Here is a 56,654-nt window from a genome sequence, read left to right on the forward strand (position 1 = left end):
CGGTTTTTACGTCCATATTCATAGCTGCTAGCACTTATCCATCAAGCACCAGCGCCTGATTTGATCAAATATCTCACAACGAACCCTTGGTGGACGGGATAACGCCCGCCGAGCGCGGATCGCGCTCCAGCGCCGCGCGCAGCGTGCGCCCGAACGCCTTGAAAATGGTCTCGCACTGGTGGTGCGCGTTGACGCCCTTGAGGTTGTCGATGTGCAGCGTGACGCCTGCGTGGTTCACGAAGCCCTGGAAGAACTCGTACACCAGCTGCGTGTCGAGCTGGCCGATGCTGCCGGCGGTGAAATTCACATCGATGTGCAGGCCCGGGCGGCCCGAGCAATCGATCACCACGCGCGAGAGCGCTTCGTCCAGCGGCACATAGGCGTGGCCGTAGCGGCGGATGCCCTTTTTATCGCCCACGGCGCGCGCAAACGCCTGGCCCAGGGTGATGCCCACATCTTCCACCGTATGGTGGCCGTCGATGTGCAGGTCGCCCTCGCAGTCGATGTCGAGGTCGATCAGGCCGTGGCGGGCGATCTGGTCGAGCATGTGGTCGAAAAAGCCGATGCCCGTGTGCAGCTTGGCCTGGCCGGTGCCGTCGAGGTTCACGCGCACCGAGATGCGGGTTTCGGCGGTGTTGCGGCTGACCTCGGCAATGCGGTCGGCCAGGGGATCGGGAGACATGGAGGTGACGAGAGCGGAGGAAGTCATAAGGAAGCCTGCAGGGCGGCCAGCATCTGGGTGTTGTCTTCGGCGGTGCCCACCGTGAGACGCAGGCAATTGGCCAGCAATGGGTGCATTGTAGAAACGTTCTTGACGAGGACCTTGCGGGTTTTCATGCCCTCGCAGGCTTTGGCCGAATCCGCCACCCGCACCAGCACCATGTTGGCCTGGCTGTCCCACACCTTCTCGACGCCCGGCATGGCGCGCAGCGCGGCCAGCAGCTCGGTGCGCTGGGCGCGCAGTTCCGCCGCCTGCGCCGCAAACACCTCGGCATGCTCCAGCGCGAACAGCGCCGCCTCGCAGTTGAGCACGCTCACGTTGTAGGGCGGGCGCACCTTGTCGATCTCAGCCACCAGCGCCGCCAGGCCGATGAGGTAACCCAGGCGCACGCCCGCCAGGCCAAACTTGCTGAGCGTGCGCATGAGCAGCACGTGCGCATTGCGCGCGGGCTCGGCCCGCATGCGGTCGATCCAGGTGCGGCTGGCAAAGGGCTGGTAGGCCTCGTCCATGACCACGATGCCGCCCTGGGCGCCTGCGGCGTCGATGATGCGCTGCACCGCACCCTCGTCCCACAGCGTGGCCGTGGGGTTGTTGGGGTAGGCGATGTAGGTGATGGCGGGCTGATGCTGGGCAATGGCGGCCAGCATGGCGGGTTCATCCAGCTCGAAATCGGGCGTGAGCGGCGCGCCGACAAAATCCAGGCCTTGCAGCTGCGCCGACAGCGGGTACATCACGAAACCCGGCATGGGCGCGAGCATGGTGGCGCGCTGGCCCGTGCCGGGTTGCGCGCAGGCCAGCGCCAGCAGGGTGATGAGCTCGTCCGAGCCATTGCCCAGCACGATGCCGTAGCCCTCGGGCATACCCGCGTACTGGGCGAGGGCCGCCTTCAGGTCGGCAATGCGGTCGCCGGGGTAGCGGTTGAGCGCCAATGCGCCCAGGCGCTGGCCCAGCGCGGCCTGCAGGTGCGCGGGCAGGCGAAACGGGTTCTCCATCGCGTCCATCTTGAGCATGCCGGTGGAAGGCTGCACGGCGTAGGCGTGCATGGCGCGCACATCGGGACGGATGCGGTCCAGGGTCTGGAGCGGGGAAGATGCAGCGGCGTGGGTCATTCGGCGGTTTCCAGTATGTTGGGGGCCACAAGAAAGGGGTGGAGCACGCGCCAGGCGTTCAGCGGCGCAGCGTGCACACAGGCGTCGGTCGGCAAGGCGGCTATTTGGACGATGGTCTGAGGCGCATTTCCGCCGCCCGCGCGTGGGCCTGCAGGCCCTCGCCATGGGCCAGCACGCTGGCGATCTGGCCCAGCGTCTGCGCACCGGCTTCGCTCACCTCGATGAGGCTGCTGCGTTTTTGAAAATCGTACACGCCCAGGGGCGAGCTGAAGCGCGCCGTGCCGCTGGTGGGCAGCACATGGTTGGGGCCGGCGCAGTAGTCGCCCAGGCTCTCGGAGGTGTACGCGCCCAGGAAGATGGCGCCCGCGTGGCGCAGCAGCGGCTCCCAGCGGTGCGGGTCGCGGCTGCTCACCTCCAGGTGCTCGGGCGCAATGCGGTTGCTGATGGCGCAGGCTTCTTCCATGCTGTGCGTGTGGATCAGCGCGCCCCGGCCCGTGAGGCTTTTGGCAATGATCTCGGCGCGCGGCATGGTGGGCAGCAGGCGGTCGATAGCGGCCTGCACGGCATCGATATAGGCCGCATCCGGACACAGCAGGATGGATTGCGCCAGCTCGTCATGCTCGGCCTGGGAAAAGAGATCCATGGCCACCCAGTCGGCCGGCGTGCTGCCGTCGGCCAGCACCAAGATCTCGGACGGACCCGCGATCATGTCGATGCCCACGGTGCCGAACACGCGCTTCTTGGCGCTGGCCACATAGGCATTGCCGGGGCCGGTGATCTTGTCCACCTTGGGCACGGTGGCCGTGCCGTAGGCCAGCGCTGCCACGGCCTGCGCACCGCCGATGGTGAAAGCGCGCGTGACGCCGGCCACATAGGCGGCGGCCAGCACCAGGGCGTTTTTCTCGCCCCTGGGGGTGGGCACCACCATGATGATCTCCCCCACACCCGCCACATGGGCGGGGATGGCGTTCATGAGCACGCTGCTCGGGTAGGCGGCCTTGCCACCGGGCACGTAGATGCCCACACGGTCGAGCGGGGTGACCTTCTGGCCCAGCAGCGTGCCGTCTTCATCGCGGTAGCTCCAGCTCTCGCCCGAGGCTTTCTTTTGCGCCTCGTGGTACTTGCGCACGCGGGCGGCGGCGGCCTGCAGGGCCTCGCGCTGCACTGCGGGAAGGGTGTCGAACGCGGCCTTCAGTTCGGCCTGCGCCAGCTCCAGTGCCGCCATGCCCGGCGCCGAGAGGCCATCGAAACGGGCGGTGTACTCCAGCACCGCCGCATCGCCGCGCTGCTGCACATCGGCCAGGATGTCGGCCACGCGCTGCTCGATGGCCGCATCGGTGTCGGCAGACCAGTGCAGACGGGCTGAAAAATCAGCCTCAAAAGTGGCTGCAGCGGTGGACAGACGGATGGGAGCAGCTACCAAAGTCATAGTTTGATGCGGTGGAGGTTTCAGTTCTTTGGCGCAGGAATGGCCGAGGCAAACGCATCGATGATGCGGCGCAGCGGCGCCTGCTTGAGCTTGAGCGCCGCCTGGTTGACCACCAGGTGCGAGCTGATGTCCATGATGCGCTCGACCTCGACAAGGTGGTTGGCCTTGAGCGTGTTGCCAGTCGAGACCAGATCGACGATGGCGTCGGACAGGCCGATGAGGGGCGCCAGTTCCATGCTGCCATAGAGCTTGACCATATCCACATGCACGCCCTTGCTCGCAAAGAAATCGCGGGCAATGCTGGTGTACTTGGTGGCCACCTTCAGGCGCGAGCCCTTTTGGACGGCCTGGGCGTAGTCGAAATCATCGCGCACGGCCACGCTCACGCGGCACTTGGCAATGCGCAGGTCAAGCGGCTGGTACAGGCCCTGGCCGCCGTGCTCGATGAGGGTGTCCTTGCCCGTCACGCCCAGATCGGCGCCGCCATATTCGACATAGGTGGGCACATCGGTGGCGCGCACCAGCACCACGCGCACATCGGGCTGGTTGGTGGGCAGGATGAGTTTGCGCGATTTTTCGGGGTCTTCCAGCACCTCGATGCCGGCGGCGGCCAGCAGGGGCAGGGTTTCGTCGAAGATGCGGCCCTTGGAGAGCGCCAGGGTGATCATGCTCATAGGATTCCTGATGTGAGCGCCGCCGGGCCGCCCCAAGGCGCGAAGGCCCCCTCGGGGGGCAGCGACCCAACGTAGTGGCGAAGCGTGGGGGTCATATTGTCAAGCGCCGCCGGGCCGCCCCAAGGCGCGAAGGCCCCCTTGGGGGGCAGCGACCCAACGTAGTGGTGGAGCGTGGGGGTCATATTCTTTCAATCTCAGCGCCAATGCCGCGCAGCTTGGCTTCCATGCAGTCGTAGCCCCGATCGAGGTGGTAGATGCGGTCCACCACGGTTTCGCCGTCGGCCACCAGGGCGGCAATGACCAGGCTGGCCGATGCCCGCAGGTCGGTGGCCATCACGGTGGCACCCGACAGGCGTTGCACCCCTTCGATCACCGCCACCTTGCCATCGACCTGGATCCTGGCCCCCAGGCGCACCAGCTCGTTGACGTGCATGAAGCGGTTTTCAAAAATGGTTTCGGTCACCGTGGCCGTGCCCTGCGCAATGCAGTTGAGCGCCATGAACTGGGCCTGCATGTCGGTGGGGAAACCCGGGTATTCGGTGGTGCGGAAACCCTGGGCCTTGAGCGTGGCGCCGCCCGCGCTTTGCACGCGGATGCCGCCGTCGACCGCTTGCACGGTGGCACCAGCTTCGCGCAGCTTCTCGATGACGGCGTCCAGATGGTCTGCACGGCCATGGCGCAGCACCACATCACCGCCGGTCGCCGCCACGGCGCACAAAAAGGTGCCGGCCTCGATGCGGTCGGCCACCACGCGGTGCGTGCAGCCGTGCAGCTTGTCCACCCCCTGGATGCGGATGCGGCTGGTGCCGTGGCCTTCGATCCTGGCGCCCATGGCGATCAGCATCTCGGCCAGGTCGGAGATTTCGGGCTCCTGCGCGGCGTTTTCGAGCACGGTCTCGCCTTCGGCCAGCGCAGCGGCCATGAGGAAGTTTTCGGTGCCCGTCACGGTGACCATGTCGGTGGTGATGCGTGCGCCCTTCAGGCGCGTCCAGCCCGCCGGCAGCTTGGCGATCATGTAGCCGTGCTCGACCACGATCTCTGCGCCCATGGCGGCCATGCCCTTGATGTGCTGATCGACCGGACGCGAGCCGATGGCGCAGCCGCCAGGCAGAGACACCGTGGCCTCGCCAAAGCGGGCCAGCAGCGGCCCCAGGGCCAGCACCGAGGCGCGCATGGTCTTGACCAGCTCGTAGGGCGCCTCGGGCGTGTTGAGGCCACCGGCATCAATGCGCACGGTGCCATCCTGTGAGCGCTCGGCGGACACCCCCATGTTGCGGATGAGCTTGAGCATGGTGCTCACATCCTGCAGCTGGGGCACGTTGAGCAGGGTCACGGGCTCTGCCGTGAGCAGCGCGGCGCACAACTCCGGCAGGGCGGCGTTCTTGGCGCCAGACACCAGCACCTCGCCATTCAGGGGGCGACCACCACGGATCAGGAGTTTGTCCATCTCGAAAAACCAGATATAGGAAGAAAATGGCCCCTAGCGCTTATCCATCAAGCGCCAAAAGCTATCCATAAATGAATCAACGGGGCAACAGCGTCACTGCTCCTGCGCCGCCCATTCTGCAGGGGTGAAGGTTTTCATCGACAGCGCATGCACCTCGTCGGTGGCCAATTTGGCGCCCAGCGTGGCGTACACGCGCTGGTGGCGCTGGATGGCGCGCTTGCCCTCGAATTCGGCCGAAACGATGGTGGCATACCAGTGGCGGCCATCGCCTTCTAGCGTGATGTGGTCGCAGGCCAGGCCCGCGGCGATGATGTCTTTGAGCTGGTCTGCAGTCATGGTCGGTTCTCTGTCAATTTCTAATCTTGTAGCCGGTGCGCAGCAGGTGCACCGCCAAGGCACTCACGGCCAGCCAGGCCATGCCCACGATGCCCAGGCTGAGCCAGGGCGAGGTATCGCTCTGGCCGAAGAAGCCATAGCGGAAGCCGTCGATCATGTAGAAGAACGGGTTGAGATGGCTCGCGGTCTGCCAGAACGGTGGCAGCGACTGGATGGAATAGAACACGCCCGACAGGAAGGTCATGGGCACGACCACGAAGTTCTGGAACGCGGCCAGCTGGTCGAACTTGTCGGCCCACAGGCCCGCAATCAGCCCCAGCGTGGCCAGCAGCGCTGCGCCCAGGAACGCAAAGACGAAGATCCACAGCGGCGCCGCAAACTCCGGCCGCGCAAACGCCAGGGTGACGATGAACACCCCCAACCCCACCACCAGCCCGCGCACCACCGACGACCCCACATAGGCCAGAAACCAGGCCCAGTGCGACAGCGGCGTGAGCAGCACAAACACCAGGCTGCCCATGATCTTGCTCTGGATCAGGCTCGACGAGCTGTTGGCAAAAGCGTTCTGCAGCACGCTCATCATCACCAGGCCGGGCACCAGGAAGGCGGTGTAGCTGATGCGGTCGTACACCTTCACATGGCCTTCGAGCACATGGCCAAAGATCAGCAGGTACAGCACGGCCGTGAGCACGGGCGCGGCCACGGTCTGGAAGCTGACCTTCCAGAAGCGCAGCACTTCTTTGTAGAACAGGGTTTGCCAGCCGGTCACAGTGCCACCTCCGACAGCGGAATGTTCGAGGCCGACGTCCCCGACATGACCTGCAGGAACACGTCTTCCAGGTCCGGCCTGCGGATTTCCATGTCCTGCACCTCCACACCGGCCACGCGCAGGGCGGCCAGGTGGTTTTCGATTTCCGCCGCATCGTGTGCGGGCAGTTGCACGATGCGGCCCGTGACCCGCGCCAGGAGGGCCAGTGCCGGCGGCAGCAAGGCGTCGGTCTTGAACTGCAGCACGCTGCCCGAAGCCGCCTTCAACAGCTCGGATGTGCGGCTGAGCGCCACCACCCGCCCCGCCTTGAGCATGGCGATGCGGCCGCACAGGGCCTCGGCCTCTTCGAGGTAGTGGGTGGTCAGCAGCACGGTGTGGCCTTCCTTGTTCAGGCGGGCGATGAAATGCCACAGGGTCTGGCGCAGTTCCACGTCCACGCCGGCCGTGGGCTCGTCGAGCACGATGATGGGCGGCTTGTGCACCAGCGCCTGCGCCACCAGCACGCGGCGCTTCATGCCACCCGAGAGCTGGCGCATGTTGGCATTGGCCTTGTCGGCCAGACCCAGGTTGGCCAGCAGCTCATCGATCCAGGCGTCGTTGTTCTTCACGCCGAAGTAGCCCGACTGGAAACGCAGGGCCTCGCGCACATTGAAGAACGGATCAAACACCAGCTCCTGCGGCACCACACCCAGCTTGCGCCGGGCCTGGGCAAAGTCGGACTGCACGTCGCTGCCCTGCACCAGCACCCTGCCTTGCGTGGCGCGCGCCAGGCCCGCCAATATGCTGATGAGGGTGGTTTTTCCGGCACCGTTGGGGCCGAGGAGTCCGAAGAACTCGCCCTCCTCGATGTCCAGGCTGACCTGGTTCAGTGCCTGGAAGGGCCCTTTGGGGGTGACAAAGGTCTTGGAGATGGCTTGGAAGGAGACTGCGGGCATGGAGCCTTTGATTTTAAGGCCTTGGCCCGCAAGCTGCCGCCTTCAGGCCAACAGCACCCGCCGCCCGAGGGCATTGCCGACCTTGCGGGCCGGCGCCCCGCTCAGCCGGCCACCTGCAGCAAATCACCCACGCCGTACAGCCCGGCCATGCCGACCAGGGCCGCAGGCAGTCCCCTGACCACAAAAGCCTTGCGGTCCGCCAGCGCTTCGCGCCGGCACTCCAGCAGCACCGCCAGCGCGGAGGTGTCGAACACGGCCAGCGCACTGGCATCCACCACCACCTCGGGCCCCTTGAGAACCTGGAGCCCCTGCACCAGCATGCGCAGGCAGCCGCTGGCCTGGCGGTGGGTAAGCTCGGAGGGAAGTACCAGCATGCGCGGGATCTCGCTGTCAGCCCTTGGCGGCATTGTTCTTGTTGCGCGCCACCAGCGCCTCAATGAGGCCATCCACCCCGCGCGCATTGATCTCGGTGGCGAACTGGCTGCGGTAGGTTTCCACCAGCCACACGCCCAGCACGTTGAGGTTGTAGATTTTCCAGCCGGCGCCGACACCCGGGGTTTTTTCCAGCCGGTAATCGAGCTGGATCGGATCACCCCGGCCCGTGATCTCGGTGCGCACCAGCACATCCTTGTCATCGGCCGCAGCACGCAGGGGCTTGATGGCAATGGTCTGGTCGCTCACCTCGGCCAGAGCGCCCGCATAGGTGCGCACCAGCAGCACCTTGAACTCTTCCTGCAGGCGTTTTTGCTGCTCGGGGCTGGCCTGGCGCCAGCCCGGGCCCACGGCAGCCGCCGTCATGCGCCGGAAATTCACGTTGGGCATGATCACCTTGTCCACCAGGGCGATCACCTTGTTGATGTCGCCGGCCTGGATGGCCTTGTCGCCGCGAACGCTGCCCATCACTTCGAGGGACAGGCGCTTGATCAGCGCATCGGGTGCCTCGTCGGCAGCGAAAGCCGCCCAGGGCATCCCCATGGAGCTGGCCACCGCCAGTGTTGCGGCCATGCGGCCCAGGTTGCGTCGATTCATCATGTGGGTCTTATCTCCATCGGGCGACGGTGTCGCCGGTCAATTCATTGTGATGGCACGCGGTGTACGCCATGCATCGTTGTGTTGCGCGGACGCAAGCAGTTGCAACCGCTCGCAACAACGCCGGCGCTCACTGGTCGGGTTCTGGCGGCAGCACACCGCCGCTGTCGTCATTCCCGTCGGCTTCCTGAGCACCCGAGCGCAGAGCGCGCCTCTGCAGAAACACGTCCCGCGTGAAACTGTATTTGTCGAGCGCAGCACCTTCCAGCACGGTCCCGGCCCCCAGCAGGCTGGCCCGGGTATCCACCGCCCGCAAGGCATACAGTGCATTGCGGGCAGCCACCGAATCCCACTGGTCAAGCAGGTTGCCCTGCATGTCCACGGGCAATGCCGCGGTGTCGCGCACCGTGGACGGTCCCAGCAGCGGCAGCACCAGATAGGGCCCCATGGGTACGCCCCAGCGCCCCAGCGTGAGGCCGAAGTCCTGCCGGTTGCGGTCCACTCCCATCTCTGTAGCGATATCGAGCAGCCCGCCCAGACCGAACACCGTGTTGACGTTGAAGCGCACCAGGCTGGACATCGCCTCTTCGGGGCGCCACTGCAGGACGCTGTTCACAAACGACCAGACATCGCCCAGGTTGCCGAAAAAGTTGTTCACCCCCGTGCGCACGGGAGAGGGAACGACATCCTTGTAGGCCGTGGCCACGGGTTTCAGGACCGCTTCGTCCACGCTGTCGTTGAACCGGGTCATGCCGCGATTGTAGGGCTCCAGTGGATCCTGGGGATGGGCGCCCGGCCCGCTGGCACAGCCGGCCAGCAGCACAGCCCCCAGCACCAGCGCGCACAGTGTCGCGCGGGCAAGCCGGGACTGTCCATCATGGCGAGCGAAGCCCGCAGTCGTCCACATCATCATTTTTTGCTACCTGCGCCCGACGGCTTGCCGCCCTCTTCCGCCTTGCTGTAAAGAAACTGTCCAATCAGGTTTTCCAGAACCACGGCCGACTGGGTGGCGGTGAGGCTGTCACCCGCCACCAGGTTGTTTTCATCGGCACCTGCCTCGATACCGATGTATTGCTCACCCAGCAGGCCGCTGGTCAGGATCTTCAGGGAACTGTCCTTGGGGAAAGCATACTGCTTGTCCAGTTCCAGCGTCACGCGCGCCTGGAAGGTCTTGTCGTCAAACGTGATCGACGCCACCCGCCCGACCACCACGCCGGCACTGCGCACCGCCGCCTTGGGCTTGAGGCCGCCAATGTTGTCGAAACGCGCGGTCACTTGGTAGCCGGTCTGAAAGTTCAGGTGCAGCAGATTGGCCGACTGCAGCGCCAGAAACACCAGCGCGGCGGCCCCCAGCATCACAAACAGGCCTACCCAGAGATCGTTTTTGGATTGTTGCATCGTGCTTTCCTTGTCACGCCGGCTGCGCCCGCGTCAGATACTGAACATCATGGCCGTGAGGAGGAAGTCCAGCGCCAGCACCGCCAGCGAGGCCATCACCACGGTGCGCGTGGTGGCGCGCGAAACCCCTTCCGGCGTCGGCTTGGCCGTGTAGCCCTGCAGCAGCGCCACGAAGGTCACGGTGAAACCAAACACCAGGCTCTTGATGACGCTGTTGCCCAGGTCACTGAAAACATCCACACCGCCCTGCATCTGGCTCCAGAACGCCCCGCCGTCCAGGCCGATCATGGGCACGGCCACGACCCAGCCGCCCATCACGCCCACGGCATTGAACACCAGCGACAGCAGGGGCATGGCGATGACACCCGCCCAGAAGCGGGGCACCAGGATGCGGCGCACGGGGTCCACGGCCATCATTTCCATGGCGCTCAATTGCTCACCCGCGCGCATCAGGCCGATCTCGGCCGTGAGCGAGGTGCCAGCGCGCCCGGCAAACAGCAAGGCGGTGATGACCGGTCCCAGTTCGCGCAGCAGGCTCAGCGCCACCAGCTGGCCCAGCGCCTCGGTCGAACCAAAATCCTGCAGCGTGTAATAGCCCTGCAGCGCCATCACAAAGCCCACGAACAGGCCGGACACCGCAATGATGGCCAGCGAATAATTGCCCAGGAAATGCACCTGGTCGCGCACCAGTCCAGGGCGCTGCACGGCCGCCGGAACCTGGCGTATCAGCTGCCAGAACAGGCGCGCCGCCTGCCCCGCATCCACCAGCTGGCTGCGCACGGCCAGGCCCACATCGGAAGGACGCCACCAACTCATGCCGACCTCCCTTGCACCGGACCAAAGTCGCTGGCCACCGTGGGGCCCGGGTAATGGAAGGGCACCGGGCCCGTGGGCAGCGCGTTGACAAACTGGTGCACCAGCGGATCGGTGCTGGCGCGCACTTCATCGGGGGTTCCCTGGGCCGCCACCACGCCGGCACCCAGGATGACCACATGGTCCGCCAGGGCCAAGGTGGCTTCCAGGTCGTGCGACACGAGGATGGTGGTGAGCCCCATGGCGTCATTGAGCTGCCGGATGAGTTGCGCGGCCGTGCCCAGCGAGATGGGGTCGAGCCCGGCAAAGGGCTCGTCGTACATGACGAGTTCAGGGTCCAGCGCAATCGCCCGGGCCAGGGCCACGCGCCGCGCCATGCCGCCGGAGATCTGGCTGGGCATCAGGTCGCGCGCACCGCGCAGGCCCACGGCATGGAGCTTCATGAGCACGATGTCGCGCACCAGCGCATCCGGCAGATCGGTGTGCTCACGCAGCGGAAACGCCACGTTGTCAAACACATTCAGATCGGTGAACAGGGCGCCAAACTGGAACAGCATGCCCATGCGCCGGCGCGCCGCATACAGGCCCGCTGCATCCATGCGCCCCACATCCTGCTGATCGAACAGCACTTCACCCTGCTGCGCCCGGTATTGCCCGCCAATCAGGCGCAGCACCGTGGTCTTGCCGCCCCCCGAAGCACCCATGAGCGCCGTGACCTTGCCACGCGGAATCTTCAACGACAGGTCGCGCAGGATCACGCGCTCGCCGTACCCGAAGGTGACGTTGCGCAGTTCCGCCAGCGCGCTGGCAGCCGATGAATCGTTGGATGGCATGGTGCAGAACAAAAAACGCCGTCAACGGCCGAGGCCCTGACAGCAGGACCCGCATCATAGGGGAAACCCCTCGGTACTGCCCAGCCGATCGTTAAAACCTGTGGCATGCAAGTAACGCCTGCCTATGCTTGACGGTTATAAGAAATTCGTTGCACGCGCGCCCACCGCGGCCCGCCTTGCGGGATCTGGCGCGTGCTGGAGCGGGACAGACCGGGTCAGAAAACGTGCAAGAACCACAAAAACATTAGCTGCTACCGCATACTACATATGGGTTAAACGCTTATTTCACCCAAAATCACAGCATGTGCTGCAAAAACGCCCGTGCCCGCTCATGCCCCGGATCGGCAAAAAACGCCTCCGCCGGACGCGCTGCCAACAGCACGCCCTGGTCCATGAAGGCCACCGTGTGGGCCACCTCGCGTGCAAAACCCATCTCGTGGGTGACCACCAGCATGGTCATGTGCTCCTCGGCCAGTTCGCGCATGGTGCGCAGCACCTCGCCGGTGAGCTCGGGGTCGAGCGCGGAAGTGGGCTCGTCGAACAGCATGATGTCGGGCTGCATGCACAGGGCGCGCGCAATGGCCACGCGCTGCTTTTGCCCGCCCGACAGGCGCGCGGGGTAGTTGTCGCGCTTCGGGGACAGGCCCACCTTGGCCAACAGCGCCTCGGCACGCGCGATGGCCGCATCGCGCGCCAGGCCTTGCACCACCATGGGCGCCTCAATGAGGTTTTCCAGCACCGTGAGGTGCGGGAACAGGTTGAAGTGCTGGAACACCATGCCGGTCTTGGCGCAGATGCGGCGCAGTTCGGCATCGGGCACATAGGTACAGCGGCCCTGGGCATCGGTGGTGGCGAGCACCTCGCCCTCGATGGCGATATGGCCGCTGTCGATGGTTTCCAGATGGTTCAGGCAGCGCAAAAAGGTGCTCTTGCCCGAGCCCGAGGGGCCGATGATGGCCACCACCTCGCCAGGCGCTACCTGCAGCGACACGCCGCGCAGCACTTCGTTGTGGCCAAAGCGCTTGCGCACGTCGCGCGCCTCGATCATGGGTGCAGCGTCACTGGTCGTACTTGGCATAGCGTTTCTCCAGGCGCTGGAAGCCCCAGGTGAGCAACAGGGTCATGAGCAGGTAAAAGGCCGCGGCCACGATGAAGGGCGTGGTGGTGAAGTCACGCTGCACGATGCCGCGTGCGGCACGCAGCAGGTCGTTCAGGGCCAGCACGTAGATGAGGGACGTGTCCTTGACCAGGGTGATGGTCTCGTTGCTCATGGGCGGCAGAATGCTGCGCACCATCTGCGGCAGCACGATGCGGCGCATGGTCTGGCCGTAGTTCATGCCCAGCACCTTGCCGGCCTCGTACTGGCCCCGGTCCACTGACTGGATACCCGCGCGGAAGATTTCGGCGAAGTAGGCTGCGTAGTTCAGCGCAAAGGCCGCCACGGCAGCCGGGAAGTCGGGCAGGCGCACGCCGATCACCGGCACGAAGGGCAGCGCAAAGTAGATGAACAGCATCTGCAGCATGAGCGGCGTGCCCCGCATGAGCCAGATGTAGCCATTCACCGCCGCCGACAGCGGCTTGACGTGCGACACCCGTGCCAGCGCCAGCAACAGCCCCAGCGGCACGGCCAGCGCCAGCGTGATGGCGAACAGCTTCAGGGTGACGGCAGCGCCCTGCGCCAGCGGCCCCAGGAGGGAGAGAACGTAGTCCATGCTGTCGCGACAGTTCCGTGTGTGTTTTTATCCTTGGCCACTGGCACGACCCAGGCCAGCGACCGCCGCGCCGCGCTGGCAGTGTCCCCCTTTCCGCATCGCGCAGCGATGCCAGAGAAGGGGGAAGGTGCGAAGCGGCTCAGGGGGTTGTTACGCCGTTATTTGATGATGTTCTTGCCAAACCACTGTTCGGCAATTTTCGCGGCGGCACCATCCTGCTTCATGTCGGCCAGGGCCTTGTCGAGCTTGCCGTGCAGCTCGGTGTCGTCCTTGCGCAGGCCCACGCCATATTCCTCGGTGCCGAAGTTGTCATCGAGCACGGCATAGTCGCCCGGCTTCTTGGCCACGTAGTAGCGGCCCACCACCTCATCGACCACCACGGCTTGCAGGCGGCCGGTGCTCAGGTCCATCAGGGCGGTCACGTTGTCGCCGAAGGTCTTGAATTCCTTGAAGGACTGGAACACAGCGTCTTCCTTCTTGATGGCGTCCACGGCGCTGGAGCCTTCCTGCGCGCCCACCACCTTGCCCGCCAGATCGGCCTTGGACTTGATGGCGGAGTTGGCGGGTACCACGATGATCTGGTGGTTTTCCATGTAGGGCGCGGTGAACGCAATGTTCTGCTTGCGCTCTTCGGTGATGGTCAGGCCGTTCCACAGCGCGTCCACGCGCTTGCCCGACAGTTCGGCTTCCTTGGCGCTCCAGTCGATGGGCTTGAATTCCACTTCCAGGCCCAGGCGCTTGGCGGCCTCCCTGGCCATGTCGATGTCAAAGCCGACCAGTTCGTTCTTCTCGTTGCGAAAACCCATGGGCGGGAAGTTGTCGTCCAGGCCGACGACGATCTTGGTCACGGCAGCCGGCGCCGGCGCGGCGGCGGGCGCGGCAGACTCCTGCTTGGAGCATCCCGCCAGTACGGCGCCCAGAGTCAGCAAAGCAACAGCAGCAATTTTCTTCATGGTGTAACGATTTTCAAAAAGAACAGACAGGGCGGCAACGCCGGACGGGGCATGCACCACCCACTCGTGCAGTGTTGGACGCCCCGGGAAAACCCTGCATTCTCCCATCGATGCGGCCTGCCGGCACCTGGGTCGCCATGCGCCACCCCGGGAATAAGCAGAAAAAATGGCACCCGCGCACATTGGGCAATCGTCCAAAGCCATCAAAACAGCAGCAACACAAATACCAACGGCGCCCGCGGGCGCCGTTGGAAAGGCCGGTGCGGTTGGCCGATCAGCGCGGCAGGTCGGAGTAGCCCATCAGGAACTCGTCCACCGCACGCGCAGCCTGGCGGCCTTCGCGGATCGCCCAGACCACCAGGCTCTGCCCGCGGCGGATATCGCCGGCGGCGAACACCTTGGGCACGCTGGTGGCGTAGCCGCCATCGAACTCCGTGGTGGCGCGGGCATTGCCACGGGCGTCCTTGTCCACGCCAAAGGCGTCGAGCACGGGCGCCACGGGGCTCACAAAGCCCATGGCCAGCAGCACCAGATCGGCCTGGTAGTGCTTTTCGGTGCCGGGCACCTCAACCAGCTTGCCGTCCTTGAACTCGACCTGCACGGTGGTCAGGCCCTTGACCTTGCCCTTTTCGCCGGTGAACTCCTTGGTGGAGATGGCGAACTCGCGCACGCAACCCTCTTCGTGGCTGGAGCTGGTGCGCAGCTTGAGCGGCCAGTAGGGCCAGGTCAGCGGGCGGTTCTCGACTTCTGGCGGCTGGGGCATCACCTCGAACTGGGTCACGCTGGCGGCGCCGTGGCGGTTGCTGGTGCCCACGCAGTCGCTGCCCGTGTCACCGCCACCGATCACGATCACATGCTTGCCCGTGGCGAGGATCTGGCCCTTGAGCTTGTCGCCCGCGTTGACCTTGTTCTGCTGGGGCAGGAACTCCATGGCGAAGTGGATGCCGTCGAGCTCGCGGCCCGGCACGGGCAGGTCGCGCGATTGTTCGGCGCCGCCCGTCAGCAGCACGGCATCAAACTCCTTGTGCAGCTGCTCGGGCGTGACGGTTTCCTTGGCCCAGTTGGTCACCTTGGAGTCCTTGCCCAGGCCGTCCTTGGCGGCGCCCACGAACACGCTGGTGCGAATGGTCACGCCTTCGGCTTCGAGCTGCTTGACGCGGCGGTCGATGTGCGACTTCTCCATCTTGAAGTCGGGGATGCCGTAGCGCAGCAGGCCACCCACGCGGTCGTTCTTCTCGAACAGCGTGACGCTGTGGCCCGCGCGCGCCAGCTGCTGCGCCGCCGCCATGCCGGCGGGGCCCGAGCCCACCACGGCCACCTTCTTGCCGGTCTGGTGCTTGGCCGGCCGCGGCTGCACCCAGCCCTCGGCCCAGGCGCGGTCGATGATGGCGTGCTCGATGCTCTTGATGCCCACGGGGTCGTCGTTCACGTTGAGCACGCAAGCGGCCTCACAGGGCGCGGGGCAGATGCGGCCAGTGAATTCGGGGAAGTTGTTGGTGCTGTGCAGCACCTCGATCGCGCTCTTCCAGTCCGCGTGGTACACCAGATCGTTGAAATCCGGAATGATGTTGTTGACCGGGCAGCCGTTGTTGCAGAACGGCGTGCCGCAGTCCATGCAGCGCGCGCCCTGCACCTTGGCCTGGCTCTCGTCGAGGCCGATGACGAATTCCTTGTAGTGCTTCAGGCGCTCGGGCACGGGCTTGTAGCCCTCTTCGATGCGCTCGTATTCCATGAAGCCGGTGGTCTTTCCCATGATGTCGGTGTCCTTGTCTATGAATGGTGTGCGAAGGGTTGCAATGCCGCCTTACTTGGCCGGGACCGCTTCCTTTTTGGCAGCTACTACCGCAGGCGTAGCTTGCTCTTCCATCACTTTTCGTTCATAAATTTCGGACAGCGCACGCTTGTACTCGGTCGGGAAGACCTGGACAAACTTGCTGCGCGATGCGGCCCAGTTGTCGAGCAGCTCGCGTGCGCGCTTGCTGCCCGTCCAGCGGTTGTGGTCTTCCAGCAGCTTCTTGAGCTGGGCTTCGTCGGTCTGGTCGTTGTGCCAGATGGCGCGCGGTACCGTGGCTTCCTGTTCGGCCGAGGGCAGGATGCGCTCCAGCGTGACCATGGACATGTTGCAGCGGGTGTCGAACTGGCCATCTTCGTCGTACACATAGGCCACGCCGCCGCTCATGCCGGCGGCGAAGTTGCGGCCGGTCTGGCCGAGCACCACCACGGTGCCGCCCGTCATGTACTCGCAGCCATGGTCGCCCGTGCCTTCCACCACGGTGGTGGCGCCGGACAGGCGCACGGCAAAGCGCTCGCCCGCGACGCCGCTGAAGAAGGACTCCCCCGCGGTGGCACCGTACATCACCGTGTTGCCCACGATGGTGTTGCGTACCGTGTCGCCGCGGAAGTCGATGCTGGGGCGCACGATCACGCGGCCACCCGACAGGCCCTTGCCCGTGTAGTCATTGGCGTCGCCGATCAGGTACAGCGTGATGCCGCGCGTGAGAAAGGCGCCAAACGACTGTCCGCCCGTGCCTTCGAGCTGGATGCGGATGGTGTCATCCGGCAGGCCCTCGGGGTGCACGCGGGTCACCGCGCCCGAGAGCATGGCTCCCACGGAACGGTTCACGTTGCGCGCCACCTCGATGAACTGCACGCGCTCGCCCTTTTCAATGGCGGGCTGGCTGCGCTCGATGAGCTTGCGATCGAGCGTGTGCTCGATGTTGTGGTCCTGCACGTCCACATGGAAGCGCGGCACGTCGGCGGGCACGTTGGGCTGGGCAAACAGACGGCTGAAGTCCAGGCCACGGGCCTTCCAGTGTTCCAGGCCCTGGCGCATGTCGAGCAGGTCGGTGCGGCCGATCAGGTCGTCGAACTTCTTGATACCCAGCTGGGCCATGATCTGGCGCACTTCTTCGGCAATGAAGAAGAAGTAGTTCACCACATGCTCGGGCTTGCCCGAGAACTTGGCGCGCAGCGCGGGGTCTTGCGTGGCCACGCCCACCGGGCAGGTGTTGAGGTGGCATTTGCGCATCATGATGCAGCCTTCGACCACCAGCGGGGCCGTGGCAAAGCCGAACTCGTCCGCGCCCAGCAGCGCGCCGATGGCGACGTCGCGGCCGGTCTTCATCTGGCCATCGGCCTGCACGCGGATGCGGCCGCGCAGGCGGTTGAGCACCAGGGTCTGCTGGGTTTCGGCCAGGCCGATTTCCCAGGGGCCGCCGGCGTGCTTGATGGACGACCAGGGCGAGGCGCCCGTGCCGCCGTCATGGCCGGCGATCACCACATGGTCGCTCTTGCACTTGGCCACGCCGGCCGCGATGGTGCCCACGCCCACTTCGGACACCAGCTTGACGCTGATGCCGGCATGCGGCGCCACGTTCTTCAGGTCGTGGATCAGCTGCGCCAGGTCTTCGATCGAATAGATGTCGTGGTGCGGCGGCGGCGAGATCAGGCCCACACCCGGCACGCTGTGGCGCAGCTTGCCGATGTAGTTGGACACCTTGCCGCCCGGCAGCTGGCCGCCTTCGCCGGGCTTGGCGCCCTGGGCCATCTTGATCTGGATCTGGTCGGCCGACGACAGGTACTCGGCCGTGACACCGAAGCGGCCCGAGGCCACCTGCTTGATGCGGCTGCGCAGCGAGTCGCCATCCAGCAGGGGCAGATCAACCTCGACGTTCTCGGCGCCGATCACGCTCTTCAAGGTATCGCCCTTCTTGATCGGGATGCCCTTGAGTTCGTTGCGGTAGCGCGCAGCGTCTTCGCCGCCTTCGCCGGTGTTGCTCTTGCCGCCGATGCGGTTCATGGCCACGGCCAGCGTGGCATGCGCCTCGGTGGAGATGGATCCCAGCGACATGGCGCCGGTGGCAAAGCGCTTGACGATTTCCTTGGCGGGCTCGACTTCGTCGATCGAGATCGCCTTGGCGGGGTCGATCTTGAACTCGAACAGGCCGCGCAGCGTCATGTGGCGCTTGCTCTGGTCGTTGATGATCTGGGCGTATTCCTTGTACGTGTTCCAGTTGTTGGCGCGCGTGCTGTGCTGCAGCTTGGCAATCGCGTCGGGGCTCCACATGTGCTCTTCGCCCCGGGCACGCCAGGCGTATTCGCCGCCCGCGTCCAGCATGGTTTCGAGCACCGGGTCGTCGCCAAAGGCCGCCTTGTGCATGCGGATGGCTTCTTCGGCGATCTCGAACACGCCGATGCCTTCCACGCGGCTGGCGGTGCCGGTGAAATACTTGCCCACGGTGTCCGTGTTCAGGCCGATGGCCTCGAACAACTGGGCGCCGCAGTAGCTCATGTAGGTGCTCACGCCCATCTTGGACATGATCTTGGACAGGCCCTTGCCAATGGCCTTCACGTAGTTGTAGAGGGCCTTGTCGGCCGACAGGTCACCGCCAAGGTCCTTGTGCATCTCGGCCAGGGTTTCCATGGCCAGGTAGGGGTGCACAGCCTCGGCGCCGTAGCCGGCCAGCACGGCGAAATGGTGCACTTCGCGGGCAGTGCCGGTCTCGACCACCAGGCCGGCCGTGGTGCGCAGGCCCGCGCCCACCAGGTGCTGGTGGATGGCCGACAGCGCCAGCAGTGCGGGGATGGCCACTTGCGTGGCGCTCACGGCGCGGTCGCTGATGATGAGAATGTTGGCGCCGCCCTTGATGGCGTCCACCGCCTGCGCGCACAGCGAGGCCAGCTTGGCTTCCACGCCCTCACGGCCCCAGTCCAGCGGGTAGGTGATGTCGATGGTGGCGCTCTTGAACTTGCCGTTCGTGTGGCGTTCGATGTCGCGCAGCTTGGCCATGCCGGCAAAGTCGAGCACGGGCTGGCTCACTTCGAGCCGCATTGGCGGATTGACCTGGTTGATGTCCAGCAGGTTGGGCTTCGGGCCGATGAAGCTGTTGAGCGACATCACGATGGCCTCGCGGATCGGGTCGATCGGCGGGTTGGTCACCTGGGCGAACAGCTGCTTGAAGTAGTTGTACAGCGGCTTGTTCTTGCCCGAGAGCACGGCCAGCGGGCTGTCGTTGCCCATGGAGCCGATGCCTTCTTCGCCGTTCTTGGCCATGGGCGCCATCAGGAACTTGATGTCTTCCTGGGTGTAGCCAAAGGCCTGCTGGCGATCCAGCAAAGGCAGTTCGGCGGCCTTGGGCGTGGCAGCGTCGGCATCCGTTTCAATGCTGTCGAGCTTGATGCGCAGGTTCTCGATCCACTGCTTGTAGGGCTTGGTGTTGACGATATTGGCTTTGAGCTCATCGTCATCGATCATGCGACCCTGCTCCAGGTCGATCAGGAACATCTTGCCGGGCTGCAGGCGCCACTTGCGCACGATCTTGTTCTCGGGGATAGGCAGCACGCCGGATTCCGAGCCCATGATGACCAGGTCGTCATCAGTGATGCAGTAGCGCGAGGGGCGCAGGCCGTTGCGGTCCAGCGTGGCGCCGATCTGGCGGCCATCGGTGAACACGATGGAAGCCGGGCCGTCCCAGGGCTCCAGCATGGCGGCGTGGTATTCATAGAACGCGCGGCGGCGCTCGTCCATGGTGGTGTGCTGCTCCCAGGGCTCGGGAATCATCATCATCACGGCCTGGCTGATGGGGTAGCCCGCCATGGTCAGCAGTTCCAGGCAGTTGTCGAACGTGGCGGTGTCGGACTGGTCGGCGAAGCTGATGGGGTAGAGCTTTTGCAGATCGGCCGCCAGCACGGGCGAGGCCATCACGCCTTCGCGCGCCTTCATCCAGTTGTAGTTGCCCTTGACGGTGTTGATTTCACCGTTGTGCGCCACGTAGCGGTAGGGGTGGGCCAGCGGCCACTCGGGGAAGGTGTTGGTGGAGAAACGCTGGTGCACCAGGCCGATGGCCGAGACGCAGCGCTCGTCCGACAGGTCCTTGTAGTACACGCCCACCTGGTCGGCCAGCAGCAGGCCCTTGTAGACCACGGTGCGGCTGGACATGGACGGAACGTAATATTCCTTGCTGTGCTTGAGCTTCAGGCGCTGGATGGCGGCGCTGGCCGTTTTGCGAATCACGTACAGCTTGCGCTCCAGCGCGTCCTGCACGATCACGTCGTTACCACGGCCGATGAACACCTGGCGCAGGATGGGCTCCTTCTTGCGCACGGTGGGCGACATGGGCATGTCCACATTGACCGGCACATCGCGCCAGCCCAGCAGCACCTGGCCTTCGGCCTTGATGGCGCGCTCCATCTCCTGCTCGCAGGCCAGGCGCGAGGCATGCTCCTTGGGCAGGAAGATCATGCCCACGCCATATTCGCCAGCCGCAGGCAAGGTCACACCCTGCTTGGCCATTTCTTCGCGGTAGAGCGCGTCTGGAATCTGAATGAGGATGCCTGCGCCGTCACCCATCAGCGGGTCGGCACCCACCGCGCCACGGTGGTCGATGTTTTCCAGGATCTTCAGGGCCTGCGTCACGATGTCGTGGCGCTTGGTGCCCTTGATGTGGGCCACAAACCCGAGGCCACAGGCGTCGTGTTCGTTGCCCGATGAATACAAACCGTGTTGTTGCAGATGCTGGATCTCGGCAGCCGTGGTCATGGCGCACTCCTCATATTTTTCGCAGGGACCACAAGATTAGTGCATTGCAACATATTCAGGCAAGCACAATATTTGGGGTCAGACTCCAATTAAGTTTGATTTAAATAGAAGCAAATTAAATAAGGGACATATTAAAAGAGATAGCGTTTTGCACTGATGCATAAAGCACTGAAGGCCTAATTGGCTGGTAAATTTCTTGCCAGTTTGGGTCGCCCCGGCCTGGTTTTCGTAACTCTGCGGAGAGATTTTTTTTGCAGTTCCGCCACGAAATCCGCATCGCCCAGCGCCCATCCACGCAGCGCCGCATCGGTCAGCGCCGCCTGCTCGCCGCTGCCAATCCCCGCCTGCACCAGCGCGGCATAAGCTGCCTCGCGTGCAAATGGCGTGTTGCCCAGCGCCCAGTACAAGGCATGCGGCGTGACCAGCTTGTCGATGCGTTGCCCCAGGCAATGGGCATGGCTGGACCAGGGCCAGGCGCCCGGCTGCGCTACCATGCCGGCGCGCACCGGGTTCAGGTCGATATAGACCATGCAGGCCAGCAGGTAGCGTTCGCTCTCGATCAGCGTGGAGCGGTAGCGCCCCTCCCACAGCGTGCCGCTGCGCCCATGGCGCTGGTTGAAATAGCGCACATAACTGCGCCCCACGGCCTGCATCATCAGCGGCAGCGCCTCGGCCGTGGCCGGCGTGGCCAGCAGATGGAAATGGTTGTCCATCAGCACATAGGCGTGAATCGCCACGGCAAACTTCTGCGCATTCTCGGCCAGCAGCGCCAGCATGGTCTCGAAATCCTGCCGGTCCACAAAGATCACCTGGCGGTTGTTGCCGCGCTGGATGATGTGGTGCGGATAGCCCGCAAGCGTGAGACGGGGCAGGCGGGCCATGGCGCGCTCCTGAAATGTAGGAGCTGGAATTTTAATGGGAGTCTGACCCCCATTAAAGTGGAGGGTGCGGATCAGTCTTGCGGCATGGCGATGCCATCCGCTGGCAGCCCGAACCGCGCGCCCATCGCCTGCTCCAGGCCGAACTCCCGCAGGATGGCGCGCAGCCGCTCCTGGGCACTGCGCTTTTTCTGGCCGGTATGGCGCGCGATGATCAGCTCGTTTTTCATGCTGTGCTCCCAACCCACCAGCTCGGTCACCGTGACCTGGTAGCCACTGGCTTCCAAGTGCAGGCAGCGCAGTACATTCGTCACCTGGCTGCCCAGCTCGCGCGTGTGCAGTGGGTGGCGCCACAGCTCGGCCAGCGGCGTGCGCGCCAGTTGCAGCGCCTTGCCCTGGCGCAGGCAGGCCGCCATTTCAGCCTGGCAGCAGGGCACGAGGACCATCGCACGCGCCTGCTTTTGCAGGCCGAAGGCAATGGCATCGTCGGTGGCGGTGTCGCAGGCGTGCAGCGCGGTCACCACGTCGATGCGTTCGGGCAGCTCCGCCGCGCCAGTGGATGCGGCCACCGAAAGATTCAGGAAGGACATGCGTCCGAACCCCAGCCGCTCGGCCAGCGCACGCGATTTGTCGACCAGCTCGGCACGCCACTCGATGCCATAGATGTGGCCGCGCCCCAGCGCCTTGAAATACAGGTCGTACAGGATGAAGCCCAGATACGACTTGCCCGCGCCATGGTCGGCCAACGTGGGGCTGCGCCCGCCCTCTGACAGCTCCTGCAGCAAGGGTTCGATGAAGTTGAACAGGTGGTATACCTGCTTGAGCTTGCGCCGTGAATCCTGGTTCAAGCGCCCTTCGCGCGTGAGGATGTGCAGTTCCTTCAGCAGCTCAACGGACTGCCCCGGGCGCAGCTCGGACAGCTCAGCGCTGGCCGCAGGAGCGTTCTTGCCGGCCGCCGTGGCGGCTGCCTTGTGGTGCGCGGCCTTCATGCCAAGTCCTTGGGCGTTGGCGATGCGGCAGTCGTCGTGCTCACGTTGGCCCCCACCTCCAGTGCCTGCCAGCCCGGCATGCCCAGCTGCTCCAGCACTTCCATGTTGCGCTCATAGATGGCCTCTGCCTCGGGGTAGGCCTGCACCGCCCGGTCGATGCTGCCTTCGCGCAGCAGGTGCAAGGTGGGATACGGCGCGCGGTTGGTGCAGTTGGTGACATCGTCCGCGTCCGTTCCGGCAAACTGGAACTGGGGGTGAAAGCTGGCAATCTGCAGGGTTCCATCGAGGTTCAGCTCCTGCAAAACGCGTTCGGCGACATCCAGAAAATCGTTGAATTCCAGAAAATCCTGCAGGCAGTCCGGGGCCATCAGCAAGGTGGTGTCGCGCACCTCCGCGGAGGTTGCGGCCAGATCGGCCAGCTCACGCCGCAAGTGCTGTGCCAGTGCTGCGGAATCGGTGGCGGCGCTCACCACATAGTGAATCTGCCCCTTGGCATGCACGCCCTTGGCAAAAGGGCACAGATTGAGCCCGATCACGGCCCGCTCCAGCCAGCGCACCATGTCCGCAGCCACAAGGTCGGCCCGTTCTGAGGGTGCGGAGGGCGACGCAGGGGCGGCAAGGTTCATGGCAAGTGGATTCGAAAGGCGACACAAGGGAGTGCCATTTTACCGGCCCGCTGCCACAGCATCTGCAGCGGACGCGCTCCCGGCACCTCAACCCAGCAGGCGCAGACCGGTAAGGCGCTCGTGCTCGCGCGCTGCAAAACGGTCGGTCATGCCGGCAATGAAATCGGCCACCGCCCGGGCACGCACCGAAGGCTCTCCCTCCATGGCCTGGCGGGTAAAGCGTGGCTTCATCTCGCCGGGCTCGGCCATGTAGGCCGCAAACAGCCCGGTCACCACGCGCTGCGCCCGCCCGGTGGTTTCCACCACCTGCGGATGGCGGTAGAGGTTCTTGAACAGAAAGCGCTTCAGCTCCGAGGACTGCACCCGCATGGGGGCGCTGAACCTCACCAGCGCCTGGGCCCGACGCACATCGGCCACACTGCGCGGTGCGGCATCGGCCAGCGCTGCACGGGTGGCATCAATCACGTCATACACCTGCGCACTGAGCATGCGTCGGATGATTTCATACAGCAGGCGCCGCTCCATCGCAGCACCCACCAGGTGCGGATGTTCGGCCTCGGCCACCCGGCGGTAACGGTCAAACAGCACCACCTCGGCCAATTGCGCCAGTGTGATCAGGCCCGAACGCACACCATCGTCGATGTCGTGCGCGTTGTAGGCAATCTCATCCGCCAGATTGCACAGCTGCGCCTCCAGGCTGGGCTGTTCCTTGCGCAGAAATCGCCCGCCCACCCCCCCCGGTTCAACGGCCTCCAGCCGCAGCGCATTGGCCTGCGAGCAATGCTTGAGCACACCCTCCCGCGTTTCGAAAGTCAGGTTGATGCCATCGTAGTCGGGGTAGCGCTCTTCCAGCTGGTCCACCACCCGCAGGCTCTGCAGATTGTGCTCGAACCCGCCATGGGCCTGCATGCAGCCGTTGAGTGCATCCTGCCCGGCGTGCCCGAAAGGGGTGTGGCCCAGATCGTGGGCCAGCGAAATAGCCTCCACCAGGTCTTCGTTGATGCACAAGGACCGTGCAATCGAACGTCCCAGCTGGGCCACCTCCAGCGAATGCGTGAGCCGCGTGCGAAACAGGTCACCCTCGTGGTTCAGAAAAACCTGGGTTTTGTAAACCAGCCGGCGGAACGCCGACGAGTGCACGATACGGTCGCGGTCGCGCTGGTATTCGGTGCGCGTGGGCGCCGGTGCTTCTGGGTGCCTGCGTCCCCGGGTGTGCGCCGGATCGCAGGCATAGTTTGCCAAGCCTTGACCAAGCATCAAACTGGCCGCAAGGGGAGGATATTCAATGGCATGCAGCCGCCATTTCCATGGCAATCAGGCGCAGCAGGCATCAATCACCTCGCGCACCAGCGCGTCAGGCGCGGCGCGCACGCAAGCCTGGCCCGGCCCGTCGATCAGCACGAAGCGGATTTCGCCCGCCTCGGATTTCTTGTCCACGCGCATCAGCTCCAGGTAGCGGCCGGCATTGTCCCCGGCATCCAGCACCGGCCCGCGCAGGGGTAACCCAGCACGCTGCACCAGCGCTTTCAAGCGCACCGCAAACGCGTCGTCCACCAGGCCCAGCCGGCGCGACAGCTCGGCCGCCATCACCATGCCGGCACCCACCCCCTCGCCATGCAGCCATGCGCCGTAGCCCATGCCCGCTTCGATGGCGTGGCCAAAGGTGTGGCCAAAGTTCAAGATGGCGCGCAGCCCGGCCTCGCGCTCGTCCTGCCCCACCACGTTGGCCTTGATCTCGCAGCTGCGCCGCACCGCATGTGCCAGTGCCATGCGGTCGCGGGCCAGCAGTGCCTCCATGTTTTCTTCCAGCCAGGCCATGAAGTCCATGTCGGCAATTGGCCCGTACTTGATGACCTCGGCCAAGCCGGCGCTGAGCTCGCGCGCAGGCAACGTGTCGAGCGTGGCCAGGTCGCACACCACCAACTGCGGCTGGTAGAACGCACCAATCATGTTCTTGCCCAGCGGATGGTTGATGGCGGTCTTTCCCCCCACTGAAGAATCGACCTGCGCCAGCAGCGTGGTGGGCACCTGTACAAACGGCACACCGCGCATGTAACTGGCGGCGGCAAAGCCCGTCATATCGCCGACGACACCGCCGCCCAGGGCGAACAGCACGGTCTTGCGGTCGCAGCCATGCTGCAGCAGGGCATCAAAAATCAGGTTCAGGGTCTGCCAGTTTTTGTGCTCCTCGCCATCGGGCAGCACCACCACGTGCACCTGAGCGTACTTCGGAGCCAGAGCCACGCGCAAGGCATCGGCATACAGCGGAGCCACGGTGGTGTTGGTGACGATGAGGGCTGCGGCAGCCTTCGGCAGCGCCCCATAGGTGGCCGGCACACCCAGCAGGCCGGCGCCGATCTTGATGCGGTAACTACGATCGGCCAAGTCGATGGCAACAGTTTGTGCGTCAGGGACGGGCAATGACATCGACGCAAAGGCCGGCAACGTGCGCGGCGCGATTACAACGTCTTCGCGCTGCAACGCTGAATTCGGTGAGGTAATGGCAGTGAACATGGTGGGCCTAGTTTAGGGCAGGCGCACCGGTGGCCCGGTTGCGCGCCGATCGAACAAGGGCTTACCCAATGCCTTTAGCGACGGAAGGCCAGTAGCAACGCAACGGGCCAAACGTGAGCAGACCCTGGTCAGTGCGAACGGGTAGCTGCGCCAAGGCCCGTCACCCTCCGTCATAGAGCAGCCGAAAAAGGAAGGCAGCCAAAGGGACTGGCATTCCGACCGATCGGTCACAGCCTAGAAATGCTAGTACTAAACCGACATTCGAAGTACCGCCCGATGAGGGATGGTGCGCATGTCCGATCTACTCATCGCGACGCTACCAGTCACGTTTAACACAAGTATGTAGAAATTTACCTTGGCGTTTGGCAGTCGTTCACTCCATAAGCGGGTGTCAAGAACGAACCGTTTTTGTCATCGCCCTCGACAAACCCTGTAGTGTAGATCTTCTCAACCACGCCTTCAGAACCCGCCACACTGGTTGTCACTTTCACGGCATATACAAGCCAAGTCGCCACATTCATGGGGTACTCCACCTGTATGGTGGCGCGACCATTCGTACCAGTTATTTTATCACCGATAAATGACAGAACTACATCTGCTTTGCGCGGTGAAATTTCGCTATCTCCATCACCGGCAAGAATTTCAGCTGCGTCCAGAAATCCGTTCCGATTCAAGTCTTCATTCGTGCACCAAGTGCGTGGACTAATATATAGACCTTTACCATAGGAACGTAGATCAACACTCGCAGAGATTTGCGCATTGGGCACCGCATTGCCTGCTGCATCCGCTACTGCGATATCAAATTTCTTGATGTAGGTGAGATTGTTCGCACCCTTCGCCAGCTCGTTGTTATCGCCCAAGGTGATTGAAAGTGGCTGGCTGGCCACCGTCATGGTTGCTGTCCTGGAATTTGGACAAGCGCCATTAGCGATCTCAGCATCGGTCAAACCATAACACACGCGAATCCGAACCCCATCCGTAGGGCTGGATCGAGTCCCCGCGATGTATTCAGACAACACCTGACCGCTGGCATCACTATAGACCGTTGCCACACCCGTAGAAATCACTTCACCGCTTCCAAGCCCTGGCTGAACGATTTCGAATCGGGCACGCACATTATGAATCGCTTGGTTAGACGCATTTTGAAAAATTGCCCTTAAACCAGACCGATTTGTGGTGGAGCCTGCCACATTGGGCGAAATGGTGTTGGGCGTTATGGCCAAACTGGCTGCGCTGATTATTCCCACTGCATTAGGAATACCAGTCCCTCCAGGCAGCAATACCTGCACGTCTGGCGCCTGGGAAGTCACGCCCGAAGCAGTCGCCACAATGGTATAGGTACCCGCAGAAACAGGGGCAGCCTGCAATTGAACGGTGACATTGCCGCCGCTATCGGTAGCCACACTTTGTGTGAAACCCAGTGTGCCCCCCAACTTGACAGGTGCCTGCGCGATACCAGTCCCATTAACATCAGTCACTTTGATGGACAACGTGGCCTGACCACCAGGGACCGGCGTAGCAGGGACCAAGGACAAAGCCACTTTGCTTCCCGTAACAGGAATCACTGCTGTCGCAGTTTTATCCCCCATTTTTATTTCCGCTGTAATATCCCTGTTGACCTTATTACTTCCAATAGAAATTTTTCCAAAAGCTTTGCCTGTGGAATCGGAAACAGCCACCACTGGCGTATATACACCAGAATCAACTGAAACCACCAAAGCTGCATTTGCTACCGGATTGTTATTGACATCCAGAGCGGTGACCGTTAATGCGGCCTCGTCCGCGCCAGAATTTGTCAATACATTTTTATCAAACTGATAAATGATGCTCGCCACACTTACAGCTGGGGGCTGCCCGCTAGGTGACGTGCCTGAATTACCACCACCGCCACCGCATGCCACCAATACGGTGACCAATAGCACGGTCAATATTCTGACTGATTTTCTCATTTTTACACCAATAGTGAAATTAACTATCGAACTGGACCGCGGTCAGTAATAACCTTGGGCGTAATAAAAACCAACATTTCACGCTTGGACGATTCTTTCGTTCTGCTCTTGAACAAATTCCCTAAAACAGGAACATCGCCCAGCACTGGAATTTTATTTTCTTGATTGGTATCTTCCATCTCAAAAATACCACCAATCACCACGGTTCCGCCATTTTCAATGAGAATTTGCGTCTTGATGTGCTTGGTATCAATCGCGACGCCCTGGGTTGTAGTTTCACCTCTGCTGTCTTTATTGATATCCAAATCGAGGATGATGCTCCCCTCTGGCGTGATCTGCGGTGTCACTTCCAGTTTCAGCACAGCCTTCTTGAAAGCGAGCGTTGTTGCGCCATTGGGGGCTGTAACAGAATATGGATACTCCGTTCCCTGCTCAATCAAGGCCTTGGTTTGGTCCGCGGTAATGATCCGAGGGCTCGACACAATCTTGCCCTTGCCGTCGGCCTCCATGGCTGAGAGTTCAAGCGTCAAGAATCGATTGGCGGCAGAGTTAAATATGGAAAGTGCAAAACTCCCCACACTGCTGACATTCGACAGACTCGCAGGCAAGTTGACGAAATTCCCATTTGTGTTGGTGATGCCTCCTGCTCCACTGGAGGCCACCGCATTGCTGTAACTGGTGCCAAATGCAATACGATTGTCTCCACCAATTCCGTAGCCGCCATCGCCGCCACGATTGGCGCGCAGGTCCGTACCGCCCAGTCGCACGCCCAGCGATCGACCAAAGGTATCACGGGCCTCCACAATGCGTGCCTCAATCAAAACCTGGCGCACCGCGATGTCTAACGTCGAGAGCAATTGACGCACTTCTTCGAGTTTGCTGGGCGTGTCTGTCACAAACAGTTGGTTTGTGCGGGGCTCTGAAATGGCACTCCCCCGCTCCGTCAAGAATCTCGTGGATGTGCCACCACTACTACCGCCACTTGAACTATTTGTCAGCTGCGTAACCATGTCTGCCGCTTTGGCGTAATTCAGCTGGAAAGCTTGTGTTCTCAGGGGCTCCAGTTTCTGAATGGCCAACGCAGCTTCAAAGTCTTTCTTGGTACGCGCATCGATTTCGTCCTTGGGTGCAATCCACAAGACGGTGCCAGACTTGCGCATGCCCAAGCCCTTGGCATCCATGATGATCTGCAGGGCCTGGTCCCATGGAACATCTTTCAACCGAAGCGTGAGCGCGCCCGTCACGGTGTCGGACGTCACGATGTTGAAATTGGTGAAATCGGCAATCACCTGCAGCAGAGAGCGGACTTCAATGTTTTGGAAATTCAGCGAGAGTTTTTCGCCACTAAAACCAGGCCCTTGGGTCAACTTGGTTAAATCAACCTTCTTTTGGCGAATCTCCACGACAAATTGATTATTGCTTTGGTAGGCGCTGTGCTCCCATTCACCAACGGGCTCTACGACCATGCGCACGCGGTCCCCCTGCTGGGAGGTCGTCACCAATTGAACGGGCGTTCCAAAATCTGTCACGTCAAGGCGCCGACGCAGCCCTTCCGGCAAGGACGAGCGGAGAAAATCGACATTGAGTCCTTTGCCTTGCCGCTGCAGATCTACACCCACCTGACTATTGGCAAGGCTGACAATGATGCGGCCAGAACCATCTGCGCCCCGGCGAAAGTCAACATCCTTCAAAGGAAGCATTTCGCTGCCGCCGCTTGCAGCAAATATCGAGGTAGTGGACTGCTGCGAAGCTGCCACCGAAGTATTAACAGGCAACAGAGAAATAAGCAGTGTCTTGCCTTGCAATTCCGCTTGGTAAGAGGTGGCCTGCTTGAGATTCAGAACCAGTCTAGACCGATCGCCAGATTGTACGACGTTGATGGATTTTAAATTTCCCTGATTCACATCGACAACGGATCGCCCCATTGCATTGGTGGTTCTAGGAAAATCCAGCGCGATGCGGGCTGGTGATTGAATTGCAAAGCCAGTCGGTACCGCAGAGAGTGGCTGCGATAGTTCAACACGAACAACCTCTGCACCACCTTGCATCGTGCCAGTGACAGCTTCGATCGCACTTTGTGCCATGGCAGCCGCTGCAGCCAGCGTGGCCACTACTGCAAACATGGCATTTCGGCAGCTGTTCGTTATCCCGATATTTTTCGTTGTCATTTCTTTCCCTCCTGCAGTTCAAGCGAAGCGGTGCGTTCTATCCAATCTCCCGTGGCGTCTTGAACTATCTCGCGCAAGCTAATTGCCGTTTCGGAAATTTTGATGATTTTTCCATAATTTTGTCCAAGGTAATTTCCCACCCGAACCTGGTACAACAAATTATCTACTTTGAGTAGCGCCGTAGGCGTTCCGGTCTTGTTCAGGCTACCGACCATTGCCATGGCATCCAACGGAAAAGCCTCTAACGGCTCTTTTCTTCGCGCCATTTCAGGAGCAATCAATGTAGCGTTGGAGGCCACTTGCACCGAATCCCGCCGCAGTGCCTGCATGAGTTTCAACTGACTAAACGGTTCGACGCCATTCTCCACCGTGTATGCCTGCGGTTGAAACTGCTTGGGCTCGGAAAGGGGGGTAATGAGCGGCTTGGTGTTGGCGCGCTGATCAGCCATCCATTGGCGCAACTCATCCTCTTCCGTCGAACCGCAACCGCACAGAACGCCAGCACAACATAATAAAATCAGACGGCCGGCCCACATCATTTCTTACCTCCGGCTTTCTTTTGCGCTTGAATTTCCTCAGGATCGAGGTAACGGAAAGTTCGCGCCGTGGCATCCATGGACAGCGTACCGGCTTCCTTACCCGCAGGAGCAATGGAAATATTATTCAAAGTCACGATACGGGACAAATGCGCCACATCCGAAGCGAATGAGCCCATATCATGGTATTTTCCCGTTACCCTGACGGCAATGGGAAGCTCTGCATAATAGTCCCTGACGACGATTTGACCAGGACGAAACAGTTCAAATTGCAAGCTTCGCCCCAACCCTGCCTGGTTGATATCGGACAACAAGGCCGCCATTTCCGCCTTGCTGGGCAATTGCTTTTCAAGTTGAATCACATATTGCTGAATCTGTTCCCGCTGCTTCTTGAGTGCTTCAAGACTAACGGCCTTCACAAGCTTTTTCGTGTAGTCCTCACGGAGTGCAACCTCCTTGCCACGCTCCATCTCCAGCTCCGCCTGATAATCCGTCAACTGCACGAACCAGAGGACAACGGCAACACCGATGGCAATGAATGCACAGAGCAGAATTTTGGGCAAAATGGGCCAAAGCGATGGGTCTTTGGTGTCCAGATTCTTGAACTGTCGCTGAAGATTTCCCTGCAGCGCAGCGAAATCGATCTTTGAGGATTGTTTTTTTGCCATACGTTACTTTCCAGCCGACGCAGCAACAGATGAGCTCGCAGCATCCATGGCCTTTTGGGCTTCACTGGATCTCACAAGCTGAAACCTCAAAGTGAAAGCACCTACACGGCGCTGGTCCCGCGGAGTCAATGCCACAGTGCTGGCCACGATCTCCACCAGTTCCGGCTTCGAAAACCAGGGGGTGTTGTTGGTGAGATTTCGCAGCATTTCCGAAACACGTTCGTTGGATTGCGCCATGCCCTGCATGGAAATGGTCTGGCCATCTTGTTTCATGCTGGTGATGTAGACACCATCCGGCAATTGCCTGACAAGTTCGTTCAGCAAATGCACGGGCAAATTGCGGTCAGACTGCAGGTCTTCCACGGCCTTTTGCCTTGCACGCAGAGAAGCAATTTCCTCTTCAATGGACGCAATTTCCTTGATTTGCCCTTCAAGTACCTTGATTTCTCCTTGAAGAAAACTATTCTTCTCTTGCTGCTCCGTAATCATCACCTGGAACCACCAATAGATAGCCCCAGCGATAACAAGCCCCAGAAGAAACGACGCGAACATCGTTGCCTGAAAAGCCTCGCGCCTGCGTTTACGTGCAGCCTCCCGATGCGGGAGCAAATTGATCAATATCACTGCAGAAACCTCCGCATAGCCAAACCACATGAAGTGAGATACGACGGAGCTTCACGCACCATTTTTTTCAGCCGGACGGAACTTCCAATCTCCATGCCGTCAAACGGATTGACGGCACTGCAAGCAAAACCGGTTTGCTGGGTGACCGCTTCCGTCAAGCCAGGCAGCGGCGCCGAGCCACCCGCCAACATGATGTGATCAACCCGGTTGTGCGGTGTGCTGGTAAAAAAGAATTGCAACGCTCGGCCAATTTCCTGGGCCATGCTCTCCACGAAGGGCCGAAGTACGGCCACTTGATAGTCTTCGGGAAGGTCGCCATTGCGTTTTTTGCTCTCGGCCTCTTCGACGGAAAAACCGTATTGGCGCACGATGAGTTGGGTCAGTTGCGCCCCACCGAAAGCCTGATCGCGGTCGTACAAGACTTCTTCGTTACGGATGACCTGCATGCTCGTCGTGAGCGCACCCACTTCAAACAATGCCACCAGCGCATCGACACCCTTATTGGGCAGTGCTTCGATCAAACGGCCAGCAGCAAGCCTGGAGGCATGCGATTCGATGTCTACGACCACGGGCTTCAACCCCACCGCTTCGGCAAGTCCTTGCCGGTCCTGCACCTTCTCACGCCGCGAGGCAGCAATCAATACATCCACGTCGCCGGGTGCATTTTTGCTGGGGCCGATCACGCAAAAGTCCAGACTGACCTCATCCAGCGAGAAAGGTATGTACTGGTTCGCCTCGGACTCGACCTGGACCTCGAGCTCCTGCTCGGTCATCCCGCCAGGCAGCGTGATCTTCTTGGTGATCACGGCAGATGGAGGCAATGCCAAGGCAACGTTCTTGGTGCGTGTGCCGCTCTTTTTGATGAGCCGGCGCAACGCATCCGCAACCTCATCGAATTTTTCGATGTTACCGTCTGTAATCCACCCTCGTTCCAGCGGCTCAATCGCGCAACGCTCAAGCACCAGGTTACCGGCCTTGTCATGCCCTAGCTCCACCAGCTTGACGCTGGAAGAGCTGATGTCGATACCCAGCAACGGAGCGGACTGGCGACTAAAAAAAGACCCCGTAGAGATCAAGATTGGTCTCCTGTAACTTGCCAACATAAAGCAACAAAACTTAACATTTCACATGAATGCTATCAGTAAGATACTTCAGCAGCAAAGCGTTTTGGCCGCCTGCATTGTTTTGAACGTTGTCAAAAGCAGACGCTTGTTGACCACCCAGTAGTGTCTTGGGTGCGTTCGCGCGCCACCGTGGGTAGCCGTAAGATCATGCGGCCTCCTAAATGACCCCATCGGAAGCCGCCGTTTTTATAATGTCGCTTTCTTCCGGAGCGATATGACGCCGCCGCCCACCCAAAAACAACCCCGCAAACGCGCCGCTTCGACGGACACCCAAAGCTCTGGCTGGCTGCGCTGGATTTTTCGCGCCGCTGTCTGGGCCGGCGGACTCGGCTTGGCGGGTGCGCTGGCCTTGCTTCTGGCCATTGGTGTGGCACTCGCCATGGCCTACCCGAATCTTCCCGACGTGTCCGAACTTGCCGACTACAGACCCAAGCTGCCGCTGCGGGTCTACTCGTCGGAGGGCGCATTGCTGGGGGAGTTCGGTGACGAGCGCCGCAACCTGACGCCCATCGGGGAAATTCCCACCGTTATGAAAGATGCTGTGCTGGCCATCGAAGACACCCGGTTCTTCCAGCACGGTGGCGTTGATTACAAAGGCATGCTGCGTGCAGTCCTTGCCAACCTGGGACGCGTCAAAAGCCAGGGCGCATCGACCATCACAATGCAAGTGGCGCGCAATGTTTATCTCTCATCTGAAAAAACATTTACGCGGAAAATTTACGAAATATTGCTGACATTCAAACTCGAACATTTGCTCACAAAAGACCAGATTCTCGAGATTTATATGAATCAGATTTACCTGGGCAATCGTGCCTATGGATTTGCTGCTGCATCCGAGGCCTATTTCGGCAAACCGCTCAAATCGGTTTCCATTGCAGAAGCGGCGATGCTGGCAGGCCTGCCCAAGGCGCCTTCTGCGTACAACCCCATCAGCAATCCCAAGCGCGCCCGGGCGCGCCAGCTCTACATCATTGAACGGATGGAAGAGAACGGCTTCATCACGGCCCAGGACGCCATGGTCGCAAAGAAGGAAGAAGTCAAGATCCGATCAGGGCAGGACAACACCCGTGTCCATGCCGAATATGTCGCCGAGATGGTGCGGCAGCTGATCTTCAGCCAGTACGGCAATGAGGCGTACAGCCGCGGGCTGAACGTGTACACCACGCTGAACGCAGCCAACCAGGATGCCGCCTACGCGGCCCTGCGGCGTGGCATCATGGACTATGAACGACGCCAGCAGTACCGCGGCCCAGAACAATTCGTCGATCTCCCCAAAGCCCCGGAGGATGTGGAGGACGCGATTGACGAAGCGCTGGCCAGCCATCCGGACAATGGCGATGTCATGTCTGCCGTGGTGCTGGAGTCCACCGCACGCAAGATTGTGGCAGCGCGCGCCAATGGCGACACACTGGAGATCACGGGCGATGGGCTCAAGCCTGCGCAGTCCGGTCTGAGCGACAAAGCGCCACCCAACATCAGGATTCGGCGTGGTGCTGTCATCCGCGTTGTCAAGACACCCAAGAACGCCTGGGAAATCACCCAATTGCCCGAGGTGGAAGGCGCCCTGGTTGCGCTGGATCCGCGCAGTGGCGCCATCAGGGCGCTGGTGGGAGGGTTTGACTTTGACAAGAACAAGTTCAACCACGCAGCGCAGGCCTGGCGCCAGCCAGGGTCCAGCTTCAAGCCATTCATCTACTCCGCGGCACTGGAGAAGGGCTTCACTCCGGCCACCGTCATCAATGACGCCCCGCTCTTTTTTGATGCAGGCGTGACCGGTGGCCAGCCCTGGGAGCCCAAGAACTACGACGGCAAATACGATGGGCCCATGACCATGCGCACGGGCCTTGCAAAATCCAAGAACATGGTTTCCATCCGCATCTTGCAGGCGGTGGGCCCCAAGACGGCGCAGGATTGGGTGACCCGGTTCGGATTCGAGGCAGACAAGCACCCCGCCTACCTGACCATGGCATTGGGTGCGGGCTCGGTCACTCCGTTGCAGATGGCATCTGCCTATTCGGTATTTGCCAATGGTGGCTACCGCGTCAACCCTTGGCTGATCACGCGCGTGACCGACCACAAAGGTCGCGTCATTTCCGAAAACCCGGCTCCCGCTGCCAGCGAACTGCCACGCGCCATTGATGCAAGAAATGCCTTCATCATGGACAACCTGCTGCAGGAGGTCGCGCGCTCAGGAACTGCCGCCAGAGCGCAGGCCACCCTGAAACGGCCCGACTTGCATGGCAAGACCGGTACCACCAATGACTCGGTGGATGCCTGGTTCGCGGGCTATCAGCCCACCCTGACCGCAGTGACCTGGATCGGCTACGACAAACCCCGTAACCTGGGCAGCCGCGAAACCGGGGGCGGGCTGAGCTTGCCGGTGTGGATCAACTTCATGGAACAGGCCCTCAAGGGGGTGCCCGTCATGGAAACCACGGTGCCCCCCGGCGTGGTGAATGTGGGCGGCGAGTGGTTCTACGAAGAATTCGCGCGCAACGCAGGCGTTGGGAAAGTGGGACTGGAAAACCAGTCCTCCGCTCCATCGACGCTGACACCCCAGGCACCGCCCCCTCCCGAAGAACGCGGCCGTATCCTCGATCTGTTTCGCAACTGATCCGCTGCAGGGGCGGTCCTGTGGTATCCGCAAAGCGGGCGCCGCAGGCGCAATGCATGCACTGGGTTTTGCCAACGCAAGGCTGCCTGCGCTCGCACCCCTTCCAGCGCCGCGCGGGTCAGGTGTGGAATCGCAAAGATGCTCCAGACTGGCGCTCGGCGTCTTGGCTCAGCTGTTGAAAGAATTCACCGGCGCCTTTGGTGTCTTGCCAGGCGACCCCATCGAACCGGTAGTGGTATCCGCCCGACTTTGCCGCCATCCACACTTCATGCAGTGGTTTTTGCAGATTGATGATGATCTGGCTGCGGTTGGGAAATGTCAGGGTCACCATGCCGCCAGTGCGCTGGCTGTCCACATCAGCATCGCCATCGTCATTGATGCGATCGCAACTGCGCTCCACGGCAAGCAGCAGTTTCTCGGCCTGGTCCAGGAATTCAAGGTCGGTCATTACAATTACGCATGGTGAAAGTTTTCCAAATTTTAGTCAGGACCTTTGCCCTTGCTGCCAGTGCGGCGGCATTGGTGGGCTGTGGGCAGCGCGGCCCCTTGTATCTCCCCGCTGCACCCGAGGCAACACAACGGGCCACCTTGCCAGAAACACTCTCCCCTTTGGAGACAGCACCCGCAGCACCCGCATCCGCGCCCCGGTAACTGCACCGCCGGAGGTGGCCGGCAACCAGGTGACAAAGGTCAAGAAATTAAGGCTTGATTTTTATCAAGCATTGAAAACATGGGTAATCGTACAGTCGGCGTTTTATCGCACCGCAGTATCGACATGGCCCAGGAACTCTATCGCGACAAGAATCACGCCTGCCTCATGTTCACCGACCTCATCGAAGAAGATGGGCAAGCGGTCCAGGCCAACCAATTCCTGATCGTTGACGACGACACGGGCGCCATTATCGACCCAGGTGGCAACCTGGCTTTCAATGAGCTGTTCATGGGGATGTCCAAGCATTTTCCCCCCGGCAAACTCTCGTACATCATTGCCTCACACGCCGATCCGGACATCATTGCCTCGCTGGACCGCTGGATGAGCACCACCCAGGCATCCCTGGTGATTTCACGCGTATGGGAGCGGTTTGCCCCGCATTTCACAAAGGTGGGCAAGACCGAAAACCGCGTGATCGGCGTGCCGGACGGGGGCGGCCACCTGCCTTTGGGCCGCCATGAGCTGGTGCTGTTGCCAGCACACTTCATGCACTCCGAGGGCAACTTCCATTTCTACGATCCGGTCAGCCGCATCCTGTTCACCGGCGACCTCGGGGTGTCGATGATGTCCGGAGCCGAGGCACGCATTCCTGTGACGGATCTGGGACCGCACATCCCGCGCATGGAAGGTTTTCACCGCCGCTACATGGTGTCCAACAAGATCCTGCGGCTGTGGGTGCGCATGGCGCGCCAGCTGGACATCGCCATGCTGGTCCCCCAGCATGGCGCACCCATCATGGGCAAGAAGGCGATCAACGATTTTCTGGACTGGATCGAAAACCTCATGTGCGGCATCGACCTGTTTGATGATCGTGCCTACCAGATCCCGACCGCCTCCATCGACCCCGTGAGCAGGCAACTGCGGCCAGCGCTGCGGGCCGTCAACGCCTCAGGATAAGATTTCGGGGGAAATAGGCTCTGGCGTTTACACAATCAACGCCGATAGCTATAAATAATATAGCGATCAAGGTATCGAAGCAGCCTTGCCCTGCCCCGCCGGCCGCGATGCCCCGGCGGCCACGCGCCGCCACAGGCGCCAGCCCAGCAGCACCGCGAGGATGGCGCCATAGAGGGCGACTTCCGCAAAGTCGTTCTTGCCGGCGCGCATCCAGAAAAAATGCAGGATCGCCAATCCGGCCACCCCATGCACCGCCCGGTGCAGGGCCTGCCAGCGGCGCCCTCCCAGTGCCCGAATGGCCCGGTTGAACGAGGTTGCCGCCAACAATGTAAGCAGGCAAAACGCCAGGAAGCCCACCAGGATGAAGGGGCGTTTGGCAATATCGCGGGTGATTTCAGCCAGATCAAAACCCATGTCGAACCAGCTGTAGCTCAACAGGTGCAGCAGCGCGTAGAAATACACAAACAGCCCCAGCATGCGCCGAAAGCGGGCCAGTTGCGGGCTGGCGGTCACCACGCGCAGCGGCGTCACGGCCAGCACAAGGCACAGAGCCCGCAAGGTCCAGTCGCCGGTGGCGCGGACCAAGGCCTCGGCGGGATTGGCACCCAGTTGGTCCGTGGCTGCGGCGTACACCAGCCACGACAGGGGCAGCAGGCACAGCACGAACAGCACCGGCTTTGCCGCCGGATGGAGCAGGAGTTTTTTCATGGCACGACGGACCGAAAGCTCGCCAGGGGGAGCAACAGCGCTGGATCAGTAAAACTTCTGGAGATCCATGCCGGCGTAGAGCTGCCCCACCTGGGCCTCGTAGCCGTTGAACATCAGGGTCTTGCGCTTCTTGGCGAACAGGCCGTCTTCGCCAATGCGGCGCTCGGTGGCCTGGCTCCAGCGCGGGTGATCCACGTTGGGGTTCACGTTGGAATAGAACCCGTATTCCTGCCGGGCCGCCTTGTTCCAGGCCGTTCCCGGCTCTTTCTCGACAAAGCGGATCTTGACGATGCTCTTGGCACTCTTGAACCCGTATTTCCACGGTACCACCAGGCGCACCGGCGCACCGTTCTGGTTGGGCAACACTTCCCCATACATGCCGAAGGCCAGCAGGGTGAGCGGGTGCATGGCCTCATCCATGCGCAGACCCTCCACATACGGCCAGTCAAGCACGCGCGAGCCCACATAAGGCATCGTGGCCTTGTCGGCCAGCGTCACGAACTCCACATACTTGGCGCTGCCCTGCGGTTCCACGCGCTTGATCAGCTCGATCAGCGAGTAACCCACCCAGGGGATGACCATGGACCAGCCCTCCACGCAACGCAGGCGATAGATACGTTCTTCCTGCGCGCTGAGCTTGAGCAGGTCTTCGATACCGTACTTGCCGGGCTTCCTGACCAGGCCTTCCACCTCGACCGTCCAGGGCGCGGTTTTGAGGGTGTGTGCGTTGCGGGCAGGATCGCCCTTGTCGGTGCCGAACTCGTAGAAGTTGTTGTAGCTGCTCGCGTCCTTGTAGTCGGTGAGTTTCTCCATCGAGACAGCCCCCGCCACGGCCGATCTGGCACCCGCCAGCGCCGCCAGCTTGCCAGGGCGTGCGGCCTGGGCCGGTTGTGCCATGGCCTCGCGGCCTGTCCAGGACGCCAAGGCTGCCCCGGCAGCACCGCCCGCCATGAGCTTGAGCATCTGGCGGCGATCTTCGTACACCGAACGCGGGGTGATTTCGGAGGAATGCGGGTGGTTGAAACCCGAATCGCGCGATGGGATCAGCATGGAAAGCTCCGGTTGTTCTTGGGTGGGACAGTTGAGCGATAGAGCACAACAACCGCCAGTTCGTTCCCTGGATCGCCCAGGTTACACCCAAGACGCAATGGTTGCAGGCCTGGCCCCGCAAGCCCGATGCCCCACCACACCACCATCACACCACCACGCAATCAGAGCGTGCCGTAGCTGTGCAGGCCGCTCAGGAACATGTTCACCCCCAGAAACGCAAAGGTGGTCACTACCAGCCCGACCAGCGCCCACCAGGCCGACACGGTGCCGCGCAGCCCTTTCATCAGGCGCATGTGCAGCCAGGCGGCGTAGTTGAGCCAGACGATCAGCGCCCAGGTTTCCTTGGGGTCCCAGCTCCAGTAGCCACCCCAGGCCTCGGCGGCCCACAGGGCACCCAGCACGGTGGCAATGGTGAAAAAGGCGAACCCCACCGCAATGGACTTGTACATCACATCGTCCAGGATTTCGAACGATGGCAGCCGTGCCGCAATGCGCTTGCGCCCCAGCAGAATGCCCGCCACGACGAGGGCGGAGATGCCGAAATACACCATCCAGTAGCTGCCGCCGGTCTCGGCAGCGCCTTGGCGGAACACGATGGGCTCGAAACACAGCACCACGCCCAGCAGCCACAGCGGCGCCAGCTTGTACCAACGCGTCTCACCGGCCTGCTGCTTGATCAGGTAGGCAAAGGCCACCATGGCCGACAGTGCGAACGTGCCATAGCCGATGAAGTTGGCGGGCACATGCAGCTTCATCCACCAGCTCTTGAGCGCCGGCACCAGCGGCTGGATCTCGTGCGCCTCGCGGATCACGGTGTACCAGAGCAGAAAACCCACGGCGGCACTCACCACCAGCATCACGAAGCCCCCCAGCGCGCGCGTGTCGTACTGCTGCTCGTAGTACAGGTAGAACGCCGCCGTCATCCAGCAGAACATCACGAACACTTCGTACAGATTGCTGACCGGGATATGGCCGATGTCCGGGCCGATGAGGTAGCTCTCGTACCAGCGCACCAGCGTGCCGATGAGCGCCATGGCCACGGCCACCCAGGCAATGCGCGAGCCCAGCATGCTCATGGTGCGGCCTTCACCGCGCGCGAACATGCCCATCCAGTAAAACGCGGTGCTCATGAAAAAGAGCATGCTCATCCACAAAATCGCAGACTGGCTCGACAGGAAATACTTGAGGCCAAAGACCGTGTCCGCCCGCGCCAGACTGCCAGCGCCGTCTTGCTGGTAGAGGCCGATCGCCATGAGCGCCACCGCCACCACCACGAGCATCAACGCCCGCAGCGGGCGCCAGAACCAGCCCAGCCACACGGTGCAGGGGATGGCACCCAGCAGGATGCCTTTTTCGTACACATCCATGTAGCTGCCATAGCGCTGCAAGGCATACAGCCCTCCCGCTGCCACGATGGCAGCGAACAGCCAGTCGAACCAGTTGCGACGGGCGAAGAACCCCTCGTTGAGCAGGATAGTGGTGGTGGCGGTATTCATGCGTTGCCTCGGTGGGGACGGGCCCCGATCAGTTTTTCGGCGAGCTGGACAAACTCCCGGTCGCCGTCCATGGTCTTGCGATTGGTGGACAGTGCCATCATTGCGTGCGACTGGTCCCCCTGCGGAGCGACCCACACCCACACGCGGCGCTCGCGCACGTAGAGCATGGCAAAAACGCCCAGGATCAGCAAGGCGCATCCCAGATAGACAATGTTCTTGCCAGGGGCTCGCGCCACCTGAAAAACACTGGCCTGCACCTGGGTGAAGTCCTTGAGCTCCAACGCCAGCGGTGCCGGGTAAATCTGGGCGTCACTCAGCGACAGCACCGCCTGCGTCATGAACGATTGCGTCTGGTCACTCTGGACCAGTGGTTTCAGACCGGCACGCTCGCGCGCAAGCTGGTTCAGTTCGAACAGGGTTCCGTTCAGAATGCGCACCAGCACCTCGCCCGCCCTGGAACGCTCCGCCTCGGGCACGTTGGCCTCCATGAAGTCGGAAATGGCCGGCAAGCCACCGGTCTTTTTGCCATCGGGTCCGTTGCTCCCGGCGAACAGCGCCAACGCACGCAACGCAGACTGCGTCAGCTGCTCGGCCAGCTGGGAGCGCGAAGCCTCCACCGCCTGCGCCACATAGCGCTGCACGGCCTGCTCACGCGCAGCAGGGTCGCCCAGCGCAGCATGAAGGCGCATGAACCCGTCCATGGAACCCTGATCGTCGGCCGGAACACGCAGGTAGCGGAAAGGGTCGGAAGGGTTCTCGCGCACCCCCAGCAGGAACACCGGCACACCATCACCCGTGTCCACCGGCAGCATGTAGTTGTGGAATTCACGCGCCTGGCCGGCTGCATCGCGCAGCTTGTAGCTCACGCTGGGGCCCACGTTGCGCAGCTCTTTCTTGGTCACCGTCTTGTTGGCAGCACCGAGGCGCGACTCCACCGACTCGCGCAGATCCACCTTGCGCACATCGGCACCTGAACCGGATGCGCCAGCACCATCGGCAAAATTCTCGACATTGATGGTGCGCAGGGCAGTGAATTCAAGCGTGAGTTTCTCGCCGCCTGGAACCATGCCATTGCCAACCAGTTCGGTGGATCCACCCACCGTGCCGTCGATGTCAAATGCCTTGGCACCTGCGGTCATGGGCACGGCGCGCAGCTTGAGGTGCGAGCCACCATCGTCAAAGCTCGACTGGTAAATCTCGATGCCCTTGTAGCTGGCAGGGTGGTTCACCTCGATGCGGGCGGGCGTTTGCTCGCCCGTGGCCTTGTCGTGGATGATGATCTCGCTGGCAAAGAGCTTGGGCATGCCGGTGGAGTAGTGCTCCACGATGAACTTCTTGAGCTCGACGGCAAAGGGCAACTCCTGCAGCAGCACGCCGTCGGACTGGCTCAGGATGGCGGTGCCCGACTGCGTGCCCTCGGCAACCACCAAGTTGCCACGGAAGGTGGGATTGCGCTCGGACAGGCGGTGCTCGGGCTTCACCTCGGAAATGAGGCCACTGCCGGCATAAGGTGTTTTTCCGCCCAGCAGCATCTGGGCCCGCACGATCAGGTCGCCGTCAAACAGCCCGCCCAGGCAGATGAGCACGATGGAACTGTGCGCAGCGATGTACCCCAGCTTGTTGGCCGCCCCCGCCTTGGCCGCCACCATCCAGCCGGCACCAGCGCCCTTGGCCGCATCCCGCTGCTGCAGTTTCACCTTCCAGCCGCCACTGGCCAGGGTGCTGCCAATGCGCCGCGCCGCCGCCTCGGCCGATTCAGCCAGTGGCGCTTCGGCCTTGTGGTGAAAGGCCTTGAGGCTTTGCGCGCGGATGTTTTCCTTGTAGATCTTCAGATCCACCAGGATCTTGGGGGTGTTGCGGGCGATGCACAAAGAGGTGCTGACCACCAGGAAAGCCAGAATCAGCAGGAACCACCATGCGCTGTACACCGCATTGAGCTGGAGGGCCGCAAAAAGCTCGGCCCAGAACGGGCCGAACTGGTTCACGTAGTTCACCGCGGGCTCATGCTGCTTGAGCACCGTGCCGATGACCGACGCAATGCAGATCACCGTCAGCAGTGAAATGGCAAAGCGCATGGAAGACAGCAGCTCGATGCCTGCGCGCAGGGCCTGGGAGCCAGACCGGACTTGAACGCCGTGGGTGATGTCAGACATGGGTGGTTGAACGCGAGGCACTAAAGCAAAAGGGCGGGGCCATCTGAACGATGGGCCCGCCCGTCTTGGGGTTTGTTATTGGCGGTTGGTTCCAGGTTTCCCGCCTGGCGGGGCTGGAAAAATCACAACACCTCAGCGCAGGCCGGCAATGTAGTCGGACACTGCCTTGATTTCCCGGTCGTTGAGCTTGGCAGCTACCTGGGTCATCTGGTTGCTGTTGGCACGCGAGCCATCGCGGAACATCTTCAGCTGCGATGCCGTGTAGTCGGCATGCTGACCCGACAGGCGGGGGTACTGGGCCGGAATGCCGGCACCGTTGGGGCTGTGGCAGCCTGCGCAGGCGGCGATCTGGCGGTCCGCAATACCACCGCGGTAAATGCGCTCACCCAGGGCCACGAGATCCTTGTCAGAAGAAAAACCCGCCTTGGCTGGCTTGGAGGCGGCCCAGTAGGCAATGTTCTTCATGTCTTCGTCGGTCAGCATCGACGCAAAGCCCGCCATGATGGCGTTGTTGCGCTTGCCAGACTTGAATTCCTGCAGCTGCTTGACCAGATATTCCGGGTGCTGCTGTGCCAGCTTCGGATTGGCCGCAATGGTGGAATTGCCATCCGCAGCGTGGCATGCCACGCACACCGCGGTGTAGCTGGCCTCGCCTTTGACCAGGTCGGGCTTGGCCGCCTTGGTCGGCGCCGCAGGGGCCGCGCCCGCGGAAAAAGCTGGGAGAGCGGGCGCTGCCAGTGCGGCAGCCATCAGCATAGAGGCGAGAAACTTCATATCGAGGGTCTGTATTTAAGTCCGCAAAACCCCGCGATTCTACAATGAGGCTCCAACGCATCCCAACTTTCCATGACGACACCCTCCCCCGCGCCAATAGCTGGCTCACTTCCGCCCGCACCCGACGCCAAAATCGCCATGGGCTGGATGCACACCGCCAGGTTCCTGACCACGGCTGCGCAGCTGCACCATCTGCCCCCCATCGACGTGCCCGAGATCGCCTTCGTGGGCCGCTCCAACGCGGGCAAATCCACCTGCATCAACACGCTCACGCAGCAAAAGCAGCTGGCCTTTGCCTCCAAGAAACCCGGGCGCACCCAGCACATCAACCTGTTCTCGCTGGGCAAGCAGGGCGTGACCGACGCCGTGCTGGCCGACCTGCCCGGCTATGGCTATGCCGCCGTGTCGCGCTCGGACAAGGTGCGCTGGCAGCAGGTGATGGTCAATTACCTGGTCAGCCGCCCCGGGCTTACCGGCATCGTGCTGCTGTGCGACCCGCGCCTGGGCCTGACCGAGCTGGACGAAGCCCTGCTCGAAGTGGTGCGCCCGCGCGTGGAAGAAGGCCTCAAATTCCTCATCGTGCTGACCAAGGCCGACAAGCTCACCCGCGCCGAGCAGGCCAAGGTGCTGTCGATTACGCGACTGAATGCGGGCGGCGGAGAGGTCAAGATGTTCTCGGCCCTCAAGAAGCAAGGCGTGGACGAGGTGGCACAACTGCTGTGGCAATGGGCACACCCGGTGTTGCCAGCGCCCGTGGCCGCAGATGATGCCCCCGCGCCCACCCCCGCGTTTCCTGAGGATTCTCAGAAAAACTAGGCGCTGGCGCTTATGCATCCAGCGGCGACAGCGACTGAATGCATAGCACCATGATTTCTACCCGGGACATCTCCCTGCCGCATGGCACCACCCTGCAGTGCCGTACCAGCGGCGTGGCAGGCCGCCCGGTGCTGCTGTTTCTGCACGGTTTCCCCGAGGGAGCATTCATCTGGGACGCGCTGCTGCTGCACTTTTCCCGCCCCGAAAATGGCGGCTACCGCTGCGTGGCCCCCTGTCTGCGCGGCTTCGGCGCATCGAGCCGCCCAACGGAAGTGTCCGCCTACCGCGCCAAGCACCTGGTGCAGGACCTGGTGGCGCTGATCGCCACCGAATGCCCTGGCGGTGCGCTGGAATGCCTGGTGGCCCACGACTGGGGCGGCGCGGTGGCCTGGAACCTCGCCAACCAGCGGCCGCAGCACATGAAGCGGCTGGCCATCCTCAACTCCCCGCACCCGGGCGCCTTTCTGCGCGAGCTGCAGCACAACCCGGCGCAGCAGGCGGCCAGCCAGTACATGCACTTCTTGTGCAGGCCCGATGCCGAGGCGCTGCTGGCCAAAGACGGCTTCCGCCGCCTGTTCGCCTTTTTCAACGCGCCCGATGGCCGCGCCCCCGCCTGGCTGACCGAGGCCGTGCGCGCCCAGTACCGCACCCTATGGCAACAGGGCTTGACCGGCGCCTGCAACTACTACCGCGCCAGCCCGCTGCGCCCGCCGCGGCAGACGGAAGAGGGGGGCGACCCGGGCGCCCAGGCCATCACCCTGCCCGACGCCATGCTGGCGGTGACCGTGCCCACGCTGGTGCTGTGGGGCATCGACGACCCCGCCCTGTTGCCAGGCCTGCTCGACGGCCTGCCCGGCTGGGTGCCGCAGCTGCAGTTGCGGCGGGTGGACGGGGCATCGCACTGGATCGTGCATGAGCACCCCGAGCGCGTCGCCATGGAGCTGCAGCGCTTCTTGCAATCAAAACAATAGCCGCCAGCGCTTTTCACATCAGCGCTGCAAGCCTTTTTGTTCATATGTTCGGTCAGGGCACAGACCCGCCCAAGGGCGTTGACGGGGCACCCCCAACCGGCGGCGGGAGCCCAGACAGGGCGCGTCAATACACCGATGGTTCGCCCGGCGGCCGCGTCTTGAAACGCTTGTGCACCCAGTAATACTGGCCAGGCATGGTGTCGATGTAGCTTTGCAGGCGCAGATTCATCTGCGCCGTGTCGGCTTCCACATCGTCGGACGGATAGCCCTCCCAGGCGGGGGTGATCTCGGCCACGTAGCCGGTGGGCGTGAGCCGCGTGTACATGCCCACCACCTTGGCCCGCCCCAGGCGTGCAAACCGCGGCAGCGAAGGCACGGTGGCGGCCCGCACGCCATAGAACGGCACAAAGATCGACTCGCTGGGGCCGAAGTCCATGTCGGGCAGCAGGTACAGCAGCCCGCCCTTGCGCAGGTTGGAAAGAATGGGTTTGACCCCGTCGGCCCGGTTGAGCATGCGCACATCACCAAAACGCTGGCGCCCCGCCATGAACCAGGCGTCCACGGCCGGGTCGGGGTGGGTCGAAAAAATCGACGTGAACGCGCGCTGGGTGCGCAAGGGCAATGCCAGTCCACCGGCATCCATGCCCAAGAAATGCGGCGCAAAGATGATGGTGGGCGTGTCGCCGTCGAGCTCGTGCAGCGCGCCCTGCAGCTTCACGCGCTCCAGCACCACCTCGCGCGGCGCGGCCCACAGCCAGCTGCGGTCCAGCCAGGTCTGGCTGAACACGACAAAGACCTCGCGCGCCCAGCGGCGCCGCTGCGCCGCTGGCGCCTCCGGAAAACACAGCGCCAGATTGCGCAGCGCCACCTTGCGGCGCGGCACGGCCAGCAGGTACAGCAACTGGCCAAGGCACCAGCCCATGGCGCGCAGCGCCGGCAAGGGCACATGCGCCAGCACCCGCATGAACCACACCCCCAGGCGCCCGGTCATGCGGTGCCCCCGGCAGCTTCAGCGCGCGGCTGCTTGTAGCGGGCATAGCCCCACAGGTATTGCTCGGGACACTGGCGGATGAGATGTTCCATGGCCTGGTTGATTTGCAAGACGGCGTCCTCCAGCCGCTCGTCCAGCGGCGCAGACAAAGGCTCGAAGCGGGTGACGAAACCACGGCCCCAGGGCAGGCGCTCGCAACGCACCAGCACCACGGCCGCGCCGGTCTGCTGGGCCAGGCGCACGGCCAGCGTCATGGTGTAGGCGTCGCGGCCAAAAACGGGCGACCAGACGCCCTGGCCGTCGGGTGGCACCTGGTCCGGCAGCAACCCCACGGCCTCGCCACGGCGCAGCGCCTTGATCATCTGGCGCACGCCCGACAGCGTGGTGGGCACTGCCAGCATGCCGGGGCGATTGCGCGCAGTCTCCATCACCGTGGCCAGCCAGGGCTGGCGCGCCGGCCGGTAGAGCACCGTGATGGGGCCGCGCACAGCGCTCCAGCGGCGTGCAGCGGCCTGGGCGGACAGCTCAAAACAGCCCTGGTGGGGCGTCAGGAACACAACGCCGCGCCCGGCTGCGTAGGCCTGCTCCACACAGGCCTCGCCCACCAGCCGAGAAGGAAGGGCAGCACCCAGCCACAGCCGCGGCAACTCTGCCACCATGCGGCCCGCATGGGCCACGGCGGCGCGCACCGCGCCGAAGGAATACCCGGCCAGCGCCGAGTTCGCAAGAAAGCGGCGCCGGTAGGAGGGGGAGGCGCAAAAAGCCACCCAACCCATGGCTGCGCCCATGACATGCAGCAACCACAGTGGAAATACGGAAAAGAATCGGAAGACGACAGGCATTAAAATAGACAGGTCGCTGAGTTAAATGAGCAACTTGCAGGGCGACGTTAAAAAAATCTGCTAAAGCGTTCGCCAAAGCTCCTTCGGGGTCAGGGCGACGCCCTAAATGCCGAAGCACTGGAGTTTATTCAAATGGCGAACGACTTTCTTTTTACCTCGGAATCCGTCTCCGAAGGCCACCCCGACAAGGTGGCCGACCAGATTTCGGATGCGATCCTCGATGCGATCTTCCAACAAGACCCCCGCAGCCGCGTCGCCGCCGAAACGCTGACCAACACTGGCCTCGTCGTGCTGGCGGGCGAGATCACCACCAACGCGCATGTGGACTACATCCAGGTGGCGCGCGACACCATCAAGCGCATCGGCTACGACAACACCGACTACGGCATCGATTACAAGGGCTGCGCCGTGCTCGTGGCCTACGACAAGCAATCCAACGACATCGCCCAGGGCGTGGACCATGCGAGCGACGACCACCTGAACACCGGCGCCGGCGACCAGGGCCTGATGTTCGGCTACGCCTGCGACGAGACGCCCGAGCTCATGCCCGCGCCGATCTACTACGCGCACCGCCTGGTGGAGCGCCAGGCCCAGTTGCGCAAGGACGGTCGCCTGCCCTTTTTGCGCCCCGACGCCAAGAGCCAGGTCACGATGCGCTACGTGGACGGCAAGCCCCACAGCATCGACACCGTGGTGCTCTCCACCCAGCACCACCCCGACCAGTCGGAAACCCCCACCAAGATGAAGCAGAGCTTCATCGACGCGGTGATCGAGGAAATCATCAAGCCCGTGCTGCCTTCGGCCTGGCTGCAGGACACGCGCTACCTGATCAACCCCACGGGCCGTTTCGTGATTGGCGGCCCACAAGGCGACTGCGGTCTCACGGGCCGCAAGATCATCGTGGACACCTATGGCGGCGCCTGCCCGCACGGCGGCGGCGCCTTCAGCGGCAAGGACCCGACGAAGGTGGACCGCTCGGCCGCCTATGCCGCGCGCTACGTGGCCAAGAACATCGTGGCGGCCGGACTGGCCAAGCAGTGCCAGATCCAGGTGGCCTACGCCATCGGCGTGGCCGAGCCCATGAACATCACGGTCTACACCGAAGGCACGGGCGTGATCCCGGACGAGCGCATTGCCGCGCTGGTCAAGGAGCACTTCGACCTGCGGCCCAAGGGCATCATCCAGATGCTGGACCTGCTGCGCCCCATCTACGAAAAGACCGCCGCCTATGGGCACTTCGGCCGCGAAGAACCCGAGTTCAGCTGGGAACGTACGGACAAGGCGGCTGCGCTGCGCGCAGCTGCGGGCCTGTAAGGCCCCGCGCACAGCGCGCTTGGCTGGCTTTCGGCGCAGGCTCACATCGCACAGCGATGTGAAGGCCCGCAGGGCCGGCCGAAGCCCACGTACGGACAAGGCCCTGCGCGCAGCGCGGCGTCCGTACGTGGACGCAATTCATATCGCGCAAGCGATGTGAACGCAAACCCAAAGACCGCCAACCGCGTTGGCAGCGCACCCTTGCCCAGCCGGCAATTGCTATCACATGAAGAGCATCAGGTGCCTGCAGATGGAGTACCTCGGGCACCCCATGGTGGAAAATCGCGGAAAATCCAGCACAGGGCGCTATTGTTTTTGATGCAGCCCAGTTCGCCTTGCGCCAAAACAGACCGGAGACCCATGCTCGACACCGCCATCTACATCGGGCGCTTTGAACCCGTTCACAACGGCCACATGGCCTTGCTGCAGCATGCGCTCGACAGCGCCGGCAACGTGATCGTGGTGATGGGTTCGGCCTGGCAGGCGCGTTCGCCCAAGAACCCTTTCACCTGCGACGAACGCGCCGGCATGATGCTGGCTGCCCTGCCGGCAGCCGACCGGTCCCGCGTGCAGGCGCTGCCGATGCGCGACTACTACAACGAGGCCCTGTGGGTGCAGGCGGTGCGCAAGGGCGTGGCCCCGATCGCCGCAGCGGATGCCCGCATCGGCCTGGTCGGCCACTTCAAGGATGCGACCAGCAGCTACCTGAGCGCCTTTCCAGGCTGGGAGTTGATCCACGTCGAGCGCCAAGGCCGCATCGATGCCACGGCCATCCGCGATGCCTACTTCGGCGCCACGCCCGGCACCGTGCGGGCCGCCTTGAACGACCTGGCCGCCCAGATGCCCGCGAGCACGCTGGACTTGCTGGAGCGCTTTGCCCAAACCACCGACTACCCCGCGCTGCAGCAAGAGTGGCGCATGCTGCGCGGCTACCGCGAGGCCTGGGCTGCAGCCCCCTACCCGCCGGTGTTCGTCACGGTGGATGCCGTGCTGCGCTGCCAGAACCAGGTGCTGCTGATCCGCCGCGCCCACGCCCCCGGCAAGGGCCTGCGGGCGGTGCCGGGTGGATTCATCGAGCAGCGCGAGACCGTGTGGCAATCCTGTCTGCGCGAGCTGGCCGAGGAAACCCATTGCGAACTCCCCGAAGCCCGCATGCGCGCGGCGCTGCAGTCGGTGGCGGTGTTCGACCACCCCGACCGCAGCCAGCGCGGCCGCACCATCACCCATGCGCACTATTTCGACCTGGGCGATGCGCCGTTTCCGGCCGTGCGGGCCGACGACGATGCCATGCAGGTGGAGTGGGTCGATATCGAAAAGCTGGCCGCGCTGGAAGAAGAGTTCTTTGAGGACCACTTCCACATGCTGGACCACTTTCTGGAACTGACTACTCCACCGTGACGCTCTTGGCGAGGTTGCGCGGCTTGTGCCGCCGCATAACTTCGCTTGCGCGAAGTGAGCGGCGTCCAACCCCAGAAACCTTGGCACTGCGCGCGGCGGCCACGGCTCCCCCAAGAGCGTCACGATCATTCGACCGTGACACTCTTGGCAAGGTTTCTGGGCTTGTCCACATCCGTCCCTCGCGCGCAGGCGGTGTGGTAGGCCAGCAGCTGCAGCGGCACCACATGCAGCAGCGGGCTGAGGTGGCCGTAGTGTTCGGGCATGCGGATGACGTGGACGCCTTCGCTGCTTTCGATGTGGGTGTCGGCATCGGCCAGCACATACAGCACGCCGGCGCGTGCGCGCACTTCTTGCATGTTGCTCTTGAGTTTTTCCAGCAACGCGTCGTTGGGCGCCACGGTCACCACCGGCATGGCGCTGGTGACCAGGGCCAGGGGGCCGTGCTTGAGCTCGCCGGCCGGATAGGCCTCGGCGTGGATGTAGCTGATCTCCTTGAGCTTCAGCGCGCCTTCGAGCGCGATGGGGTAGTGCAGACCCCGGCCCAAAAAGAGTGCGTTCTCCATGCGGGCAAAGTCTTCGGCCCAGCTGATGAGCTGCGGCTCCAGTGCCAGCACGGCCTGCAGGGCCACGGGCAGGTGGCGCATGGCCTTGAGGTGGGCGGCTTCCTGCTCGTCCGTCAGGCGGCCCTTGGCTTGCGCCAGCGCCAGCGTCAGCAGGAACAGGCCGGCAAGCTGCGTGGTGAAGGCCTTGGTGCTGGCCACGCCAATCTCGACCCCCGCGCGGGTGACGTAGGCCAGCTTGCATTCGCGCACCATGGCACTGGTGGCCACGTTGCAGATGGTGAGCGTGTGCTGCATGCCCAAAGACTGCGCATGGCGCAGGGCCGCCAGGGTGTCGGCCGTTTCTCCGCTCTGGCTGATGGTGACGACCAGGGTGCGCGGGTTGGGCACGCTGGTGCGATAGCGGTATTCGCTGGCCACTTCCACCTGGGTGGGGATGCCGGCGATGTCTTCCAGCCAGTATTTGGCCACGCAGCCGCTGTAGTAGCTGGTGCCGCAGGCCAGGATGAGCACGCTGTCGATCTCCTTGAACACGCGCCAGGCGGCGGCCCCCGGCTCGCCATGCACGCCGGCGCCGTCGAACAGCTCGGGCACGATGCCCGCCACACCTTCGAGCGTGTCGGCAATGGCGCGCGGCTGCTCGAAGATTTCCTTTTGCATGTAGTGGCGGTAGGGGCCCAGCTCGGCCGCGCCGCTGTGCGCCTGCACGGTGCGCACGGGGCGTTGCGCGGGTGTGAGGGCCGCGCCATCCTTGCCCACGATCCAGTAGCGGCCCAGCTGCAGGTCCACCAGGTCGCCTTCTTCGAGGTACACGATCTGGTCCGTCACACCGGCCAGGGCCATGGCGTCGCTGGCCAGGAAATGTTCCGAGCCCTCCTGGCCCACGCCCAGGATCAGCGGCGAGCCGGCACGCGCACCCACCACACGGTGGGGTTCGTCCTTGTGCACCACGGCAATGGCGTAGGCGCCATGCAATTCGGCGATGGTGGCCTTGACCGCGTCGAACAGGTCGCCGCTGTAATGGCTATCCACCAGGTGGGCAATGACTTCGGTGTCGGTCTGGCTCGCGAACACATAGCCGCGGGCCTGCAGGGCGGCGCGCAGCTCTTCGTGGTTTTCGATGATGCCGTTGTGCACCAGCGCCACGCGGCCCGCGCTGGTGGTGCTGGCGTCGGCGCCGGTGCCGTGGCTGAAATGGGGGTGCGCGTTGTGCACGGCGGGCGCGCCATGCGTGGCCCAGCGGGTGTGGGCAATGCCGGTGGCGCCGGCGATGTGCTCAGTGGCCACCTGCTCCAGCAGTTCGGCCACGCGCGCCGTGCTGCGGGCGCGCTGCAGGCCGCCGGGGACCGAGCCCTGGCGCGCGGCCTCCAGGCTGGAGGCGTGCACCGCCACGCCGCAGGAGTCATAACCCCGGTATTCGAGCCGTTGCAGGCCCTGCACGAGGATGGGAACGATGTTGCGCGTGGAGACCGCGCCGACGATGCCGCACATGGTGGTTGCCTTGGGTTGAAAAGATGCTGCGATGGTAGGCAGGTCAAAGAAAAATATTGGATTGATATTTCTTGAAATTTGAAATTTAATTTCACTTTTCAATAGAAACGGAATTTAATTCCACAAAAAATCAATTTATGGAACAAATAGCAATAGATGCCACCGACCTGCAGTTGCTCCACCTGCTGCAAACCGATGCCGCGCAGAGCAACCAGTCCCTGGCGCAGCAGGTGCACGTGTCGCCGCCCACCTGCCTGCGGCGCGTCAAGCGCCTGCACGATGCCGGACTGATTGAGCGCCAGGTGGCCATCCTGCAGCCCGACCGGCTGGCGGCCCTGCAGGGCCACGGGCTGTCGGCCATCGTGGAGGTCACGCTGGACCGCCAGGGCGCCGAATGGCTGGACGCGTTCGAAGCCCGCGCCGTGGCGGACGACGGCGTGCAGCAGTGCTGGCGCGTGTCGCCGGGGCCGGATTTCATGCTGGTGGTGCACACGCGCGACATGCCGGCGTACCTGGCACTGTCGCAACGCCTGTTCACGGGCGACGCCAATGTGCGCAACGTCAAAGCCTTCTTTGCCACCCGCCGGGCAAAATTCGAGACAAAAATACCGATAGCGCTTCCCTGACAAGCGCCTGCAGCCATCTTTTTGCGGCATTCCGCCGGCATGGCGCCGGCCGCAAGCGCCCCGGCATTGCCATGGTGCCGGACTGCGGCCTACAGTAGCAGCCCCCGCTGCTGCCCCTTGCAGCCCCACCGCGAAGGAAACGCCGCATGGAATTCAAGGACTACTACCAGGTGCTGGGCGTCGGCAAGACCGCCACCGCCGAGGACATCAAGAAGGCCTACCGCAAGCTGGCGCGCAAGTACCACCCCGACGTGAGCAAGGAGGCCGATGCCATGGCCCGCATGGCCGAGATCAACGAAGCCAACGCCGTGCTCTCCGACCCCGAAAAGCGCGAAGCCTACGACGCCCTGGGCCGGCAGGCGCCGCACCGCCCGGGGCAGGATTTTCGCCCCCCGCCCAACTGGGACGCGGGCTTCGAGTTTTCCGACGGGGCAGGTGCGGCCGGCGGGCCCGACGGCGAATTCAGCGACTTTTTCGAGCAGCTGTTCGGCCGCCAGGCACGCACCCGGCGAGCCCACGGCGCGCACCGCCAGCCGCCCCGCGATGCCGCATGGGATGGCGCAGCCCCACCCTCGCGCGGCAACGACCACCACGCCAAGATCGAGCTCGACCTGCTGGACGCCTACCAGGGCGCCGAGCGCAGCCTGGCGCTGCGCGGCGCCCGCCTCGATGCAGCAGGCCGCATGGTGCACGAGGAACGCAGCCTGCAGGTCAAGATCCCCAAGGGCGTGCGCGAAGGGCAGCTCATCCGCCTGACCGGCCAGGGCAGCCCGGGCACGGGTGGCGCGCCCGCGGGCGATCTGTTCCTGGAGGTGCATTTCAAGCCCGACGCACGCTGGCGCGCCATCGACCGGGATGTGTACCAGCCCGTGGCCGTGGCGCCCTGGGAGGCCGAGCTGGGCGCCGTCATCGCGGTGCAGACCCCTGCGGGAGCCCTGGAGGTGACCGTGCCCGCGCACTGGAAATCCGGGCGCAAGCTGCGCCTGAAAGACCGGGGCATTCCGGCCGCCACGCCCGGAGACCTGTATCTGGAACTGAGCGTCGCCCTGCCACCAGCCCACAGCGACGCTGAGCGCGCCGCCTATGCCGCGCTGGGCGCGGCCTTTCCCCGCTTCAACCCGCGCGCCACTCCCGGAGCCTGACCATGCCCTCTGCCCACGACACCCCCACCATCCAGCCGGGCGAACTGCTGGATGAAGCAGCCGAACTCACCCTGGAGGACCTGGCCCGCATCTGCCACATGGCACCGGGCTGGGTCAGCGAACGGCTGGAAGCCGGCCTGCTGCAGACCGACGGCCCGGGCGGCCACTGGCGCTTCGCCAGCGCCACCGTGGTGCGCGCGCGTCGGCTGGCCCAGCTGGAAACCACCTTCGACGCAGACCCCCATCTCGCCGCCCTCACGGCCGATCTGATCGAGGAAGTGGCGCGGCTGCGCCAGCGCCTGCAGCACCTGGAAGCCGCCACGAGAAACGGCCTTGCGCGGGGATGACGCATCCGGTGCCATTTTTTTCTGGCGCTGGCGGGGCGCTCCCTGTAGGCTTCTGTAACAATTCCACACCCAGCGCACGCCCTGCCCGGGCGGCGGCCCCTGACGCATCCACCATGCCCACCCCCCAACGCCAACTCCCTCGCCGGGTCTATCCCCTGCGATTGCTGGGCATGGGGCTCGGCGGCGTGGTGGCGAGCGTGGTGCTGTGGGAGCGCAACGCCAGCCTGCCGGCCTGGCTGTGCATGGCGCTCATTTCCTTCGTCTGGCCCCATGTGGCCTACCAGCTGAGCCACCGCAACTCCAACCCCTACCGCGCAGAAATACGCAATCTGCTGGTGGATTCGGCGCTGATCGTGGCCCTGATACCACTGATGCACTTCAATCTGCTGCCCAGCGTATTGATCATCACGCTGACCATGGTGGACAAGATCACCACCGGCATCCGCGGCCTGTGGGTCCGCTCGCTCCCTGGCATGGCCGGCGCGGCGGTGATCAGCACGGCTTTCGCCGGTTTTCACTGGGCACCGCATACATCCATGCCGGTGCTCATTGCGTGCCTGCCCGTGCTCGTCCTGCACACCCTGTCGGTCAGCGTGGTGAGCTACCGCCTGATCCGCGAGGTGTCACGGCAGAACCAGTTGCTCGACGAATTGCGGCGCATCGACGCCCTCACGGGCCTGTATGGCCGCGGCCACTGGCAAGAGCAGGCCGAGGCCACGCTGCGCCGCCACCATGCCACCGACGAACCCGCCTGCCTGGTGATGCTGGACATCGACCACTTCAAGCAGATCAACGACCAGCACGGCCACACCGTGGGCGACGAAGTGCTGCGTGCGCTGGCGCGCATCATCCTCGGCAACGTGCGCGCCACCGACTGCGCAGGCCGCTACGGCGGCGATGAATTCGCCATCGTGCTGCGCGGCATGCACCTGGACAACGCCATGGTGGTGGCCCAGCGCATCCGCGAACAGGTGCAGGCCCTGCAGCTGCACGACCTGCCCCAGCTGCAGCTCACCAGCAGCCTGGGCGTGGCCCCGGCCGACCACCGCCACAGCAGCCTGCGCGCCTGGACCCATGCCGCCGACTCCGAGCTCTACCAGGCCAAGGCCGCGGGGCGCAACCGGGTCTCGGCCGGCGCCATGCCGGCTCTGGCGCCGGTGGTCTAGGCAACGCAGAACAAGCCGCCGCGATGGCGCGCGCCCTGGTTGGGGATGGAATGCAAGGCGCAGAGCGCAGCAATAGCCCCAGCCATTGCGCGCATTGGCTACGCGGCACACCGTCCAAAGCAGGGATGCGCGGCACGCGAGGGATTTGTTCAGCGTTGCCTCAGGAGGCTGCCGGCCACTGTCATGCCTTGGGCTGCTTGGCCGGGCGGTGCCAGTTCTCTTTGCTGACCTGCTTGCCGCGCGCCACGCCCAGCGCGCCGGGCGGCACATCCTTGGTGATGGTGCTGCCACCGCCCACCGTGCCGCCTGCACCGATGGTGACGGGCGCCACCAGCACGCAGTTGCTGCCGATGTGCACATCGGCCTCGATCACCGTGCGGTGCTTGTTCGCACCGTCGTAGTTGGCGGTGATGCTGCCCGCACCGTAATTCACGCGTTCGCCCACCGTGGCATCCCCCAGATACGCCAGGTGGTTGGCCTTGGCGCCGTCGGCCAGGGTCGAGTTCTTCACTTCCACGAAGTTGCCGATGTGCACCTCGCGGCCCAGCTGCGCGCCGGGGCGCAGGCGGGCAAAGGGGCCGATCAGCGCGCCCGCCCCCACGGTGGCGCCCAGCTTTTCGCCGTCGATGTGGGTGAAGGGGTGGATCACCGCACCGGCCGCGATGCGCGCGTTGGCAATGCAGCAGTTCGCGCCGATGTGCACGCCCTCACCCAGCTCCACGCGGCCGGTGAAGACGCAGTTCACGTCGATCTCCACGTCCTGGCCGCACACCAGCGCGCCCCGCACGCCGGTGCGCGCGTCGTCGCGCAGATCCAGGCGCGCCGGATCGGCCAGGCGCACGCCCTGCTCCATCAGGCTGCGCGCGGTGCGCAGCTGGTGGGCGCGCTCCAGCTCGGCCAGTTGCAGCGGGCTGTTCACCCCCACCACCTGCAGCACGTCGGTGATGCGGTGGGCCACCACGGGCACGGCATCCTGCACGGCCATGGCAACGATGTCGGTGAGGTAGTACTCGCCCTGGGCGTTGTCGTTGGTCAGCCGCGCCAGCCAGCCGCGCAGCAGCCGCGCGGGCACGGCCATGATGCCGCTGTAGACCTCGGTGATGGCGCGCTGGGCGTCGGTGGCGTCCTTGTGTTCGACGATGCCCTGCACAGCGCCTTGCGCATCGCGCACGATGCGGCCATAGCCCGTGGGGTCGGGCAGGGCCACAGTGAGCAGCGCCAGCCGGTCGCCGACCGAGGCAGCCACCAGCGCGCGCAGCGTGTCGGCCTGGGTCAGCGGCACATCGCCCGACAGCACCACCACGGTGCCATCGTCGCGCAGGTGCGGCACGGCCTGCTGCACCGCGTGGCCCGTGCCCAGCTGGGGCTCCTGGCGTACAAATTTCAGATCAAAAGTGCCATCAGTGCTTGCTGCGCCTGCGGTCGCAGCTTCTACTTCTGCAGCACCGTGGCCCGTGATGACGATGGCGCTGCGCGCGCCCAGGTGCGCGGCCTGGTCCAGCACATGGTGCAGCAGCGGGCGCCCGGCCAGGCGCTGCAGCACTTTGGGGATGCGGCTTTTCATGCGCGTGCCCTTGCCGGCCGCCATGATGAGAATGTCGAGTGGGGTCATAAAAAAACGGGGTTGTGCGCGCGGCAACAGCACGCCGCGCGGGCATGGCGTGGATTATCGGTTGCCGCATGCCCTGCACCAAAAAGCGATTGAAACAATGGCTATCAGCACGGACCCCTGAAACGCCTGCATTCATTGCACCGCATCAAGGCAGGGCAGCGCAAGGGCCGCGCTGGCGCCGGGGCACGGTCCGGTGCAGGGC

General features: G+C 63.3%; 52 protein-coding genes (1 of these 52 only partly in view). 11 read left to right on the top strand and 41 right to left on the bottom strand.

Annotation, left to right across the window (positions count from 1 at the left end):
* Positions 1-73 precede the first annotated feature (73 nt).
* From hisB to AC1Q5S_RS02845, 30 genes are all read right to left on the bottom strand, one after another.
* The gene (gene hisB / locus AC1Q5S_RS02700) at positions 74-709 is read right to left on the bottom strand and encodes an imidazoleglycerol-phosphate dehydratase HisB (RefSeq protein ID WP_492238290.1); all 636 of its coding nucleotides are present in this window, start codon (positions 707-709) and stop codon (positions 74-76) included.
* A complete protein-coding gene (hisC, locus tag AC1Q5S_RS02705) occupies positions 706-1,830 on the bottom strand; it encodes a histidinol-phosphate transaminase (RefSeq protein WP_492238291.1) in 1,125 nt (374 codons plus the stop codon). The genes hisB and hisC overlap by 4 nt, the downstream gene beginning before the upstream one ends.
* Positions 1,831-1,930: 100 nt before the next feature.
* Positions 1,931-3,259, bottom strand: a complete 1,329-nt coding sequence (gene hisD, locus AC1Q5S_RS02710; RefSeq protein ID WP_492238292.1) for a histidinol dehydrogenase — start codon at positions 3,257-3,259, stop codon at positions 1,931-1,933.
* 20 nt (positions 3,260-3,279) lie between these two features.
* Positions 3,280-3,927, bottom strand: a complete 648-nt coding sequence (gene hisG, locus AC1Q5S_RS02715; protein ID WP_026437142.1) for an ATP phosphoribosyltransferase — start codon at positions 3,925-3,927, stop codon at positions 3,280-3,282.
* A gap of 184 nt (positions 3,928-4,111) precedes the next feature.
* Positions 4,112-5,380: a UDP-N-acetylglucosamine 1-carboxyvinyltransferase gene (murA, locus tag AC1Q5S_RS02720; RefSeq protein ID WP_492238293.1), complete on the bottom strand. Its 1,269-nt coding sequence runs from the start codon at positions 5,378-5,380 to the stop codon at positions 4,112-4,114.
* Between the two features lie 93 nt (positions 5,381-5,473).
* Positions 5,474-5,716, bottom strand: coding sequence for a BolA family protein (locus AC1Q5S_RS02725; protein ID WP_303833817.1), 243 nt, complete (start codon positions 5,714-5,716; stop codon positions 5,474-5,476).
* Positions 5,717-5,729: 13 nt separating this feature from the next.
* The gene (locus AC1Q5S_RS02730; protein WP_026437139.1) at positions 5,730-6,485 is read right to left on the bottom strand and encodes an ABC transporter permease; all 756 of its coding nucleotides are present in this window, start codon (positions 6,483-6,485) and stop codon (positions 5,730-5,732) included.
* Entirely contained in the window at positions 6,482-7,420 is a 939-nt protein-coding gene (locus tag AC1Q5S_RS02735; protein ID WP_303833816.1) for an ABC transporter ATP-binding protein, read from the bottom strand. Before AC1Q5S_RS02735 ends, AC1Q5S_RS02730 begins: the two co-directional genes overlap by 4 nt.
* A gap of 101 nt (positions 7,421-7,521) precedes the next feature.
* Positions 7,522-7,794, bottom strand: a complete 273-nt coding sequence (locus tag AC1Q5S_RS02740) for an STAS domain-containing protein (RefSeq protein ID WP_492238294.1) — start codon at positions 7,792-7,794, stop codon at positions 7,522-7,524.
* A gap of 16 nt (positions 7,795-7,810) precedes the next feature.
* The gene (locus AC1Q5S_RS02745; RefSeq protein WP_492238295.1) at positions 7,811-8,452 is read right to left on the bottom strand and encodes an MlaC/ttg2D family ABC transporter substrate-binding protein; all 642 of its coding nucleotides are present in this window, start codon (positions 8,450-8,452) and stop codon (positions 7,811-7,813) included.
* Positions 8,453-8,579: 127 nt separating this feature from the next.
* Positions 8,580-9,362 (bottom strand): MlaA family lipoprotein, encoded by a 783-nt coding sequence (locus tag AC1Q5S_RS02750; protein ID WP_492238296.1) that lies wholly within the window; start codon positions 9,360-9,362, stop codon positions 8,580-8,582.
* On the bottom strand, positions 9,359-9,847 hold the full coding sequence (mlaD, locus tag AC1Q5S_RS02755; RefSeq protein ID WP_303833813.1) for an outer membrane lipid asymmetry maintenance protein MlaD: 489 nt from the start codon (positions 9,845-9,847) through the stop codon (positions 9,359-9,361). The genes AC1Q5S_RS02750 and mlaD overlap by 4 nt, the downstream gene beginning before the upstream one ends.
* Positions 9,848-9,880: 33 nt before the next feature.
* A complete protein-coding gene (gene mlaE, locus AC1Q5S_RS02760) occupies positions 9,881-10,663 on the bottom strand; it encodes a lipid asymmetry maintenance ABC transporter permease subunit MlaE (protein ID WP_303833812.1) in 783 nt (260 codons plus the stop codon).
* On the bottom strand, positions 10,660-11,493 hold the full coding sequence (locus AC1Q5S_RS02765) for an ABC transporter ATP-binding protein (protein ID WP_303833811.1): 834 nt from the start codon (positions 11,491-11,493) through the stop codon (positions 10,660-10,662). Before AC1Q5S_RS02765 ends, mlaE begins: the two co-directional genes overlap by 4 nt.
* A gap of 295 nt (positions 11,494-11,788) precedes the next feature.
* The gene (locus AC1Q5S_RS02770) at positions 11,789-12,571 is read right to left on the bottom strand and encodes an amino acid ABC transporter ATP-binding protein (RefSeq protein WP_303833810.1); all 783 of its coding nucleotides are present in this window, start codon (positions 12,569-12,571) and stop codon (positions 11,789-11,791) included.
* On the bottom strand, positions 12,552-13,205 hold the full coding sequence (locus AC1Q5S_RS02775; RefSeq protein ID WP_303833809.1) for an amino acid ABC transporter permease: 654 nt from the start codon (positions 13,203-13,205) through the stop codon (positions 12,552-12,554). The genes AC1Q5S_RS02770 and AC1Q5S_RS02775 overlap by 20 nt, the downstream gene beginning before the upstream one ends.
* A gap of 158 nt (positions 13,206-13,363) precedes the next feature.
* Positions 13,364-14,158, bottom strand: coding sequence for an amino acid ABC transporter substrate-binding protein (locus tag AC1Q5S_RS02780; protein ID WP_303833808.1), 795 nt, complete (start codon positions 14,156-14,158; stop codon positions 13,364-13,366).
* Positions 14,159-14,432: 274 nt separating this feature from the next.
* Positions 14,433-15,911: a glutamate synthase subunit beta gene (locus tag AC1Q5S_RS02785; RefSeq protein ID WP_303833807.1), complete on the bottom strand. Its 1,479-nt coding sequence runs from the start codon at positions 15,909-15,911 to the stop codon at positions 14,433-14,435.
* A gap of 51 nt (positions 15,912-15,962) precedes the next feature.
* On the bottom strand, positions 15,963-20,696 hold the full coding sequence (locus AC1Q5S_RS02790; RefSeq protein WP_303833806.1) for a glutamate synthase-related protein: 4,734 nt from the start codon (positions 20,694-20,696) through the stop codon (positions 15,963-15,965).
* 176 nt (positions 20,697-20,872) lie between these two features.
* Positions 20,873-21,577, bottom strand: coding sequence for a transposase (locus AC1Q5S_RS02795; RefSeq protein ID WP_422205195.1), 705 nt, complete (start codon positions 21,575-21,577; stop codon positions 20,873-20,875).
* A gap of 71 nt (positions 21,578-21,648) precedes the next feature.
* Positions 21,649-22,563, bottom strand: coding sequence for a class I SAM-dependent methyltransferase (locus AC1Q5S_RS02800; RefSeq protein WP_303833804.1), 915 nt, complete (start codon positions 22,561-22,563; stop codon positions 21,649-21,651).
* On the bottom strand, positions 22,560-23,189 hold the full coding sequence (locus AC1Q5S_RS02805; protein WP_422205199.1) for a DUF1415 domain-containing protein: 630 nt from the start codon (positions 23,187-23,189) through the stop codon (positions 22,560-22,562). The genes AC1Q5S_RS02800 and AC1Q5S_RS02805 overlap by 4 nt, the downstream gene beginning before the upstream one ends.
* 87 nt (positions 23,190-23,276) lie before the next feature.
* Positions 23,277-24,446: a deoxyguanosinetriphosphate triphosphohydrolase gene (locus tag AC1Q5S_RS02810; RefSeq protein WP_303833803.1), complete on the bottom strand. Its 1,170-nt coding sequence runs from the start codon at positions 24,444-24,446 to the stop codon at positions 23,277-23,279.
* A gap of 57 nt (positions 24,447-24,503) precedes the next feature.
* Complete coding sequence (aroB, locus tag AC1Q5S_RS02815; protein WP_492238334.1) at positions 24,504-25,616, bottom strand: 3-dehydroquinate synthase; 1,113 nt, start codon at positions 25,614-25,616, stop codon at positions 24,504-24,506.
* Positions 25,617-26,053: 437 nt separating this feature from the next.
* A complete protein-coding gene (locus AC1Q5S_RS02820) occupies positions 26,054-27,652 on the bottom strand; it encodes a hypothetical protein (RefSeq protein ID WP_492238298.1) in 1,599 nt (532 codons plus the stop codon).
* Positions 27,653-27,675: 23 nt separating this feature from the next.
* Positions 27,676-29,775 carry a type IV pilus secretin PilQ gene (locus AC1Q5S_RS02825; RefSeq protein WP_422205264.1) on the bottom strand — a complete coding sequence of 700 codons (2,100 nt, stop codon included), beginning with the start codon at positions 29,773-29,775 and terminating at the stop codon, positions 27,676-27,678.
* Between the two features lie 41 nt (positions 29,776-29,816).
* Positions 29,817-30,359, bottom strand: a complete 543-nt coding sequence (locus AC1Q5S_RS02830) for a pilus assembly protein PilP (protein WP_303833800.1) — start codon at positions 30,357-30,359, stop codon at positions 29,817-29,819.
* On the bottom strand, positions 30,356-31,024 hold the full coding sequence (locus tag AC1Q5S_RS02835) for a type IV pilus inner membrane component PilO (RefSeq protein ID WP_422205206.1): 669 nt from the start codon (positions 31,022-31,024) through the stop codon (positions 30,356-30,358). Before AC1Q5S_RS02835 ends, AC1Q5S_RS02830 begins: the two co-directional genes overlap by 4 nt.
* A gap of 3 nt (positions 31,025-31,027) precedes the next feature.
* Positions 31,028-31,648, bottom strand: a complete 621-nt coding sequence (locus tag AC1Q5S_RS02840; RefSeq protein ID WP_303833798.1) for a PilN domain-containing protein — start codon at positions 31,646-31,648, stop codon at positions 31,028-31,030.
* Complete coding sequence (locus AC1Q5S_RS02845) at positions 31,645-32,724, bottom strand: pilus assembly protein PilM (RefSeq protein ID WP_026437117.1); 1,080 nt, start codon at positions 32,722-32,724, stop codon at positions 31,645-31,647. Before AC1Q5S_RS02845 ends, AC1Q5S_RS02840 begins: the two co-directional genes overlap by 4 nt.
* Positions 32,725-32,986: 262 nt before the next feature.
* On the opposite strand from AC1Q5S_RS02845, the gene AC1Q5S_RS02850 reads away from it, so the two are divergent.
* Positions 32,987-35,386 carry a penicillin-binding protein 1A gene (locus AC1Q5S_RS02850; RefSeq protein WP_492238299.1) on the top strand — a complete coding sequence of 800 codons (2,400 nt, stop codon included), beginning with the start codon at positions 32,987-32,989 and terminating at the stop codon, positions 35,384-35,386.
* A 118-nt stretch (positions 35,387-35,504) separates the two neighbouring features.
* On the opposite strand, the gene cyaY is transcribed toward AC1Q5S_RS02850, so the two are convergent.
* Positions 35,505-35,834 (bottom strand): iron donor protein CyaY, encoded by a 330-nt coding sequence (gene cyaY, locus AC1Q5S_RS02855; RefSeq protein WP_303833796.1) that lies wholly within the window; start codon positions 35,832-35,834, stop codon positions 35,505-35,507.
* A gap of 11 nt (positions 35,835-35,845) precedes the next feature.
* Between cyaY and lptM the strand changes: the two genes are divergently transcribed.
* Positions 35,846-36,037, top strand: coding sequence for an LPS translocon maturation chaperone LptM (gene lptM / locus AC1Q5S_RS02860; RefSeq protein WP_081679700.1), 192 nt, complete (start codon positions 35,846-35,848; stop codon positions 36,035-36,037).
* A 124-nt stretch (positions 36,038-36,161) separates the two neighbouring features.
* The gene (locus AC1Q5S_RS02865; protein ID WP_492238335.1) at positions 36,162-36,995 is read left to right on the top strand and encodes an oxygen-binding di-iron domain-containing protein; all 834 of its coding nucleotides are present in this window, start codon (positions 36,162-36,164) and stop codon (positions 36,993-36,995) included.
* Between the two features lie 66 nt (positions 36,996-37,061).
* On the opposite strand, the gene msrQ is transcribed toward AC1Q5S_RS02865, so the two are convergent.
* The 5 genes from msrQ to AC1Q5S_RS02890 all read right to left on the bottom strand — a co-directional run bounded on the left by msrQ (position 37,062) and on the right by AC1Q5S_RS02890 (position 43,176).
* Entirely contained in the window at positions 37,062-37,703 is a 642-nt protein-coding gene (gene msrQ / locus AC1Q5S_RS02870) for a protein-methionine-sulfoxide reductase heme-binding subunit MsrQ (protein ID WP_303833795.1), read from the bottom strand.
* A 45-nt stretch (positions 37,704-37,748) separates the two neighbouring features.
* Positions 37,749-38,753, bottom strand: coding sequence for a protein-methionine-sulfoxide reductase catalytic subunit MsrP (gene msrP / locus AC1Q5S_RS02875; RefSeq protein WP_303833794.1), 1,005 nt, complete (start codon positions 38,751-38,753; stop codon positions 37,749-37,751).
* Between the two features lie 161 nt (positions 38,754-38,914).
* Positions 38,915-40,249 (bottom strand): c-type cytochrome biogenesis protein CcsB, encoded by a 1,335-nt coding sequence (gene ccsB / locus AC1Q5S_RS02880; RefSeq protein WP_026437111.1) that lies wholly within the window; start codon positions 40,247-40,249, stop codon positions 38,915-38,917.
* Positions 40,246-42,402, bottom strand: a complete 2,157-nt coding sequence (locus AC1Q5S_RS02885; RefSeq protein ID WP_492238300.1) for a cytochrome c biogenesis protein ResB — start codon at positions 42,400-42,402, stop codon at positions 40,246-40,248. Before AC1Q5S_RS02885 ends, ccsB begins: the two co-directional genes overlap by 4 nt.
* A 132-nt stretch (positions 42,403-42,534) precedes the next feature.
* Complete coding sequence (locus AC1Q5S_RS02890) at positions 42,535-43,176, bottom strand: c-type cytochrome (protein ID WP_303833792.1); 642 nt, start codon at positions 43,174-43,176, stop codon at positions 42,535-42,537.
* 72 nt (positions 43,177-43,248) lie between these two features.
* Between AC1Q5S_RS02890 and yihA the strand changes: the two genes are divergently transcribed.
* Both yihA and AC1Q5S_RS02900 read left to right on the top strand, forming a co-directional pair.
* Positions 43,249-43,992, top strand: coding sequence for a ribosome biogenesis GTP-binding protein YihA/YsxC (gene yihA, locus AC1Q5S_RS02895; protein WP_492238301.1), 744 nt, complete (start codon positions 43,249-43,251; stop codon positions 43,990-43,992).
* A gap of 50 nt (positions 43,993-44,042) precedes the next feature.
* A complete protein-coding gene (locus AC1Q5S_RS02900) occupies positions 44,043-44,963 on the top strand; it encodes an alpha/beta fold hydrolase (protein WP_492238302.1) in 921 nt (306 codons plus the stop codon).
* 124 nt (positions 44,964-45,087) lie between these two features.
* On the opposite strand, the gene AC1Q5S_RS02905 is transcribed toward AC1Q5S_RS02900, so the two are convergent.
* Together AC1Q5S_RS02905 and AC1Q5S_RS02910 are read right to left on the bottom strand one after the other, a co-directional pair.
* Entirely contained in the window at positions 45,088-45,954 is an 867-nt protein-coding gene (locus tag AC1Q5S_RS02905) for a lysophospholipid acyltransferase family protein (protein ID WP_303833789.1), read from the bottom strand.
* Positions 45,951-46,796, bottom strand: coding sequence for a lysophospholipid acyltransferase family protein (locus AC1Q5S_RS02910; protein WP_303833788.1), 846 nt, complete (start codon positions 46,794-46,796; stop codon positions 45,951-45,953). The genes AC1Q5S_RS02905 and AC1Q5S_RS02910 overlap by 4 nt, the downstream gene beginning before the upstream one ends.
* 132 nt (positions 46,797-46,928) lie before the next feature.
* Here AC1Q5S_RS02910 and metK point away from each other — a divergent pair, with 132 nt between their 5' ends.
* Positions 46,929-48,110 (top strand): methionine adenosyltransferase, encoded by a 1,182-nt coding sequence (metK, locus tag AC1Q5S_RS02915; protein ID WP_492238303.1) that lies wholly within the window; start codon positions 46,929-46,931, stop codon positions 48,108-48,110.
* Positions 48,111-48,470: 360 nt separating this feature from the next.
* Positions 48,471-49,508, top strand: coding sequence for a bifunctional nicotinamide-nucleotide adenylyltransferase/Nudix hydroxylase (locus tag AC1Q5S_RS02920; protein ID WP_492238304.1), 1,038 nt, complete (start codon positions 48,471-48,473; stop codon positions 49,506-49,508).
* A gap of 125 nt (positions 49,509-49,633) precedes the next feature.
* Here AC1Q5S_RS02920 and glmS read toward each other — a convergent pair whose 3' ends face one another.
* Positions 49,634-51,559, bottom strand: coding sequence for a glutamine--fructose-6-phosphate transaminase (isomerizing) (gene glmS / locus AC1Q5S_RS02925; RefSeq protein ID WP_422205255.1), 1,926 nt, complete (start codon positions 51,557-51,559; stop codon positions 49,634-49,636).
* Between the two features lie 137 nt (positions 51,560-51,696).
* Between glmS and AC1Q5S_RS02930 the strand changes: the two genes are divergently transcribed.
* The 4 genes from AC1Q5S_RS02930 to AC1Q5S_RS02945 all read left to right on the top strand — a co-directional run bounded on the left by AC1Q5S_RS02930 (position 51,697) and on the right by AC1Q5S_RS02945 (position 54,840).
* Positions 51,697-52,185 carry an Lrp/AsnC family transcriptional regulator gene (locus tag AC1Q5S_RS02930; RefSeq protein WP_026437689.1) on the top strand — a complete coding sequence of 163 codons (489 nt, stop codon included), beginning with the start codon at positions 51,697-51,699 and terminating at the stop codon, positions 52,183-52,185.
* Positions 52,186-52,331: 146 nt separating this feature from the next.
* Positions 52,332-53,327, top strand: coding sequence for a DnaJ C-terminal domain-containing protein (locus AC1Q5S_RS02935; protein ID WP_026437690.1), 996 nt, complete (start codon positions 52,332-52,334; stop codon positions 53,325-53,327).
* A gap of 2 nt (positions 53,328-53,329) precedes the next feature.
* Positions 53,330-53,674: a chaperone modulator CbpM gene (locus AC1Q5S_RS02940; protein WP_026437691.1), complete on the top strand. Its 345-nt coding sequence runs from the start codon at positions 53,330-53,332 to the stop codon at positions 53,672-53,674.
* A gap of 113 nt (positions 53,675-53,787) precedes the next feature.
* Positions 53,788-54,840 (top strand): sensor domain-containing diguanylate cyclase, encoded by a 1,053-nt coding sequence (locus tag AC1Q5S_RS02945; RefSeq protein WP_303836932.1) that lies wholly within the window; start codon positions 53,788-53,790, stop codon positions 54,838-54,840.
* Positions 54,841-55,021: 181 nt separating this feature from the next.
* Here AC1Q5S_RS02945 and glmU read toward each other — a convergent pair whose 3' ends face one another.
* Together glmU and AC1Q5S_RS02955 are read right to left on the bottom strand one after the other, a co-directional pair.
* Positions 55,022-56,452, bottom strand: a complete 1,431-nt coding sequence (gene glmU, locus AC1Q5S_RS02950) for a bifunctional UDP-N-acetylglucosamine diphosphorylase/glucosamine-1-phosphate N-acetyltransferase GlmU (protein WP_492238305.1) — start codon at positions 56,450-56,452, stop codon at positions 55,022-55,024.
* A 145-nt stretch (positions 56,453-56,597) separates the two neighbouring features.
* Positions 56,598-56,654, bottom strand: the final stretch of a protein-coding gene (locus AC1Q5S_RS02955; RefSeq protein WP_492238306.1) for a DUF2917 domain-containing protein. The gene runs 459 nt beyond the window's last position; only the last 57 of its 516 coding nucleotides appear in the window; its start codon lies off the right edge, out of view; the stop codon is at positions 56,598-56,600.

The sequence above is a fragment of the Acidovorax sp. GW835-FHT14B10 genome, assembly GCF_058793725.1.

Bases quoted from the DNA above. Each gene is read 5' to 3' on its own strand.
- AC1Q5S_RS02890 (WP_303833792.1), bottom strand. From the start codon at position 43,176: ATGAAGTTTCTCGCCTCTATGCTGATGGCTGCCGCACTGGCAGCGCCC.
- lptM (WP_081679700.1), top strand. From the start codon at position 35,846: ATGGTGAAAGTTTTCCAAATTTTAGTCAGGACCTTTGCCCTTGCTGCC.
- AC1Q5S_RS02765 (WP_303833811.1), bottom strand. From the start codon at position 11,493: ATGCCATCCAACGATTCATCGGCTGCCAGCGCGCTGGCGGAACTGCGC.
- AC1Q5S_RS02940 (WP_026437691.1), top strand. From the start codon at position 53,330: ATGCCCTCTGCCCACGACACCCCCACCATCCAGCCGGGCGAACTGCTG.
- AC1Q5S_RS02865 (WP_492238335.1), top strand. From the start codon at position 36,162: ATGGCCCAGGAACTCTATCGCGACAAGAATCACGCCTGCCTCATGTTC.
- AC1Q5S_RS02910 (WP_303833788.1), bottom strand. From the start codon at position 46,796: ATGCCTGTCGTCTTCCGATTCTTTTCCGTATTTCCACTGTGGTTGCTG.
- AC1Q5S_RS02850 (WP_492238299.1), top strand. From the start codon at position 32,987: ATGACGCCGCCGCCCACCCAAAAACAACCCCGCAAACGCGCCGCTTCG.
- yihA (WP_492238301.1), top strand. From the start codon at position 43,249: ATGACGACACCCTCCCCCGCGCCAATAGCTGGCTCACTTCCGCCCGCA.
- AC1Q5S_RS02920 (WP_492238304.1), top strand. From the start codon at position 48,471: ATGCTCGACACCGCCATCTACATCGGGCGCTTTGAACCCGTTCACAAC.
- metK (WP_492238303.1), top strand. From the start codon at position 46,929: ATGGCGAACGACTTTCTTTTTACCTCGGAATCCGTCTCCGAAGGCCAC.
- AC1Q5S_RS02945 (WP_303836932.1), top strand. From the start codon at position 53,788: ATGCCCACCCCCCAACGCCAACTCCCTCGCCGGGTCTATCCCCTGCGA.
- AC1Q5S_RS02900 (WP_492238302.1), top strand. From the start codon at position 44,043: ATGATTTCTACCCGGGACATCTCCCTGCCGCATGGCACCACCCTGCAG.
- cyaY (WP_303833796.1), bottom strand. From the start codon at position 35,834: ATGACCGACCTTGAATTCCTGGACCAGGCCGAGAAACTGCTGCTTGCC.
- AC1Q5S_RS02785 (WP_303833807.1), bottom strand. From the start codon at position 15,911: ATGGGAAAGACCACCGGCTTCATGGAATACGAGCGCATCGAAGAGGGC.
- AC1Q5S_RS02835 (WP_422205206.1), bottom strand. From the start codon at position 31,024: ATGGCAAAAAAACAATCCTCAAAGATCGATTTCGCTGCGCTGCAGGGA.
- AC1Q5S_RS02795 (WP_422205195.1), bottom strand. From the start codon at position 21,577: ATGGCCCGCCTGCCCCGTCTCACGCTTGCGGGCTATCCGCACCACATC.
- AC1Q5S_RS02905 (WP_303833789.1), bottom strand. From the start codon at position 45,954: ATGACCGGGCGCCTGGGGGTGTGGTTCATGCGGGTGCTGGCGCATGTG.
- AC1Q5S_RS02770 (WP_303833810.1), bottom strand. From the start codon at position 12,571: ATGCCAAGTACGACCAGTGACGCTGCACCCATGATCGAGGCGCGCGAC.
- AC1Q5S_RS02800 (WP_303833804.1), bottom strand. From the start codon at position 22,563: ATGAAGGCCGCGCACCACAAGGCAGCCGCCACGGCGGCCGGCAAGAAC.
- mlaE (WP_303833812.1), bottom strand. From the start codon at position 10,663: ATGAGTTGGTGGCGTCCTTCCGATGTGGGCCTGGCCGTGCGCAGCCAG.
- AC1Q5S_RS02885 (WP_492238300.1), bottom strand. From the start codon at position 42,402: ATGTCTGACATCACCCACGGCGTTCAAGTCCGGTCTGGCTCCCAGGCC.
- AC1Q5S_RS02725 (WP_303833817.1), bottom strand. From the start codon at position 5,716: ATGACTGCAGACCAGCTCAAAGACATCATCGCCGCGGGCCTGGCCTGC.
- AC1Q5S_RS02935 (WP_026437690.1), top strand. From the start codon at position 52,332: ATGGAATTCAAGGACTACTACCAGGTGCTGGGCGTCGGCAAGACCGCC.
- msrP (WP_303833794.1), bottom strand. From the start codon at position 38,753: ATGCTGATCCCATCGCGCGATTCGGGTTTCAACCACCCGCATTCCTCC.
- ccsB (WP_026437111.1), bottom strand. From the start codon at position 40,249: ATGAATACCGCCACCACCACTATCCTGCTCAACGAGGGGTTCTTCGCC.
- AC1Q5S_RS02735 (WP_303833816.1), bottom strand. From the start codon at position 7,420: ATGCCCGCAGTCTCCTTCCAAGCCATCTCCAAGACCTTTGTCACCCCC.
- AC1Q5S_RS02790 (WP_303833806.1), bottom strand. From the start codon at position 20,696: ATGACCACGGCTGCCGAGATCCAGCATCTGCAACAACACGGTTTGTAT.
- AC1Q5S_RS02745 (WP_492238295.1), bottom strand. From the start codon at position 8,452: ATGATGAATCGACGCAACCTGGGCCGCATGGCCGCAACACTGGCGGTG.
- AC1Q5S_RS02740 (WP_492238294.1), bottom strand. From the start codon at position 7,794: ATGCTGGTACTTCCCTCCGAGCTTACCCACCGCCAGGCCAGCGGCTGC.
- hisD (WP_492238292.1), bottom strand. From the start codon at position 3,259: ATGACTTTGGTAGCTGCTCCCATCCGTCTGTCCACCGCTGCAGCCACT.
- AC1Q5S_RS02810 (WP_303833803.1), bottom strand. From the start codon at position 24,446: ATGCTTGGTCAAGGCTTGGCAAACTATGCCTGCGATCCGGCGCACACC.
- AC1Q5S_RS02750 (WP_492238296.1), bottom strand. From the start codon at position 9,362: ATGATGATGTGGACGACTGCGGGCTTCGCTCGCCATGATGGACAGTCC.
- AC1Q5S_RS02820 (WP_492238298.1), bottom strand. From the start codon at position 27,652: ATGAGAAAATCAGTCAGAATATTGACCGTGCTATTGGTCACCGTATTG.
- AC1Q5S_RS02930 (WP_026437689.1), top strand. From the start codon at position 51,697: ATGGAACAAATAGCAATAGATGCCACCGACCTGCAGTTGCTCCACCTG.
- mlaD (WP_303833813.1), bottom strand. From the start codon at position 9,847: ATGCAACAATCCAAAAACGATCTCTGGGTAGGCCTGTTTGTGATGCTG.
- AC1Q5S_RS02830 (WP_303833800.1), bottom strand. From the start codon at position 30,359: ATGATGTGGGCCGGCCGTCTGATTTTATTATGTTGTGCTGGCGTTCTG.
- hisG (WP_026437142.1), bottom strand. From the start codon at position 3,927: ATGATCACCCTGGCGCTCTCCAAGGGCCGCATCTTCGACGAAACCCTG.
- AC1Q5S_RS02780 (WP_303833808.1), bottom strand. From the start codon at position 14,158: ATGAAGAAAATTGCTGCTGTTGCTTTGCTGACTCTGGGCGCCGTACTG.
- glmU (WP_492238305.1), bottom strand. From the start codon at position 56,452: ATGACCCCACTCGACATTCTCATCATGGCGGCCGGCAAGGGCACGCGC.
- aroB (WP_492238334.1), bottom strand. From the start codon at position 25,616: ATGTCATTGCCCGTCCCTGACGCACAAACTGTTGCCATCGACTTGGCC.
- murA (WP_492238293.1), bottom strand. From the start codon at position 5,380: ATGGACAAACTCCTGATCCGTGGTGGTCGCCCCCTGAATGGCGAGGTG.
- msrQ (WP_303833795.1), bottom strand. From the start codon at position 37,703: ATGAAAAAACTCCTGCTCCATCCGGCGGCAAAGCCGGTGCTGTTCGTG.
- AC1Q5S_RS02825 (WP_422205264.1), bottom strand. From the start codon at position 29,775: ATGTTTGCAGTAGTGGCCACGCTGGCTGCAGCGGCTGCCATGGCACAA.
- hisB (WP_492238290.1), bottom strand. From the start codon at position 709: ATGACTTCCTCCGCTCTCGTCACCTCCATGTCTCCCGATCCCCTGGCC.
- AC1Q5S_RS02805 (WP_422205199.1), bottom strand. From the start codon at position 23,189: ATGAACCTTGCCGCCCCTGCGTCGCCCTCCGCACCCTCAGAACGGGCC.
- hisC (WP_492238291.1), bottom strand. From the start codon at position 1,830: ATGACCCACGCCGCTGCATCTTCCCCGCTCCAGACCCTGGACCGCATC.
- AC1Q5S_RS02775 (WP_303833809.1), bottom strand. From the start codon at position 13,205: ATGGACTACGTTCTCTCCCTCCTGGGGCCGCTGGCGCAGGGCGCTGCC.
- glmS (WP_422205255.1), bottom strand. From the start codon at position 51,559: ATGTGCGGCATCGTCGGCGCGGTCTCCACGCGCAACATCGTTCCCATC.